Origin of the sequence: Pseudomonas oryzagri (assembly GCF_020831405.1) — a bacterium.
Lineage (GTDB): Bacteria > Pseudomonadota > Gammaproteobacteria > Pseudomonadales > Pseudomonadaceae > Geopseudomonas > Geopseudomonas oryzagri.
In genome coordinates this window covers 55,095-111,823 of record NZ_JAJHPU010000041.1, presented here as the reverse complement: position 1 = coordinate 111,823, position 56,729 = coordinate 55,095, and the positions used below count along the sequence as shown (strand labels likewise).

At 67.4% G+C, this 56,729-nt stretch carries 50 protein-coding genes (1 of these 50 only partly in view); 26 read left to right on the top strand and 24 right to left on the bottom strand.

Features of this window, described 5'->3' with window-relative positions; genetic code table 11:
- The 3 genes from LMJ29_RS14640 to LMJ29_RS14630 all read right to left on the bottom strand — a co-directional run.
- Positions 1-671, bottom strand: partial view of a ParA family protein gene (locus tag LMJ29_RS14640; RefSeq protein ID WP_229606251.1) — the 5' portion only. Its footprint begins 94 nt before the window's first position; only the first 671 of its 765 coding nucleotides appear in the window; its start codon is at positions 669-671; the stop codon falls past the left edge of the window.
- A gap of 163 nt (positions 672-834) precedes the next feature.
- Positions 835-2,223, bottom strand: a complete 1,389-nt coding sequence (gabP, locus tag LMJ29_RS14635) for a GABA permease (RefSeq protein ID WP_229606250.1) — start codon at positions 2,221-2,223, stop codon at positions 835-837.
- Between the two features lie 169 nt (positions 2,224-2,392).
- Positions 2,393-3,304, bottom strand: coding sequence for a LysR family transcriptional regulator (locus LMJ29_RS14630; protein WP_229606249.1), 912 nt, complete (start codon positions 3,302-3,304; stop codon positions 2,393-2,395).
- Positions 3,305-3,445: 141 nt separating this feature from the next.
- On the opposite strand from LMJ29_RS14630, the gene LMJ29_RS14625 reads away from it, so the two are divergent.
- Positions 3,446-4,696: an MFS transporter gene (locus LMJ29_RS14625; protein WP_229606248.1), complete on the top strand. Its 1,251-nt coding sequence runs from the start codon at positions 3,446-3,448 to the stop codon at positions 4,694-4,696.
- A 128-nt stretch (positions 4,697-4,824) separates the two neighbouring features.
- On the opposite strand, the gene hemE is transcribed toward LMJ29_RS14625, so the two are convergent.
- The 11 genes from hemE to LMJ29_RS14570 form a co-directional block, all read right to left on the bottom strand.
- On the bottom strand, positions 4,825-5,889 hold the full coding sequence (hemE, locus tag LMJ29_RS14620) for a uroporphyrinogen decarboxylase (protein WP_229606247.1): 1,065 nt from the start codon (positions 5,887-5,889) through the stop codon (positions 4,825-4,827).
- A gap of 134 nt (positions 5,890-6,023) precedes the next feature.
- The gene (locus LMJ29_RS14615) at positions 6,024-7,442 is read right to left on the bottom strand and encodes an FAD-dependent oxidoreductase (protein WP_229606246.1); all 1,419 of its coding nucleotides are present in this window, start codon (positions 7,440-7,442) and stop codon (positions 6,024-6,026) included.
- Between the two features lie 114 nt (positions 7,443-7,556).
- Positions 7,557-12,002 (bottom strand): glutamate synthase large subunit, encoded by a 4,446-nt coding sequence (gltB, locus tag LMJ29_RS14610; RefSeq protein ID WP_229606245.1) that lies wholly within the window; start codon positions 12,000-12,002, stop codon positions 7,557-7,559.
- A 223-nt stretch (positions 12,003-12,225) separates the two neighbouring features.
- A complete protein-coding gene (locus tag LMJ29_RS14605; RefSeq protein ID WP_229606244.1) occupies positions 12,226-13,857 on the bottom strand; it encodes an AAA family ATPase in 1,632 nt (543 codons plus the stop codon).
- 11 nt (positions 13,858-13,868) lie between these two features.
- Positions 13,869-14,975 carry a 3-dehydroquinate synthase gene (gene aroB, locus LMJ29_RS14600; protein ID WP_229606243.1) on the bottom strand — a complete coding sequence of 369 codons (1,107 nt, stop codon included), beginning with the start codon at positions 14,973-14,975 and terminating at the stop codon, positions 13,869-13,871.
- A gap of 145 nt (positions 14,976-15,120) precedes the next feature.
- Entirely contained in the window at positions 15,121-15,639 is a 519-nt protein-coding gene (gene aroK / locus LMJ29_RS14595; RefSeq protein ID WP_229606242.1) for a shikimate kinase AroK, read from the bottom strand.
- A gap of 3 nt (positions 15,640-15,642) precedes the next feature.
- Positions 15,643-17,772 (bottom strand): type IV pilus secretin PilQ, encoded by a 2,130-nt coding sequence (gene pilQ, locus LMJ29_RS14590; RefSeq protein ID WP_229606241.1) that lies wholly within the window; start codon positions 17,770-17,772, stop codon positions 15,643-15,645.
- 51 nt (positions 17,773-17,823) lie between these two features.
- Complete coding sequence (pilP, locus tag LMJ29_RS14585; protein ID WP_229606240.1) at positions 17,824-18,348, bottom strand: type 4a pilus biogenesis lipoprotein PilP; 525 nt, start codon at positions 18,346-18,348, stop codon at positions 17,824-17,826.
- Positions 18,345-18,965, bottom strand: a complete 621-nt coding sequence (gene pilO, locus LMJ29_RS14580; protein WP_229606239.1) for a type 4a pilus biogenesis protein PilO — start codon at positions 18,963-18,965, stop codon at positions 18,345-18,347. The genes pilP and pilO overlap by 4 nt, the downstream gene beginning before the upstream one ends.
- The gene (locus tag LMJ29_RS14575) at positions 18,962-19,588 is read right to left on the bottom strand and encodes a PilN domain-containing protein (RefSeq protein WP_229606238.1); all 627 of its coding nucleotides are present in this window, start codon (positions 19,586-19,588) and stop codon (positions 18,962-18,964) included. Before LMJ29_RS14575 ends, pilO begins: the two co-directional genes overlap by 4 nt.
- A complete protein-coding gene (locus LMJ29_RS14570) occupies positions 19,588-20,652 on the bottom strand; it encodes a pilus assembly protein PilM (RefSeq protein WP_229606237.1) in 1,065 nt (354 codons plus the stop codon). The genes LMJ29_RS14575 and LMJ29_RS14570 overlap by 1 nt, the downstream gene beginning before the upstream one ends.
- Before the next feature lie 183 nt (positions 20,653-20,835).
- Here LMJ29_RS14570 and LMJ29_RS14565 point away from each other — a divergent pair, with 183 nt between their 5' ends.
- Positions 20,836-23,247 carry a penicillin-binding protein 1A gene (locus LMJ29_RS14565; RefSeq protein WP_229606236.1) on the top strand — a complete coding sequence of 804 codons (2,412 nt, stop codon included), beginning with the start codon at positions 20,836-20,838 and terminating at the stop codon, positions 23,245-23,247.
- A gap of 81 nt (positions 23,248-23,328) precedes the next feature.
- Here LMJ29_RS14565 and LMJ29_RS14560 read toward each other — a convergent pair whose 3' ends face one another.
- From LMJ29_RS14560 to rpmE, 3 genes are all read right to left on the bottom strand, one after another.
- On the bottom strand, positions 23,329-24,597 hold the full coding sequence (locus LMJ29_RS14560) for a malic enzyme-like NAD(P)-binding protein (RefSeq protein WP_229606235.1): 1,269 nt from the start codon (positions 24,595-24,597) through the stop codon (positions 23,329-23,331).
- 215 nt (positions 24,598-24,812) lie between these two features.
- Positions 24,813-25,625: a thermonuclease family protein gene (locus tag LMJ29_RS14555; RefSeq protein ID WP_229606338.1), complete on the bottom strand. Its 813-nt coding sequence runs from the start codon at positions 25,623-25,625 to the stop codon at positions 24,813-24,815.
- Between the two features lie 15 nt (positions 25,626-25,640).
- A complete protein-coding gene (gene rpmE, locus LMJ29_RS14550) occupies positions 25,641-25,859 on the bottom strand; it encodes a 50S ribosomal protein L31 (protein WP_229606234.1) in 219 nt (72 codons plus the stop codon).
- 213 nt (positions 25,860-26,072) lie between these two features.
- On the opposite strand from rpmE, the gene LMJ29_RS14545 reads away from it, so the two are divergent.
- From LMJ29_RS14545 to LMJ29_RS14475, 15 genes are all read left to right on the top strand, one after another.
- Positions 26,073-28,289 (top strand): primosomal protein N', encoded by a 2,217-nt coding sequence (locus LMJ29_RS14545; RefSeq protein ID WP_229606233.1) that lies wholly within the window; start codon positions 26,073-26,075, stop codon positions 28,287-28,289.
- Positions 28,290-28,438: 149 nt separating this feature from the next.
- Complete coding sequence (gene argS / locus LMJ29_RS14540; RefSeq protein ID WP_229606232.1) at positions 28,439-30,178, top strand: arginine--tRNA ligase; 1,740 nt, start codon at positions 28,439-28,441, stop codon at positions 30,176-30,178.
- 3 nt (positions 30,179-30,181) lie between these two features.
- Positions 30,182-30,976: an SPOR domain-containing protein gene (locus tag LMJ29_RS14535; RefSeq protein WP_229606231.1), complete on the top strand. Its 795-nt coding sequence runs from the start codon at positions 30,182-30,184 to the stop codon at positions 30,974-30,976.
- Between the two features lie 123 nt (positions 30,977-31,099).
- Positions 31,100-31,630 (top strand): ATP-dependent protease subunit HslV, encoded by a 531-nt coding sequence (hslV, locus tag LMJ29_RS14530; protein WP_090349625.1) that lies wholly within the window; start codon positions 31,100-31,102, stop codon positions 31,628-31,630.
- A 24-nt stretch (positions 31,631-31,654) separates the two neighbouring features.
- Positions 31,655-32,995, top strand: a complete 1,341-nt coding sequence (hslU, locus tag LMJ29_RS14525; protein WP_229606230.1) for an HslU--HslV peptidase ATPase subunit — start codon at positions 31,655-31,657, stop codon at positions 32,993-32,995.
- A gap of 160 nt (positions 32,996-33,155) precedes the next feature.
- Complete coding sequence (locus LMJ29_RS14520) at positions 33,156-33,527, top strand: gamma-butyrobetaine hydroxylase-like domain-containing protein (protein WP_229606229.1); 372 nt, start codon at positions 33,156-33,158, stop codon at positions 33,525-33,527.
- A gap of 147 nt (positions 33,528-33,674) precedes the next feature.
- Positions 33,675-34,445, top strand: coding sequence for a bifunctional demethylmenaquinone methyltransferase/2-methoxy-6-polyprenyl-1,4-benzoquinol methylase UbiE (gene ubiE / locus LMJ29_RS14515; RefSeq protein WP_229606228.1), 771 nt, complete (start codon positions 33,675-33,677; stop codon positions 34,443-34,445).
- Positions 34,445-35,059 carry a ubiquinone biosynthesis accessory factor UbiJ gene (locus LMJ29_RS14510; RefSeq protein ID WP_229606227.1) on the top strand — a complete coding sequence of 205 codons (615 nt, stop codon included), beginning with the start codon at positions 34,445-34,447 and terminating at the stop codon, positions 35,057-35,059. Before ubiE ends, LMJ29_RS14510 begins: the two co-directional genes overlap by 1 nt.
- Positions 35,060-35,063: 4 nt before the next feature.
- Entirely contained in the window at positions 35,064-36,644 is a 1,581-nt protein-coding gene (gene ubiB / locus LMJ29_RS14505; RefSeq protein WP_229606226.1) for a ubiquinone biosynthesis regulatory protein kinase UbiB, read from the top strand.
- A gap of 76 nt (positions 36,645-36,720) precedes the next feature.
- On the top strand, positions 36,721-37,125 hold the full coding sequence (hisI, locus tag LMJ29_RS14500; RefSeq protein ID WP_229606225.1) for a phosphoribosyl-AMP cyclohydrolase: 405 nt from the start codon (positions 36,721-36,723) through the stop codon (positions 37,123-37,125).
- Positions 37,118-37,468, top strand: coding sequence for a phosphoribosyl-ATP diphosphatase (locus LMJ29_RS14495; protein WP_229606224.1), 351 nt, complete (start codon positions 37,118-37,120; stop codon positions 37,466-37,468). The genes hisI and LMJ29_RS14495 overlap by 8 nt, the downstream gene beginning before the upstream one ends.
- A gap of 24 nt (positions 37,469-37,492) precedes the next feature.
- Positions 37,493-37,747 (top strand): twin-arginine translocase TatA/TatE family subunit, encoded by a 255-nt coding sequence (locus tag LMJ29_RS14490; protein ID WP_229606223.1) that lies wholly within the window; start codon positions 37,493-37,495, stop codon positions 37,745-37,747.
- A 9-nt stretch (positions 37,748-37,756) separates the two neighbouring features.
- Entirely contained in the window at positions 37,757-38,233 is a 477-nt protein-coding gene (tatB, locus tag LMJ29_RS14485; RefSeq protein WP_229606222.1) for a Sec-independent protein translocase protein TatB, read from the top strand.
- Positions 38,230-39,039, top strand: a complete 810-nt coding sequence (tatC, locus tag LMJ29_RS14480) for a twin-arginine translocase subunit TatC (protein ID WP_229606221.1) — start codon at positions 38,230-38,232, stop codon at positions 39,037-39,039. The genes tatB and tatC overlap by 4 nt, the downstream gene beginning before the upstream one ends.
- A complete protein-coding gene (locus tag LMJ29_RS14475) occupies positions 39,036-39,746 on the top strand; it encodes a 16S rRNA (uracil(1498)-N(3))-methyltransferase (RefSeq protein ID WP_229606220.1) in 711 nt (236 codons plus the stop codon). The genes tatC and LMJ29_RS14475 overlap by 4 nt, the downstream gene beginning before the upstream one ends.
- Before the next feature lie 100 nt (positions 39,747-39,846).
- Here the strand turns inward: LMJ29_RS14475 and LMJ29_RS14470 are convergent, their stop codons facing one another.
- The 5 genes from LMJ29_RS14470 to pip all read right to left on the bottom strand — a co-directional run bounded on the left by LMJ29_RS14470 (position 39,847) and on the right by pip (position 43,999).
- Entirely contained in the window at positions 39,847-40,581 is a 735-nt protein-coding gene (locus LMJ29_RS14470; protein WP_229606219.1) for an amino acid ABC transporter ATP-binding protein, read from the bottom strand.
- The gene (locus LMJ29_RS14465) at positions 40,574-41,536 is read right to left on the bottom strand and encodes an amino acid ABC transporter permease (RefSeq protein ID WP_229606218.1); all 963 of its coding nucleotides are present in this window, start codon (positions 41,534-41,536) and stop codon (positions 40,574-40,576) included. Before LMJ29_RS14465 ends, LMJ29_RS14470 begins: the two co-directional genes overlap by 8 nt.
- A 105-nt stretch (positions 41,537-41,641) precedes the next feature.
- A complete protein-coding gene (locus tag LMJ29_RS14460) occupies positions 41,642-42,433 on the bottom strand; it encodes a transporter substrate-binding domain-containing protein (RefSeq protein WP_229606217.1) in 792 nt (263 codons plus the stop codon).
- A gap of 160 nt (positions 42,434-42,593) precedes the next feature.
- A complete protein-coding gene (gene dtd / locus LMJ29_RS14455) occupies positions 42,594-43,031 on the bottom strand; it encodes a D-aminoacyl-tRNA deacylase (RefSeq protein ID WP_229606216.1) in 438 nt (145 codons plus the stop codon).
- Positions 43,028-43,999, bottom strand: coding sequence for a prolyl aminopeptidase (gene pip, locus LMJ29_RS14450; protein WP_229606215.1), 972 nt, complete (start codon positions 43,997-43,999; stop codon positions 43,028-43,030). Before pip ends, dtd begins: the two co-directional genes overlap by 4 nt.
- Before the next feature lie 292 nt (positions 44,000-44,291).
- Between pip and LMJ29_RS14445 the strand changes: the two genes are divergently transcribed.
- The 3 genes from LMJ29_RS14445 (at position 44,292) to LMJ29_RS20975 (ending at position 45,949) form a co-directional block, all read left to right on the top strand.
- Positions 44,292-44,696: a bacteriohemerythrin gene (locus LMJ29_RS14445; RefSeq protein ID WP_229606214.1), complete on the top strand. Its 405-nt coding sequence runs from the start codon at positions 44,292-44,294 to the stop codon at positions 44,694-44,696.
- Between the two features lie 57 nt (positions 44,697-44,753).
- Positions 44,754-45,185, top strand: a complete 432-nt coding sequence (locus tag LMJ29_RS14440) for a hypothetical protein (protein ID WP_229606213.1) — start codon at positions 44,754-44,756, stop codon at positions 45,183-45,185.
- A gap of 338 nt (positions 45,186-45,523) precedes the next feature.
- The gene (locus LMJ29_RS20975; protein ID WP_264758905.1) at positions 45,524-45,949 is read left to right on the top strand and encodes a hypothetical protein; all 426 of its coding nucleotides are present in this window, start codon (positions 45,524-45,526) and stop codon (positions 45,947-45,949) included.
- A 156-nt stretch (positions 45,950-46,105) separates the two neighbouring features.
- Here the strand turns inward: LMJ29_RS20975 and LMJ29_RS14430 are convergent, their stop codons facing one another.
- On the bottom strand, positions 46,106-46,573 hold the full coding sequence (locus LMJ29_RS14430) for an Lrp/AsnC family transcriptional regulator (RefSeq protein WP_229606212.1): 468 nt from the start codon (positions 46,571-46,573) through the stop codon (positions 46,106-46,108).
- A gap of 198 nt (positions 46,574-46,771) precedes the next feature.
- Here LMJ29_RS14430 and LMJ29_RS14425 point away from each other — a divergent pair, with 198 nt between their 5' ends.
- From LMJ29_RS14425 to LMJ29_RS14415, 3 genes are all read left to right on the top strand, one after another.
- On the top strand, positions 46,772-50,239 hold the full coding sequence (locus LMJ29_RS14425) for an indolepyruvate ferredoxin oxidoreductase family protein (RefSeq protein WP_229606211.1): 3,468 nt from the start codon (positions 46,772-46,774) through the stop codon (positions 50,237-50,239).
- Between the two features lie 83 nt (positions 50,240-50,322).
- Entirely contained in the window at positions 50,323-51,366 is a 1,044-nt protein-coding gene (locus tag LMJ29_RS14420) for a Leu/Phe/Val dehydrogenase (RefSeq protein ID WP_229606210.1), read from the top strand.
- A gap of 68 nt (positions 51,367-51,434) precedes the next feature.
- Complete coding sequence (locus tag LMJ29_RS14415) at positions 51,435-52,832, top strand: sodium-dependent transporter (protein WP_229606209.1); 1,398 nt, start codon at positions 51,435-51,437, stop codon at positions 52,830-52,832.
- A 46-nt stretch (positions 52,833-52,878) separates the two neighbouring features.
- Here LMJ29_RS14415 and LMJ29_RS14410 read toward each other — a convergent pair whose 3' ends face one another.
- Positions 52,879-53,730, bottom strand: coding sequence for a prohibitin family protein (locus tag LMJ29_RS14410; RefSeq protein WP_229606208.1), 852 nt, complete (start codon positions 53,728-53,730; stop codon positions 52,879-52,881).
- Positions 53,731-53,910: 180 nt separating this feature from the next.
- On the opposite strand from LMJ29_RS14410, the gene creB reads away from it, so the two are divergent.
- The 3 genes from creB to LMJ29_RS14395 all read left to right on the top strand — a co-directional run bounded on the left by creB (position 53,911) and on the right by LMJ29_RS14395 (position 56,672).
- Complete coding sequence (creB, locus tag LMJ29_RS14405; protein ID WP_229606207.1) at positions 53,911-54,609, top strand: two-component system response regulator CreB; 699 nt, start codon at positions 53,911-53,913, stop codon at positions 54,607-54,609.
- Positions 54,609-56,033, top strand: a complete 1,425-nt coding sequence (gene creC, locus LMJ29_RS14400) for a two-component system sensor histidine kinase CreC (protein ID WP_229606206.1) — start codon at positions 54,609-54,611, stop codon at positions 56,031-56,033. Before creB ends, creC begins: the two co-directional genes overlap by 1 nt.
- A gap of 207 nt (positions 56,034-56,240) precedes the next feature.
- Positions 56,241-56,672, top strand: coding sequence for a CBS domain-containing protein (locus LMJ29_RS14395; protein ID WP_229606205.1), 432 nt, complete (start codon positions 56,241-56,243; stop codon positions 56,670-56,672).
- Positions 56,673-56,729: the final 57 nt, after the last annotated feature.

Sequence of the window (56,729 nt, the reverse complement as noted above, 5' to 3'; positions counted from 1 at the left end):
GACTCGCGCATCTTCACCGAGCTGCCCAGGTACACCGGCAGCACCGGCAGCCGTTCGGCGAGCAGTTCGTCGAGCAGTTGCTGCGGCAGCGTCGCGCGCGGCTGGAACTGGTTGACCACGATGCCCTCGACCGCGAGGTCCTCGTTGTGGTCCTCGCGCAGCTCGTCGATCTCGGCCAGCAGGCCGTACAGCGCCTGGCGCGAGAAGCTGTCGCAGTCGAAGGGGATCAGCACGCGGTCGGCGGCGATCAGCGCAGAGACGGTGTAGAAGTTCAGCGCCGGCGGGGTGTCCAGGTAGATGCGCTCGTAGTCGTCGTCCAGTTCGTCGAGCAGTTTGCGCAGCTTGTTGATCTTGTGCTTGGACTCGAGCTTGGGCTGCAGGTCGGCCAGCTCGGCGCTGGCGGTGACCAGATCGAGGTTGGCGAACGGCGTCTCGAGCACCTTGACCCTGGGTTTCTTGGCCGTACCGGCGAGGGTCTGCTGGAAGAAATCGGCGATGCCCGGCGGCACCTCGTCGCCGCTCAGCCCGCTGAGGTAGTGGGTGGAGTTGGCCTGGCTGTCGAGGTCGACCAGCAGGGTGCGATAGCCCTGCGCCGCGCTCACCGCCGCCAGGTTGCAGGCGATGCTCGACTTGCCGACCCCGCCCTTCTGATTGAACACCACGCGCCGCATGCCTGCCTCCTGGCCATCCGCATCAAGGGAGTCCTGCATTTAAGCCCATTCGCGCCGCGCGGGGTACTCGCCAATAACGACAAAGCCCGCAGCGCATGCCGCGGGCTTTGTCTTCAGCGCATGGCAGACGACCGCTTGCCGGCGGTCGACTGCGGCCCGGGGGTCAGGCGGCGTCGGCGACGTAGCCGTTGGCGCGCTGGGCCTTGCGACGCTGGGCGACCAGCAGACCGGAGCAGACCACCACGATGGTCAGCAGGGTGGTGGCGACCACCTCCATGCGATGGTCCGGGCGGATCAGCATGATCACCAGGGTGGCGGCGATGAACAGGATCACCGCCCAGGTCAGCCAGGGGAACAGCCACATCTTCAGGGTCAGTTGGTGACCCTGGGCGAGCAACTTGCGGCGCATGCGCAGCTGGGAAACGGCGATCACCAGGTACACCAGCAGGGCGATGGCGCCGGAGCTGGCGAGCAGGAAGTTGAACACTTCGGCCGGCGCCAGGTAGTTGGCGAAGGTGCACAGGAAGGCCATGGCGGTGGACAGCAGCACCGCGTAGACCGGCGTGCGGCTGGCGCTGGTCACCTGGGCGATGCGCGGGGCGTCGCCGCGCTGGCTCAGCGAGTACAGCATGCGCGAGGCGGTGTAGAGCGCCGAGTTCAGGCAGCTGGTCACCGATACCAGGACGATGATGTCGACGATCAGCTTGGCGTACGGGATGTGCAGGTGCTCCAGCACGGTCTGGTAGGAGCCCATGCTCGCCAGGCGCGGGTCGTTCCACGGCACCAGGGAAACCACGATGAAGATCGACAGCAGGTAGAACAGCGCGATCCGCCAGATCACCGAGTTGGTGGCGCGGGTGATCTGCTGGGCGGGGTCCTTGGACTCGCTGGCGGCGATGGTGACGATTTCCGAGCCCATGAAGGAGAACATGGTGGTCAGCAGGGCGGCGAGTACGGCGCCCCAGCCCTTGGGCAGGAAGCCTTCGCTGCTCAGGTGGCCGATGCCGGAGACTTCGCTATTGGGCGAGAAGCCGAAGATGGCCGCGCACCCCAGCACCAGGAAGGCGATGATCGAGCCGACCTTGACCAGCGCCAGCCAGAACTCGAACTCGCCGTAGTTCTTCACGCTGAACAGGTTGGTCACGGTCAGCGCCGCGGTGATGACGAAGGCGAGGATCCAGATCGGCGCGTCGGGGAACCAGGCGTGGATGATGGCGGCGGCGGCGTTGGCCTCCAGCGGGATCACCAGGACCCAGAACCACCAGTACAGCCAGCCGATGGTGAAGCCGGCCCAGTGGCCGATGGAGCGGTCGGCGTAGGTGGAGAAGGAACCGCTGTCGGGCTGTGCCACGGCCATTTCGGCCAGCATGCGCATCACCAGCACCACCAGCAGACCGGCGACCAGGTAGGAGACCAGCACGGCGGGACCGGCTTCGGCGATGGCGTGGCCGGAGCCGACGAACAGGCCTGCGCCGATGGCTCCGGCGATCGAAAGCATGGTGACGTGGCGGTTTTGCAGGCCCTGCGCGAGCCCGGAAGAAGTACTACTCATGCGTTACCTACTGCGAAATCTGCGGAGAGGAAGGCATCCTGCGCAGCCGAAGCTGTTTTTATAATTAAACATCCTGTTTCTAATATTTTACAACGCAAAAGCCGCGCCACACCACCCGCGACTAAAGTCGCAGGGGCGCTCGCATTGGGCAGAGATGCGGCAGAGCCCCTCAGGTCCCGGTCGACGTGCCTCGCGTCTCGCGCTCGAGCAGCTCGGCGAAGCGCTGCACCAGGGGCGACGCCTCGCCGCGGCGGCGCACCAGCCAGACCGCGGTGCTGGCGTCGGCATCGCGCAGGGTGCGATAGACCACGCCATCGATGCGCAGACGGCTGAACGAGGCTGGCAGCACGGTAACGCCAAGACCGGTGGCGACCAGGCCGATCAGGGTCATCGCCTCGCTGGCCTCCTGGACGATACGCGGCGAGAAACCGGCGCCGCGCGCCAGACCGAGTACCTGCTCGTAGAGGCCGGTGCCGAAGCTGCGCGGGAAGAACACGAAGGGCTCATCGGCCAGCTCGGCCAGGGCGATGCCGCTCGCCCCCTCGATCGCCCGCGGATGACCGGCCGGCAACACCGCCACCAGCGGTTCGGCGAACAGCTCCAGCGCCTCCAGGCCGGCGGGCAAGGGGTCCAGCGGACGGATCATGCCGACCTGCAGCAGTCCCTCGCCGACCGCCTCCGCCACTTCGCGGCTGCTTAGCTCGCGCAGCTCCAGGTGCACCGCCGGGCAGGCCTGGCGGAAGGCGCGCAGGGCGCGGGGGATGGTCGAGGTGAACGGCGCCGAGGAGGTGAAACCGACCTTCAGCTCGCCCAGCTCGCCTTCGCGGGCGCGCCGGGCCACCGCCACAGCCTTGTCCAGCTGCGCCAGCACCGCGCGCGCCTCGGGCAGGAACAGCTCGCCGACCGCGCTGAGCGCCACCCGACGATTGGTACGTTCGAACAGGCAGGCGCCGAGCTCGTCCTCCAGCGCCTGGATCTGCTGGCTCAACGGCGGCTGGGAGATGCCCAGCCGCTGGGCGGCGCGACCGAAGTGCAGCTCCTCGGCGACGGCGACGAAGTAGCGCAGATGACGGAGTTCCATGGCGGGCCTATTGATTTCCAATACATATCAAACGAGTTGAATAATATATTGGAACTAAGAATGACGCCTCACCTATGCTTGCGCTGAGTTACCGACCGCTCGCCGCCAGGGCGAGCGGCCATTGCCCGCTGCGAGGTTTCCATGAACAGCCTGGTCGCCAACCACGTGCAGCCCGGGGTCGCCCCGGATGTCGTGCCCAGCCATACCGAGAAGGGTACCGCCGCCTTCCGGCGCACCGCCTGGGCGCTGTTCGCCGGCGGCTTCGCCACCTTCGCCCTGCTCTACTGCGTGCAGCCGATGCTGCCGATGCTGTCCGCCGCCTTCGCCCTCAGCGCGGCGCAGAGCAGCCTGGCGCTGTCGATCTCGACCCTGACCCTGGCCGTGGGCCTGCTGCTCACCGGCCCGCTGTCGGATGCCGTGGGCCGCAAGCCGGTGATGGTCGCGGCGCTGTGCGCGGCCGCGCTGTGCACCCTGCTCACCCCGCTGATGCCCAGCTGGCACGCCCTGCTCCTGATGCGCGCGCTGGTCGGCCTGTCGCTGAGCGGCCTGGTGGCGGTGGCGATGTCCTACCTCAGCGAGGAGATCTTTCCCCAGCACCTTGGCCTGGCCATGGGCCTGTACATCTCCGGCAACGCGCTGGGCGGCATGAGCGGTCGCCTGGTCAGCGGCGTACTGGTCGACCACTTCTCCTGGCAGGCGGCGGTAGGCCTGCTCGGCGGCCTGGCGCTGCTCGCCGCGCTGGTGTTCTGGCGCCTGCTGCCGGACTCGCGGCACTTCCGCCCCACCCCGCTGAGCTTCGCCAACCTGGCCAACGGCCTGCGTCTGCATTTCACCGACCGCGGTCTGCCGTGGCTGTTCCTCGAGTCGTTCCTGCTGATGGGCGGCTTCGTCACCCTGTTCAACTACATCGGCTACCGCCTGCTGGAGCCGCCCTACGGCCTGAGCATGAGCCTGGTCGGCATGCTTTCGGTGGTCTACCTGTCCGGCACCTACAGCTCGACCCAGGCCGGCGTGCTGGCCGACCGCTTGGGCCGCCACCGGGTGTTCTGGCCGTCGATCCTACTGATGCTGGGCGGCCTGCTGCTGACCCTGTTCAGCGCGCTGTGGCTGATCCTCTTGGGCATGCTGCTGTTCGCCTGCGGCTTCTTCGCCGCCCACTCGCTGGCCAGCAGCTGGGTGGGCCGCCGCGCCCTTGAGGCGCGCGGCCAGGCTTCGTCGCTGTACCTGTTCAGCTACTACGTCGGCTCCAGCATCGCCGGCACCGCCGGCGGTTTCTTCTGGCAGCACAGCGGCTGGACCGGCGTCGGTCTGTTCATCGCCGCCCTGCTGGTGATCGCCTTGGTGGTCGCCCTGCACCTGTCGCGCCTGCCGCCCAAGCAGCCGGTGGCCTGAAGCGATCATCACCCGCGGGGTGCGGCAACTCGCGCAGCGATTGTCCGCCACTTCGCCGCACGGATTTTCCGCCCCCAGAAACGCAAAAGCCCGATCGACTGATCGGGCTTCTGTCGTTACCGCACGGCTCAGTGGTGGTACTGCGCCGACAGCTCGTGCACCGCCTCGATGAACACGCCGGCGTGCGCCGGGTCGACTTCCGGGGTGATGCCGTGGCCGAGGTTGAACACGTGGCCGCTGCCGTGGCCGAAGCGCTCGAGGATGCGCGCCACCTCGGCGCGGATCGCCGTGGGGTTGGCGTACAGCACGGTCGGGTCCATGTTGCCCTGCAGGGCCACCTTGTCGCCGACGCGCGCGCGCGCGTTGCGGATGTCGCAGGTCCAGTCCAGGCCGAGGGCGGTGGCGCCGGTATCGGCCATCGACTCCAGCCACAGGCCGCCGTTCTTGGTGAACAGGATCACCGGCACCTCGCGGCCCTCGTGGTGGCGGATCAGGCCGTGGACGATGCGCTCCATGTAGAACAGCGAGAACTCGCGGTAGGCCGCATCCGACAGGCTGCCGCCCCAGGTGTCGAAGATCTGCACGGCCTGGGCGCCGGCGCGGATCTGCCCGTTCAGGTAGCTGGTGACCGCCTGGGCCAGCTTGTCCAGCAGGTCGTGCATGGCCTGCGGGTTGTCGTAGAGCATCGCCTTGGACTTGCGGAAGTCCTTGCTGGAGCCGCCCTCGACCATGTAGGTGGCCAGGGTCCAGGGGCTGCCGGAAAAGCCGATCAGCGGCACGCGGCCATTCAGTTCGCGGCGGATGGTGCGCACCGCATCCATCACGTAGCCCAGATCCTGCTCCGGATCGGGAATCGGCAGCGCGGCGATGTCGGCCGGGGTGCTGATGACCTTCTTGAAGCGCGGGCCTTCGCCGGTCTCGAAATACAGGCCCAGGCCCATGGCATCCGGAATGGTGAGGATGTCGGAGAACAGGATCGCGGCATCCAGCGGATAGCGATCGAGCGGCTGCAGGGTGACCTCGCAGGCCAGCTCGGGATTCATGCACAGGCTCATGAAATCGCCGGCCTTGGCGCGGCTGGCGCGGTACTCGGGGAGGTAGCGTCCGGCCTGGCGCATCATCCACACGGGGGTGACGTCGACGGGCTGCTTGAGCAGGGCGCGAAGGAAACGGTCGTTCTTCAGGACGGTCATAACGGCTTCCGGCGAAAATTCAGGCGGGCATTGTCGCAAAGCGCCAAGCAAAAGGCACGGCGCGGGCCGTGCCTTTCGTAGCTTGCTTGACCGGAGTCAGCCGTGGCGGACGACCGCCACGGCCAACGGCCGGATCAGACGCCCAGGTAGTCGAGGATGCCCTCGGCGGCCTGGCGGCCTTCGAAGATCGCGGTGACCACCAGGTCGGAGCCGCGCACCATGTCGCCACCGGCGAAGATCTTCGGGTTGCTGGTCTGGTGCTTGAACTGACCGGCTTCCGGGGCGATCACGCGGCCTTGGCCGTCGATCCGGATGTCGAACTGCTCGAACCACGGCGCCGGGCTCGGGCGGAAGCCGAAGGCGATCACCACGGCGTCGGCCGGCAGGATCTCCTCGGAACCCGGGATCGGCTCGGGGCTGCGGCGGCCACGGGCATCCGGCTCGCCCAGGCGGGTTTCCACGACCTTGACGCCTTCCACGCGGCCTTCGCCGACGATGGCGATGGGCTGGCGGTTGAACAGGAACTTCACGCCCTCTTCCTTGGCGTTCTTCACCTCGCGGCGCGAGCCCGGCATGTTTTCCTCGTCGCGGCGGTAGGCGCAGTACACCGACTTGGCGCCCTGGCGGATGGAGGTGCGGTTGCAGTCCATCGCGGTGTCGCCACCGCCGAGCACCACCACCTTCTTGCCGGCCATGTCGATGAAGTCGTCCGCCGACTTCTCGAAGCCGAGGTTGCGGTTGACGTTGGCGATCAGGAAGTCCAGCGCATCGAAGACGCCCGGCAGGTCCTCGCCGGGGAAGCCGCCCTTCATGTAGTTGTAGGTGCCCATGCCCATGAATACGGCGTCGTATTCGGCGAGCAGCTGCTCCATGGTCACGTCGGTGCCCACCTCGGTGTTGAGGCGGAACTCGATGCCCATGCCGGTGAACACCTCCCGGCGACGGCTCAGCACGCTCTTTTCCAGCTTGAACTCGGGGATGCCGAAGGTCAGCAGGCCGCCGATTTCCGGGTTCTTGTCGAACACCACCGGAGTCACGCCGTTGCGCACCAGCACGTCGGCGCAGCCGAGGCCCGCCGGGCCGGCGCCGATCACCGCGACGCGCTTGCCGGTCGGCTTGACCTTGGACATGTCCGGACGCCAGCCCATGGCGAAGGCGGTGTCGGTGATGTACTTCTCCACCGAGCCGATGGTCACCGCGCCGAAGCCGTCGGCCAGGGTGCAGGCGCCCTCGCACAGGCGGTCCTGCGGGCAGACGCGCCCGCAGACTTCCGGCAGGGTGTTGGTCTGGTGCGACAGCTCGGCCGCGGCCAGGATGTTGCCCTCGGAGACCAGCTTCAGCCAGTTGGGGATGAAGTTGTGCACCGGGCACTTCCACTCGCAGTACGGGTTGCCGCAACCCAGGCAGCGGTGGGCCTGTTCGCTGGCCTGCTGGGGCTTGAACAGGTCGTAGATCTCGACGAATTCCTTCTTGCGCTGGCGCAGCAGCTTCTTCTTCGGATCCTTGCGCGCGACCTCGATGAACTGGAAGTCGTTGTTCAGACGCTCAGTCATAGCAGTACCTCTTTACAGCAGCCTCAAGTCACGTGCTTCAAGCTGCGAAACTCATCAGGGTAAGCGGCCGGCCCCGTCGCCCGTGGCGGGCGGGGCCGGCGGCTCGAAGCGGTCTTACTGCGGGTTGGCCCGAGTGCTGGACAGCAGGCTCTTCAGGCTCGCGGCCTTGGGCTTGACCAGCCAGAAGCGGCGCACGTAGTGGTCGAGGTTGTCGAAGATCTGGCGGCCCCAGGCGCTGCCGGTTTCCTCGACGTACTCGCGCAGCACCTGCTGCAGGTGGCTGCGGTAGGCCTCCATGGCCTCGCCGCTGATGCGCTGCAGGTCGACCAGCTCGTGGTTGACGCGGTCGAAGAAGCCGTTGTCCTCGTCCAGCACGTAGGCGAAGCCGCCGGTCATGCCCGAACCGAAGTTGTGGCCGGTCTTGCCGAGCACGCAGACGAAGCCGCCGGTCATGTATTCGCAGCAGTGATCGCCGGTGCCTTCCACCACGGTGTGGGCGCCGGAGTTGCGCACGGCGAAGCGCTCGCCGGCGGTACCCGCGGCGAACAGCTTGCCGCCGGTGGCGCCGTACAGGCAGGTGTTGCCGATGATGGCGCTTTCCTGGCTCTTCAGCGGGCTGCCCTGCGGCGCGGTGATGACGATCTTGCCACCGGTCATGCCCTTGCCGACGTAGTCGTTGGCGTCGCCTTCCAGGTACAGGTTCAGGCCGCCGGCGTTCCACACGCCGAAGCTCTGCCCCGCGGTGCCCTTGAAGCGGAAGGTGATCGGCGCCTTGGCCATGCCCTGGTTGCCGTGGGTGCGGGCGATCTCGCCGGACACGCGGGCACCGATGGAGCGGTCGCAGTTGCAGATGTCGAGGGCGAATTCGCCGCCGCTCTTGGCCTTGATCGCCGGCAGGGCCATTTCCACCATCTTCTCGGCGAGCAGGCCCGGATCGAACGGCGGGTTCTTCTCCACCTCGCAGAACTGCGGCTTGTCGGCCGGGATATGGTCGCTGCCGAGCAGCGGGGTCAGATCCAGGTTGCCCTGCTTGGCGGTCTCGCCCGGCAGTACTTCGAGCAGGTCGGTGCGACCGATCAGCTCGCCCAGGCTGCGCACGCCCAGCTTGGCCAGCCACTCGCGGGTTTCCTCGGCGATGAAGGTGAAGAAGTTCGTCACCATCTCGACGGTACCGATGAAGTGGTCCTTGCGCAGCTGGTCGTTCTGGGTGGCCACGCCGGTGGCGCAGTTGTTCAGGTGGCAGATGCGCAGGTACTTGCAGCCCAGGGCGATCATCGGCGCGGTGCCGAAGCCGAAGCTCTCGGCGCCGAGGATGGCGGCCTTGATCACGTCGAGGCCGGTCTTCAGGCCGCCGTCGGTCTGCACGCGCACCTTGCCGCGCAGGTCGTTGCCGCGCAGGGTCTGGTGCGCCTCGGACAGGCCCAGCTCCCACGGGCTGCCGGCGTACTTGATCGAGGTCAGCGGCGATGCGCCGGTGCCGCCGTCGTAGCCGGAGATGGTGATCAGGTCGGCATAGGCCTTGGCCACGCCGGCGGCGATGGTGCCGACGCCCGGCTCGGCGACCAGCTTGACCGACACCAGCGCCTGCGGGTTGACTTGCTTGAGGTCGTAGATCAGCTGCGCCAGGTCCTCGATCGAGTAGATGTCGTGGTGCGGCGGCGGCGAGATCAGGGTCACGCCAGGCACCGCGTAGCGCAGGCGGGCGATCAGCGGGTTGACCTTGCCGCCCGGCAGCTGGCCGCCTTCGCCGGGCTTGGCGCCCTGGGCGACCTTGATCTGCAGGACTTCGGCGTTGACCAGGTACTCGGCGGTGACGCCGAAGCGGCCGGTGGCCACCTGCTTGATCTTCGAGCTCTTCACGGTGCCGTAGCGCGCGGGGTCCTCGCCGCCCTCACCGGAGTTGGAGCGCGCGCCCAGGCGGTTCATCGCCTCGGCCAGCGCCTCGTGGGCCTCCGGCGACAGTGCGCCCAGGGAGATGCCGGCAGCGTCGAAGCGCTTGAAGATGGCGCTCAGCGGCTCGACTTCGGCCAGCGGCAGCGGCTTGTCGGCCACCTTGACCTTGAGCAGGTCGCGGATCATCGACACCGGGCGCTGGTCGACCAGCGCGCTGTAGTCGCGGAAGCGGGCGTAGTCGCCCTGCTGCACGGCTTCCTGCAGCAGGCGCACCACGTCCGGATTGTAGGCATGGTATTCGCCGCCGTGGACGAACTTGAGCAGGCCGCCCTGCTGGATCGGCTTGCGCGCGTTCCAGGTTTCGGCGGCCAGCAGCTTCTGCTCGGCCTCGATGTCGACGAAACGCGCACCCTGGATGCGGCTGGCGACGCCACGGAAGCTCAGCTCGACCACCTCGTCGGCCAGACCGATGGCTTCGAACAGCTGGGCACCGCGGTAGGAAGCCACGGTGGAGATGCCCATCTTCGAGAGGATCTTCAAGAGGCCCTTGGAGATGCCCTTGCGGTAGTACTTGAACACCTCGCGCAGGTCGCCGAGCACCTCGCCGCTGCGGATCAGGTCGGCCAGCACCTCGTAGGCGAGGAACGGATAGACCGCGGTGGCGCCGAAGCCGATCAGCACGGCGAAGTGGTGCGGGTCACGCGCGGTGGCGGTCTCGACCAGGATGTTGCAGCTGCAGCGCAGGCCGGTCTCGGTCAGGCGATGGTGCACGGCACCGACAGCCAGCGAGGCGTGCGCCGGCAGCTTGCCCGGCGCGATGTGGCGGTCGGACAGCACCAGCAGGACCTTGCCGGCGCGCACGGCGGCCTCGGCCTGGTCGGCGATGCTGCGCACCGCGGCCTCGAGACCGACCGACTCCTCGTAGTTGAGGTCGATGATGTGCCGCTCGAAGCCCGGGCGGTCGAGGTTCATCAGGGTCTGCCACTTGGCCGGGGAAATCACCGGGGTATTGAGGATCGCGCGATTGGCGTGATCGGCGGTTTCCTCGAAGACGTTGCGCTCGGCGCCCAGGCAGGTTTCCAGGGACATGACGATCGACTCGCGCAGCGGGTCGATCGGCGGGTTGGTGACTTGGGCGAACTGCTGGCGGAAGTAGTCGTAGGGCGCGCGCACGCGACGCGACAGCACCGCCATCGGGGTGTCGTCGCCCATCGAGCCGACCGCCTCCTGGCCCTGCTCGGCCAGCGGACGCAGGACCTGGTCACGCTCCTCGAAGGTGACCTGGAACATCTTCATGTATTGCTTGAGCTGCTCGCCGTCGTAGGACGACGAGGAGGTGTCTTCCTCCATGCCGGCCTGGATGCGCAGGGCGTTCTGACGCAGCCACTGGCGATAGGGGTGACGCGCCTTCAGGCGGCTGTCGATGTCGCCGGTGTGCAGGACCTGGCCGGTCTCGGTGTCCACGGCAAGGATCTGCCCCGGGCCGACACGGCCCTTGGCCAGCACGTCTTCCGGCGCGTAGTTCCACACCCCGACTTCCGAGGCCAGGGTGATGTAGCCGTTCTTGGTGGTGACCCAGCGCGCCGGGCGCAGGCCGTTGCGGTCGAGCAGGCACACGGCATGGCGACCGTCGGTCAGCACCACGCCGGCCGGGCCGTCCCACGGCTCCATGTGCATGGAGTTGTATTCGTAGAAGCTGCGCAGCTCGACGTCCATGGTCTCGACGTTCTGCCAGGCCGGCGGAATGATCATGCGCAGGCCGCGGAACAGGTCCATGCCGCCGGTGACCAGCAGCTCGAGCATGTTGTCCATGCTCGAGGAGTCGGAGCCGGTGCGGTTGACCAGCGGCGCGATGCTTTCCAGATCGGGCAGCAGCTCGTTGGCGAACTTGTGGCGGCGCGCGATCGCCCAGTTGCGGTTGCCGGTGATGGTGTTGATCTCGCCGTTGTGGGCGAGGAAGCGGAACGGCTGGGCCAGCGGCCATTTCGGCAGGGTGTTGGTGGAGAAGCGCTGGTGGAACACGCAGATCGCGGTTTCCAGACGCTCGTCGCCGAGGTCCGGGAAGAAGCTGGCGAGGTCCGCCGGCATCATCAGGCCCTTGTAGATGATGTCCTTATGCGACAGGCTGCAGACATAGAAGTCGGCATCATCCTTCAAAGCCACTTCGGCACGGCGACGGGCGAAGAACAGTTTGATCGCCATTTGCTGGTCGTCGAGACCTTCGCCGCCGACGAACACCTGCTCGATGCGCGGCAGGCACTCGAGGGCCAGACGGCCGAGCACCGCGGTATTCACCGGCACGCTGCGCCAGCCGATCAGGCTCAGGCCCTGGGCGGCGATCTGCGCATTGAGTTCCTCGCGGGCACGGGCCGCCTTGGCCTCGTCCTGGCTGAGGAACACCATGCCGACGGCGTACTGTTCGGGCAGTTGGGCGCCGAACTGCTCGCTGGCCAGCGCGCGCAGGAAGCGATCGGGCTTCTGCAGCAGCAGACCGCAGCCATCGCCGGTCTTGCCGTCGGCGTTGATGCCGCCGCGATGGGTCATGCACGTCAGGGCTTCGATGGCAGTCTGCAGCAGGTGGTGGCTGGGTTGCCCGTGCATGTGGGCAATCAGGCCGAAGCCGCAGTTGTCCTTGAACTGTTCAGGATGGTACAGACCCGCTTTCATAGGCACTCTCACCGGCTAACTTCTTCAATTCGGGTAGTTGTCCGCATTTTTTATGTCACTTTGGCATATTTTTCGCGGACCACGGATGGGCCATTGTACATAGACGCGCCCGCCCTCAAAAGAAAAAATGGCGCAATAGCGAAATTTGATGACGCATTTATAAAAGAAAAACCGGCGAGGTGCCTAGGCACCTCGCCGGTTTTTTTGCCGCCTGCTGTCGAGTCTAGCGAGCGGCCTGGCGGATTTCCTGCTGGATGCTGGCGAAGGTGCGCGGCCACGGCTTGCCGGCCTGCAGCCGGGCCGGCAGGGCCGCAACCGCCGCCTTGGCCGCTTCAGCGCTGGAGAAGCGGCCGTAGGTCACCACGAACAGCGACTTGCCCTGGTGCAGCTTGCGGAAATAGCGGTACTCGCCACCACCCTCGCGCACCATGGCCTGCGCCGCGCCTTCCGCATTGGTCCCGAAAAGTTGCAGGGTGTACTGGCCGACCGGCTGGCTCAGGTACCAGCTGGCCTGGCCAGTGGCACCGCTGCTCGCCGCAGGGGCCGGCACCGGGGCAGCCGGCGCCGCCGCGGCGCTAGCCGAGGGCGCTACCGGCGCGGGAGTCGGCTTCGGGGCCGGGACCGGGGCCGGCGCAGGCACTGCTGCGGCCACGGGCAGCGGCGTCTCGGCCGCAGCGACGACCGGGGCAACAGCCGGAGCCGGAGTCGGAACGGGGGCCGGCGCCTCGGCCTCCGCGGCCACGGGCGCACCTGCGCTCACAGTCGGTGCGGGGAGCGGCACAGCCGCATGGGAGGCATCCAACTCCTCGACCTCGGCTTGACCTGCGGCACGCGCGAGAGGCTCGCGCGGCACCGGCTGTCCCTGACCGGTGAGCGGCAGGGGCACGGGCTTGCCGTCCCCCTCGAACTCGATCGCAGGCGCGGCACTGCTTGCGGACGCTTCCGTCTCGCCAGCCGGCTGCCCGCTTGCCGAAAGCGGCATGCTGCCACCCGGAGCCACTTCCGGCTCCTTGCCCTTCATCAATACGGCCAGCACGACACCCGCCACCACCACGCCCAAGGCGAGCAGGTGTTTCTTCGGCAGGTTCATGCCGCCCGCCTCGGGCACGGACGGCTGGTGCTCGGCCAACATCGCCTCGAGCATGATCTCGCGAGCCGCGCGGTTGATCGCCCCCGGCCAGCCACCGGACTCGGCATGGATCTCCTGCACCTGCTGCTCTTCGAGCAGTTCAAGACCCTGCCCGGCCCCCTCCAGACGCTGGGCCAGGTAGGCCCGGGTATCAGCCAGCTCGTAGGGCTGCAACTGCTGAACATGACAGTTATCGGCCTTGCCGATGGCCTCCAAGCGCGACAGCAGTTCCGGCTCGGCGAACAGGAACACATGAGCACGGCCGTCCGCGTCACCAGTCGCCAAGGCCGCCAGGGCGCCCAGCGCCTCGTCCTGCAGCTTCTCGGCGTCGTCGACCAGCAGATAGACCTCCTGGCCAACCTGGTTGAGGCGAGCGACTTGACCGAGCACGCCATCGACATCCTGCGCACTGCCTCCCAGTCCTTGACTGAAAGAGCGCAGCAGCATGCCGCTGTTGCCTGCCTGGCGGGCAGAGACCGCCACACAGACCACGCTCTGCTTGTTGCTGCTGGCGACCAGAGCCTGGCGCAGCAAGGTCTTGCCGCTGCCAGGAGGGCCGCTTACCACCTGCATCAGCGCGCTGTAGCGGGCCAGCTGGTGCAGCTGCGCCAATACGCTCTTGCGCTTGGCGGGAAAGAATTTGAAACCCGGCACCCGAGGGGTGAACGGATCGTGATTGAACTGGTAATGCTCAACAAATGCCTCATCGGCCTGCAGGCTGGTCATGAATTCCTCATTCACTCACTTCCGATTTGACGGACCAGTGCCACGTAGTCCGTACGCAGCGTTGCTTCGAGAATCTCGCGCGGATAGTCGGCGGTCACCACCGCCTCGCCCAACTGGCGCAGCAGCACCAGACGCAATTGGCCATCCAGCACCTTCTTGTCGACCGCCATATGACGGAGGAATTCCTCGACCCCCATCTCCTGCGGCGGTACCACCGGCAGACCGGCCCGCTGCAACAGGCGAATGCCGCGATCGCGCGCCGACTGGTCGATCCAGCCTAGCCGGCGGGACATCTCCAGCGCCATCACGGTGCCGGCGGCGACCGCCTCGCCGTGCAGCCAGACGCCATAGCCCATCTCGGTCTCGATGGCATGGCCGAAGGTGTGGCCGAGATTGAGGGTAGCGCGCACCCCGGTTTCACGCTCGTCGGCGTTGACCACGCGGGCCTTGGCCGCACAGGAGCGCTCGACCGCTTCGCTGATCGCATCGACATCGAGCGCGCGCAGCGCATCGACATGCTGCTCCAGCCAGTCCAGGAACGGCTGGTCGCAGATCAGCCCGTACTTGATCACCTCGGCCAGGCCTGCGGAAAGCTCACGCGCCGGCAGCGTCGCGAGGGTGGCGGTATCGATGACTACTGCGCGGGGCTGGTAGAAGGCCCCGATCATGTTCTTGCCCAGCGGGTGGTTGATCCCGGTCTTGCCGCCCACCGAAGAGTCCACCTGCGACAACAGCGTCGTGGGCACCTGGATGAAGTCCACGCCTCGCTGATAGCAGGCAGCGGCGAAACCGGCCATATCGCCGATCACCCCGCCGCCAAGCGCGATCACGGTGGTACGCCGGTCATGCCGGGCCGCGAGCAGACCGTCGAAGATCTGCTGCAGGGTTTCCCAGTTCTTGAAGGCTTCGCCATCGGGCAGGATGATCGGCGTGATCTTGTAACCTGCCAGGGTGTCGCAGAGGCGCTGCAGATAAAGCGGCGCCACCGTCTGGTTGGTGACGATCGCCACCTGGCGACCGGCGATGTGGGGAGAGAAGCACTCGGCACGTCCCAATAGGTCGGCACCGATGAAAATGGGATAGCTGCGCTCGCCAAGATCGACGTGAAGAGTCCGCATGTGGCCCCCTATGAAAAAAGGGCTCTAGGATAGCGCAGTTCACGCCCCTTTCAGAGCGGCGAACGCACTCTGCCAAGGGCCACTTGCGGACTGCTGGCCCGGCGGATGTGGGGATGTAGCCTGCCCCGAAAAGGCATGGTGCCCCTTAGCGAGGCGGCAGCTGCTCCAGGCGACCGAGCACTTCCTGCACCACTAGACGCGGCGGGCGCTGGTCGGTCTCGATGATCACGTCGGCGATCTGGCGATACAACGGATCGCGGATCGCCAGCAGGTCGCGCAGTACCTGACCCGGATTGGCCGTGCGCAGCAGCGGACGGTTGCGATCGCGCGCGGTACGCTCCAGTTGCTGTTCGACTGAGGTGTGCAGATAAACCACCCGCCCTCCGGCCCACAGCGCCTCGCGGTTGGCCTCGCGCAGCACCGCCCCGCCGCCAGTGGCCAGCACCAGGCCATCCTCCCGGCACAGGTCGGCGATCACCGCCTGCTCCCGATCGCGGAACCCCTGCTCGCCTTCGACATCGAAGATCCACGGGATGTCCGCGCCGGTTCGCACCTCGATTTCCTTGTCGGAATCCTTGAAGGGCAGATGCAGCTCTTTGGCCAAAAGACGCCCGATGGTGCTCTTACCAGCTCCCATCGGGCCCACGAGTATCAGATTACGCACCAATCAACGGCTCACGGAAATCGCTTGGGTGTCCATGATACGCGGAGTGAGGAAGATCAGCAGCTCGGATTTCGCATCGCTGACAGTGTCGTGGCGGAACAGACGGCCGAGGAACGGCAGGTCGCCGAGGAAGGGCACCTTCTCCACAGTCTTAGTCTGGGCGTTGCTGTACACCCCACCGATCACGATGGTTTCGCCATCGGCCACCAGCACCTTGGCATTGACCTCGTTCTTGTCGATTGGCGGCACGCCGTCCACTGCATTGGCGAAATCGGGCTCATCCTTGTTGACCTTCACCTCGAGAATCACCCGATTGTCCGGGGTGATCTGCGGTGTCACCTCAAGGGCCAGTGCAGCTTCCTTGAATTGCACCTCGGTACCCGAATCGCTGACCGTCGAATAGGGAACCTCCTTACCCTTGAGGATCTTCGCGGTTTCCTTATCGGAGGTGACAACCTTGGGCTGGGAGACCACTTCACCGTTGCCAGTACTTTCCATTGCAGACAGCTGCAGGTCGAGGATTACATTATCAGTGATGAATCCAATGCCTAGTCCAGAGGTGCTGCCGCTCACTCCCATATCCACAAACGGTACCGGGGCAGTACTGTCGTCAAACTCGAAATCATCACCAACTGTCTTAGTCCCCGGCAGCCCGAGAATCCCTGTCTCATCATCCGCCGAGAGGGCACCATCCTTGCCATAGACCGTCCACTTGTCATCGCCCACAAAAGCCCCCCCCCAGCGCACCCCCAAGCTCTTGTCGTAACCGACGCTAGCCTCGACGATACGTGCCTCAATCATCACCTGACGTACCGGGATATCCAGCTGGGTCACGATGCGGCGTAACTCTTCCAGACGGTCCTCAGTCAGATTGGCGATCAGACTATTGGTTCGGTCATCGAAAATGACCGAACCACGCATGTCCTTGGCCTCAGCACTTTCCGAATACTCCTTGTAGAGGCCGGCGATATCCGAAGCCTTAGCGTAGTTCAGCTGCAGGACCTCGCGGCGCAGCGGGGCCAGCTCTGCTATTTGCTTCTGGGCCTCGAGTTCCTGGCGTTCGCGAGCAGCGATCTCGTCGGCCGGGGCAACCAGCAAAACGTTACCGATTTTGCGTTTATCCAGACCCTTAGTCTTCAGCACCAGATCCAGCGCCTGATCCCAGGGTACGTTTTGCAGGCGCAGTGTGATATTGCCTTGCACAGTGTCGCTGGCCACCAAGTTGAGGTCGGTGAAGTCGGCGATCAACTGCAGCACCGAGCGCACGTCGATGTCCTGGAAATTCAGCGACAGTTTCTCGCCTGTGTAGGCGAACCGCTCAGCCTTGCGCTTCTCTACATCAACCTGAGACAACGGCTTGACGCTGATGGTCAGACGATTATCGGTCTGGTAGGCCAAATAGTCGTAGTTGCCGGTTGGCTCAATGACGATGCTCGCCCTATCGCCGCTGGCCGACGCAGTCACAAACTGCACCGGGGTCGCAAAATCCTTGACGTCCAGACGAGCCCGCAGCTGCTCAGGCAATTGGGTTCGCGGGAAATCGAGGCGGATCTTGCCGCCGCTTTCCTGGATATCCGGACTGATGCCCGGCTCGGACAACTCGATGACCACATTGCCTTCGCCCTGTGTACCGCGCTGGAAGTCGATGCCACGAACAGCCTTTCCGGCAGATACGAAGGGCTTCGGCGCCTGCGTCAGCGGTTGAGCCACCGGAGCGGTGGAGGATGCCGCTGCAGCATTGGAATTAGCTGTTGGCGAAGCCCCCACCACGACGAACAGATTGCTGCCGGCCACCCGCGTCGTGTAGGGCTGCAGGCTGTTTAGGTTGATGATCAGGCGAGTACGGTCTTCTGCCTCGACAACGGTTAGGCTGCGCGCATTGCCGACGCCCAACTCGCGATTGCGTGAGCCGAGTTTGTTGGTGACCCCCGGCAAATCCAAGGCGATGCGTGCCGGCTGCTCGATGGTATAGCCCCGCGGGGCAACTACCGGCTCATCGAAGGTCAGCTTCAGCTCGACCCGATTTCCGGGCAGAGCCGCTACATCCACCCCCTGCAGATCGGCAGCCAGTGCCGCCGGCGAAAGCAACACTGCCAGCAGTGACAGGCTGAAGCGCGAAATGGAACTGTTCATTGTCTGAATCCGTTGTGCAGACCAAATAGGATTTTTCATGGATCCTAGCCCTCAAGTGGATTCTTTGAGGGTTAGGGTGCGCGGGCGCTCCAACCAGCCCCCCTCGCCATCCGGGACTATTTCGACGACCTCAATGCGGTCATCGCTGATTGCCACGATGCGCCCATAGTTACGGCCCAGGTACTCACCAATCTTGACCCGATGTACGCCCCCGGCCCCGCTGATGAGAGCGAATTGCCCAGAGTCATTAGCTAGCAGACCAACCATCTCGAACTGCTCGATGTTGAAACCCTCGAGGAATTGTTTGGGCCTCGACTCATCCGGCTTGATCTCCGCCGAACCTTTCTGCTTCTGGCGCAGCTCAATCTTTATCGGCGGCTGGAAGGGGCTCCGCAATCCCGCGGCGCTGTAGGTGAACGCCTCATACGGCGGGAAGGTGGGGACCGGCTCGATATCCCCCTTGGGCCTCGCACGAACCTCGTTCATGTAGGCCTGCAAATCACTGAACCCAGAGGAGTCGCAGGCGGTCAACCCCAGCAGCAAAAGGCTACCGATAATCAGGCGGGCACTCTTCATTTCTGCAGCCCCTTGTCATTGTAACGATAGGTCTTCGCCACAATGCTCATACTCAACTTCGACTCGCCACCGGCAACCGACTTAATCTCGAAATCGTGCAGGGTAACGATTCGTGGCAGGCTGGCTACACCACTCACAAAGCTTGCCAGATCGTGGTATCCCCCCACCACGCGGATTTGAATCGGCAACTCAATATAGAACTGCTGCGTGACCTCTGGCATCAGCTTGATTTCCTCGAACTCGAGGCCGCTGCCCAAGCCGGTTCGGGTGATATCCTCAAGTAGGCCCGGAACTTCGGTATCACTCGGCAATTGGCGCAATAGGGCCCCAAACGACTGCTCCATTTCCGCCATCTGCTGGCGGTATTTCTCAAGGTTGGCGGCTTCAAACGCCTTGGTGGCGAACTGCTGCTTGAGGGTCGTCTCCTGCGTTCTCTGCTGTTCCAGCTTTGCCTGGAGTTCCTTCAGATGAAAGTTGTATCCCAGCGCTAGCACGATAATCAGCAGGAGGACCGCCGCGATCACCTTGACCGGCGCCGGCCAAGAACCCAAGTTGTTGGCATCCAACTCACTGAGATTGACCTTGCGCAGGCTTTCCAAAGATTGAGCCAGACTCATTTTTTGGCTCCCTTATTGTTGGCCTGTTTACCTTTTGCCGCCGGCAGCGGCGCTGCCACCTGAGCCACGTTCTCCTCCCCCGGCTTAGTTTGCTGGACGGTCAACTGGAATACGTTGGCCTGATCCACGGCGCCTGCGGTCACCGCCTTGACCTCGGTAAGGTTCGGCGCCATCAGCCACTCGGAAGCGTCCAGGTTGCGCATTAGCGTGGAAACCCGGTTGTTGGACTCGGCCGCACCTTTGACGGCGATGTCCTTGCCGGTCATTTTCAGCTCGGTGAAATGCACGCCATCTGGCAGAGTGCGGACCAATTGATCGAACACTCGAGCGATGATCGGACGATTACCCTGCAGATCTTGGATGATCTTCATGCGTTCCAGCAGTTGCTGGCGACGCTCCTTAAGCTCCTTGATTTCCTTGATCCGCGCATCCAGCACGGCGATTTCCTTGCGCACGAACTCATTGCGCGCGTTCTGGCGCTCGATCATGGCGTTCAGGTATTGATCGCCGGCAAACACCAGAGCTGCCGCTCCGACCAGTACCGCACCGAGCGCCACCAGGAAGCGCTGCTTGCGCTCCTCGCGGCGTTGTTCGCGCCAAGGGAGAAGGTTGATTCTGGCCATCAGTCGAAACTCCTCATCGCCAGACCGCAGGCGATCATCAACGCTGGCGCATCAGTGGCCAGCGCTGCAGCATTGACCTTGCTGCCCAGCGACATGTCGGCGAAGGGGTTGGCCACCACGCAAGGCGTACCGATCTTCTGCTGGATCAATCGATCGAGGTCGGGCAAGGACGCAGTGCCACCAGCTAGCAGAATGCAGTCGACATCGCTGAACTGCCCCGCGGCGAAGAAGAACTGCAGCGAGCGCGATACCTGCTGGACTACCGCCTCCTTGAACGGCAGCAAAACTTCGCTGTCATAGTCATCCGGAAGACCACCCTGCTTCTTAGCCCGCCCGGCCTCCTCGAAGGACAGGCCGTAGCGACGCTGGATCTCTTCGGTCAGTTGCTTGCCACCGAACAATTGCTCGCGAATGTAGATAGTCTTGCCACCGTGCAGCACGCTGAGGGTGGTCATGGTGGCGCCGATGTCCACCACGGCGATGGTCTGTTCCTCACGGCCGGCCGCCAGCCGTGGCTCGAGCAGCGAATAAGCACGCTCCAGCGCGTAAGCTTCGACATCGACCACCTTGGCAGTCAGACCGGCGAGCGCCAAGGCGGCCTCGCGCACCTCGACGTTCTCCTTGCGACAGGCAGCCAGCAGCACCTCGACGCGCTCGGGGTTGCGAGGCGCCACTCCCTGGACTTCGAAATCGATGGCAACCTCCTCCAGCGGGTAAGGGATGTACTGGTCAGCCTCGATCTTCAGCTGATTTTCCATCTCATCCTCGGACAGCCCGGCGTCCATTTCGATGGTCTTGGTGATCACCGCCGAACCAGCCACCGCCACGGCCACGCTTTTCGCCCCGGTGCGCGCCTTGCCCAACAAACGGGTCAGGGCCTGACCGACGCCTTCGATCTCGGCGATGTTCTTCTCGACGACCGCATTCGGCGGCAAGGGCTCGACCGCATAGGCCTCCACCTTGTAGCGCCCCCCCGAGCGGCTCAACTCCAGCAGCTTGACCGAAGTCGAGCTGATGTCGATCCCCAATAGCGTATTCGCGGTCTTGTTGAAGAGCCCTAGCACGGCCATTTTCCTATCTGCATCCGACAGTTACGGACGGTTGATGTATTTCAGCATTAAACCCCCCCACTTGACATCAGGCCAAATGGCTACTTCCGAGGGAAAACACCTATAATGTGAACAGCTTTTGCCTTTTCCCCGCGCCACCCGCTCTACTCACTCACCCCCGGACAAGCAAGACTCCTGATGCGCCTGTTGAAGCTTTTTTCGTGGACCTGCGTCGCCCTGATCAGCGCTGTATTGCTGGCCCTGAGCGGCACCTTCCTCTATCTCAGCCCGAGCCTGCCGTCGGTGGAAACCCTGCGCAACGTGCGCATGCAGGTCCCCCTGCGGATCTACAGCGCCGACGCCAAGCTCATCGCCGAATTCGGCGAAATGCGCCGTAGTCCCATCCACTTCGCCGACATTCCCCAGGATTTTGTCGACGCTTTGCTGGCTGCGGAGGATGACAATTTCGCTCACCATTATGGTGTCGACCTGAAGAGCCTGATGCGTGCTGCTGCGCAATTATTGCAGAGCGGCCAGATCCAGACCGGCGGTAGCACCATCACCATGCAGGTGGCGAAGAATTTCTTCCTTTCCAACGAGCGCAGCTTCTCCCGGAAGATCACCGAGATCTTGCTGGCCCTGCAGATCGAGCGCGCCCTCGACAAGAACGAGATCCTCGAGCTCTACGTCAACAAGATCTATCTGGGCAACCGCGCCTATGGGATCGAGGCGGCCGCGCAGATCTACTATGGCAAGTCGATCGGCGAACTGTCGCTGGCGCAGCTGGCGATGATCGCCGGCCTGCCCAAGGCCCCCTCGCGTTACAACCCGGTGGCCAACCCCGAGCGCGCCAAGATCCGCCGCGACTGGATTCTGTCGCGCATGTACGAACTCGGCAAGATCGACCAGCAGCGCTACCAGAGCGCCCTCGCCGAAACGGTCGAGGCGCACCAGCAGGTCGTCACCCCGCCCGAACTGGAAGCGCCCTACGTCGCGGAAATGGCCCGCGCCGAAATCGTCAGCCGCTTCGGCGGCGACGCCTATACCGAAGGTTATCGGGTCTATACCAGCGTCAGCAGCGAACTGCAGACGGCGGCCAACCGGGCCCTGCGCGAAGGACTGCTCGACTATGACCAGCGCCATGGCTACCGCGGCCCCGAGCAGCGCCTGGCCCAGCTCGACCGCCACCAGTGGGCGCTCAAGCTCTACGAGCAGAGCATTCTAGGCGGCCTCGAGCCGGCCGTAGTGACCAGCATCAACAGCGACGGCATCCAGGTGCTGATGCGCAACGGCAGCGAAGAGCCGGTCAGCTGGCAAACCATGAAGTGGGCGCGCCCGCACCTCAGCAACAACAGCCTGGGGCGCCAGCCCGGCAAGCCGGCTGACGTGGTGCAGATCGGCGACCTGATCCGCGTGCAGCGCCAGGACGACGGCAGCCTGCGCTTTGTCCAACTGCCGCAGGCGCAAGGCGCCCTCGTCTCGCTGGATCCACATGACGGCGCAGTCCGCGCCCTGATCGGCGGCTTCTCCTTCGAGCAGAGCAACTACAACCGCGCCACGCAGGCAAAACGCCAGCCCGGCTCGAGCTTCAAGCCGTTTATCTACAGTGCCGCCCTGGACAAGGGGTTCACGGCCGCCAGCCTGATCAACGACGCCCCCATCGAGTTCGTCGACCCCTACACTGGCGAGGTGTGGCGACCGAAGAACGACAACAATACCTTCCTCGGTCCGATCCGCATGCGCGAAGCCCTGTTCCGCTCGCGCAACCTGGTGTCGATCCGCCTGCTGCAGGAGCTCGGCATCGATTACGTCCTCGACTACAGCAAGCGCTTCAGCCTCCCGCCGCAGGAGCTGCCGCGCAACTTCTCGCTGGCCTTGGGCACCGCCAACCTGACTCCGCTGGAGGTCACCACCGGCTATGCGGTCTTCGCCAACGGCGGCTATCGTGTTCAGCCCTACCTGATCACCCGTATCGAGAGCCGCGAGGGCGAGCCGCTGTTCGAAGCCAATCCGGCCCGCACCCCGAGCGCCCAGCAGGTGCCAGCCGAGGCTACCCCGGTCGCCACCGCCAGCCCCGTAGCGGGCGACTCCGTCCCGCAGCCCATCCAGGCCGAGCGTGTGCTCGATCCACGCACCGCCTATATCATGACCAGCATGCTGCAGGATGTGATCAAGCGGGGTACCGCCCGCCGCGCGCTGAGTCTCGAGCGCTCTGATCTGGCCGGCAAGACCGGCACCACCAACGAGCAGAAGGACTCCTGGTTCGCCGGCTACAACGGCGACTTCGTCACCACCGCCTGGGCCGGCTTCGACCAGCCGCAGAGTCTCGGCCGTCACGAATTCGGCGGTACCGTCGCCCTGCCGATATGGATGCGCTACATGGGCGTGGCGCTCAAGGATCATCCGCCCCACCTGCCCGCCGAACCGGAGGGTTTGCTGCGCCTGCGCATCGATCCGTCGACCGGCCTCGCCGCCGCCCCCGGCACCCCCGGCGCGGTCTTCGAGCTGTTCAACAAGGACGCCCCGCCCGAGCCGACCCTGCAGAGCACCGCCGGCTTCGAGGACCATTTCGGCGGCGAGCCGGCACCGGTACCCATCGATCTGTTCTGACCCAAGACCCGCGGCCGGGCCTCATAACCGCCACCGACAAAAAACCCCGCAGCGCGGGGTTTTTTGTTTCCGGACGAAATATCAGCCGTTGAACACGTCGTCGGCCGACTTCAGCGGGTAATGCTTCGGATAGCCGAGGCGGGCCACGCCGGTCTCGATGGCGGCCTTGGCCACCGCATCCGGCACCAGCTGGATCAGACGCTGGTCCATCGGCTTGGGAATGATGTACTCGCGACCGAACTCCAGGCTGTCTACGCCATAGGCAGCGCAGACTTCCTGCGGCACCGGCAGCTTGGCCAGGTCGCGGATGGCGTGCACGGCGGCGATCTTCATCTCCTCGTTGATGCGGGTGGCGCGAACGTCGAGGGCTCCGCGGAAGATGAAGGGGAAGCCGAGGACGTTGTTGACCTGGTTCGGATAGTCGGAACGGCCAGTGGCCATGATCACATCCGGGCGCACTTCACGGGCCAGCTCCGGCTTGATCTCCGGATCCGGGTTGGAGCAGGCGAACACGATGGGATTCGGCGCCATCTGCGCCATATCTTCCGCCGACAGCAGGTTGGCGCCGGACAGACCGACGAACACGTCGGCGCCCTTCATGGCATCGCTCAGGGTGCGCTTGTCGGTTTCGTGGGCGAACAGCGACTTGTACTGATTGAGATCGTCACGGCCGGCGTGGATCACGCCCTTGCGGTCGATCATGAAGATATTTTCGACCTTGGCACCCATGCTGACCAGCAGCTTCATGCAGGCGGTGGCCGCGGCACCAGCGCCGAGACAGACGATCTGCGCGTCTTCCAGCTTCTTGCCGACGATTTCCAGAGCATTGAGCATACCGGCAGCAGTCACGATAGCGGTGCCGTGCTGGTCATCGTGGAACACCGGGATGTCGCACTGCTCGATGAGCGCGCGCTCGATCTCGAAGCACTCGGGCGCCTTGATGTCCTCCAGGTTGATGCCGCCGAAAGTCACCGAGATGCGCTTGACGGTATCGATGAAGGCTTGGGGGCTTTCCGCGTCCACCTCGATATCGAACACATCGATACCGGCGAAGCGCTTGAACAGTACGCCCTTGCCTTCCATCACCGGCTTGGAAGCCAGCGGGCCGAGGTCGCCTAGGCCGAGAATCGCCGTACCATCGGAGATGACCGCCACCAGGTTGCCCTTGCCGGTGTACTTGAAGGCCAGCTCGGCATCGCGGGCGATTTCGCGCACCGGCTCCGCCACGCCGGGGCTGTAGGCCAGGGACAGGTCGCGCGCGGTAACCGTGGGCTTGGTCAGCTCAACGCTCAGCTTGCCGGGACGAGGCTGAGCGTGGTACTCGAGCGCGGCAGTTTTCAGATCGGACATGTTGGTGCTTCCACTTTCTATTTTATAGGTACAGACAGGGAGCACGAGCATACGGCAAGTGCGCGCCCGCCTACAAGCGCGCCCACCCAGAGCGCAAAGCGCGCTTGTCAAGCCCCTCGACACTAGACTTTCAGGTGTCCCTGGCGTGCATGGAAAGTACCGCCATCGCTCACATCGGCGCTCAATGATAGGCGCGCGATTGCGCAGGGTACCGCTCAGCGCCCGAGCATCGCCGGATGCGTGACGCGCAGTAGCCAGCGCGCCTGCCCCGGCTTGAGCGCGCCGCGCCGTTGGCGGTCGACTACCCAGCCGCGCGCCTCGACCACCTGCCCCCGGAGCCCCTGCAGTGCCTGCTCGTCGAACTGCGCCAGCGCTTGCGGAGCAATCTGCAACACCAGATCCCCCTCCAGCTCCAGCCAGACGCCGCCCCGGCTGCGCTCGACCGCCTCGACGCGGCCACGCAGCAGCGCGAAGCCGCCTCGTCGCAGCTGCGCGGCGTCGAGCACCGGGTTGCGCCGCCAGAGGCCGCGCCCCGTCGCGCGCGCCTTCGCCTCGGCGGCGAACTGGCAGGAGGCCAGCGCGGTATTCGGCGCCAGTGCCACGGCAAAGCCCAGGCCTGCGGCCAGCTGCTGGGCTTCCCAGTTGGCGCCATCGCGGCCGAAGGCGTGCGCCAGGCTGCGCCCGTAGTGATCGTGCGCCTGCGCGCCGACCAGCAAGGCGACCCGTCCGCCGCTGGCAGCGACCAATTGCTCGAGCTGGCGAGTCGCCGCCACGGCGAAGGGCTCGTCCGGACGCCCCTCGCGCCCCATCTCCGGGGCATTGACGCCGATCAGCCGCACGCTGCGTCCATCGCTGAGACGCAGGGTATCGCCGTCCACCACCCTGGCCACCTGCGCCTCGCGCAGCGGGCCGGGCGCACGGCAGCCCTCGGCCAGGGCTCGCAGTGGCGCCAGGGAAAATACGGCGCAAACAAAAAAGGCGCCCCAGAGGGACGCCTTTCTCGTGGCAGCGGGAAACGCCTGGCGCATCCCGATACGCACCGCTTACTTCTTGCTGGCACCGAAGCCGGCAAAACGCTGCTTGAAGCGGTCGATACGGCCGCCGGTGTCGAGCACCTTCTGCTTGCCGGTGTAGAACGGGTGGCACTCGGAGCACACGTCGAGGCTCAGGTCCTTGCACAGGGTGGAACGGGTCTTGACCACGTTGCCGCAGCTGCAGGTCGCGGTGACTTCTTTATACTCGGGATGGATTTCCGGTTTCATCTATGGATCCTCAGGGGTGGTGTGCCGCCACCCGACACCATGCCGGGCACCGCACGAGGTAATTCACCGGGGTAGTCGGGCCACCCGGAAAAATAGGGCGGCATGATAACAGACCCCCCTGCCGATGCAAGCCTCCGGCCGTCACGGCAGGCCTCGGAGGGCGTGCTAATATCGCCGGCCTTTATCGCCGGCCTTCGCCTGCGGAGCCCCTGCGTGACCGATCCGATCCTGCGCCTCGCCCTGCCCTCGCCGCTGCGCCGCCTGTTCGACTACCGGGCGCCGGCAGGCTGCGACCCGACCCTGCTGGAACCCGGCGTGCGCCTGCGCGTGCCGTTCGGCCGCCGCGAGCTGGTCGGCGTGCTGGTCGAGCGGGTCGCGCACAGCGAAGTGGCCGAGGAGCGCCTGCGCAGCGCCTCGGCGCTGCTCGATCGTCAACCGGTGCTGCCGCCGGCGCTGCTCGAGCTGTGCCGCTGGACGGCCAGCTATTATCAGCACAGCCTCGGCGATACCTTCAGCTGGGCCCTGCCCAACCTGCTGCGCCAGGGCGAGCCGGCCGAGCGCGGCGAGGAGCGCATCTGGCAGGCGATGCCCCACGCCCGCCTCGACGATCCGCGCCTGGCGCGCGCGCCGCGCCAGCGCCAGGCGCTGGCCACCCTGGCTCAGCATCCGCACGGCATCAACCAGAACCTGCTGGACCAGTTCCAGCTGGCGCGCGACAGCCTCAAGCTGCTGCACGACAAGGGCCTGGTCGAGGTGATCCGTCGCCGGCCGAGCGTTCCCGAACACCACGGCGCCTGGCTGCTGCAGCCGGAGCTGGCGCTCAACGCCGAACAGCGCAGCGCCTTCGAGGCGGTGCGCGCAGGCTTCGGCCGCTTCCATCCCTGCCTGCTGGCCGGGGTCACCGGCAGCGGCAAGACCGAGGTCTACCTGCAACTGATCCGCGAAACCCTCGAGGCCGGCAAGCAGGCGCTGGTGCTGATCCCCGAGATCAACCTCGGCCCGCAGACCCTCGAGCGTTTCGCCCGCCGCTTCAATGCGCGCATCGCCCTGCTGCACTCCGGCCTCACCGACCGCGAGCGCCTGGAGGCCTGGCAGGCCGCCGGCGAGGGCCACGCCCAGATCGTCATCGGTACCCGCTCGGCGTTGTTCACCCCGCTCAAAACGCCGGGCCTGATCATCGTCGACGAGGAGCACGACGCCTCCTATAAACAGCAGGAAGGCCTGCGCTACCATGCGCGCGACCTGGCGGTGATGCGCGCGCGCCTGGAGCGCGTGCCGCTGCTGCTCGGCTCGGCCACTCCGTCGCTGGAAAGCCTGCACAACGCCGAACAGGGCCGCTACGCCCTGCTGCGCCTGACCCAGCGCGCCGGCGGCGCCAGGGCGCCGCGCTTCGAGCGCCTCGATGTGCGCAGCCGGCCGCTGGATAGCGGTATCTCGCCGCCGCTGCAACGGCTGATCGGCGACACCCTGGCCGCCGGCCAGCAGGTGCTGGTGTTCCTCAACCGCCGCGGCTTCGCGCCCACCCTGCTGTGCCACGACTGCGGTTGGCAGGCCCTGTGCCCGCGCTGCGACGCCCGCCTGACCCTGCACCAGCGCCACCAGCAGCTGCGCTGCCACCATTGTGACCACCGCCAGGGCCTGCCGGCTGCCTGCCCGCAGTGTCGGCACGTCGACCTGCGCCCGGTCGGGGTCGGCACCGAGCGCAGCGAGGAACGTCTGCGTCTGCTGTTCCCCGACTTTCCGGTACTGCGCGTCGACCGCGACAGCACGGCGCGCAAGGGCGCCATGGAGCGGCTGTTCGCCACCGTCCAACGTGGCGAGCCGTGCATCCTGATCGGCACCCAGATGCTCGCCAAGGGCCACCACTTCCCGCGGGTCACCCTGGTCGCCATCCTCGACGCCGACGGCGGACTGTTCAGCGCCGACTTCCGCGCCAGCGAACGCATGGCCCAGCTGATCGTCCAGGTCGCCGGCCGCGCCGGACGCGCCGAGGCGCCGGGCCAGGTGGTGATCCAGACCCACCTGGCCGACCACCCGCTGCTGGTGCAACTCACCGAGCAGGGCTACTTCGCCTTCGCCGAGCAGGCCCTCAGCGAGCGCCGCGCCGCCGGCCTGCCGCCCTTCAGCCACCTCGCCCTGCTGCGCGCCGACGCCTACCAGGCCGAGCAGGCCGAGGCCTTCCTCGATCAGGCCGCTTCGCTCGCCGAGCAGCGCCTGGGGGATGGCGACGCCGCCGTGCAGGTGCTCGGCCCGGTGCCGGCCCCCATGGAGCGGCGCGCCGGCCGCCACCGCGCCCAGCTGTTGCTGCAGGCGCCCGCGCGCGCCGCCCTGCACCGCCTGCTCGGCCCCTGGCTGCTCGACCTGGAGAACCTGCCGGGCAGCCGCCAGGTGCGCTGGTCGCTGGACGTCGACCCCATCGACCTGTTCTAAAGCGCGACCCGGCTCACAACCGGCGCGGCGCCACGCAGCCGCCAGCGCCCTACACTGTCAGCGGTTGGCAAGCCCCGGCGGGCTACGGATAATGTACGGTTTTCGAGCAGCGCCCCGGCGCCCGCGCACCCGGCCTGAAGAGCACACCGATGAAAGACAGCATTCGCCACCTGATCCAGCAAGCCCTGACCCGCCTGACCGACGACGGCGTGCTGCCCGCGGGGCTGACCCCGGCGATCCAGGTGGAGAACACCAAGGACAAGACGCACGGCGACTTCGCCAGCAACATCGCCATGATGCTGGCCAAGCCGGCCGGCCTGAAGCCGCGCGAGCTGGCCGAGAAGCTGATCGCCGCGCTGCCCGCCGACGCCGCCATCAACAAGGTGGAGATCGCCGGTCCCGGCTTCCTCAATTTCTTCCAGAACAGCGACGCCCTCGCCCAGCGTCTGGAGGCCGCGCTGGCCGATGCCCAGCTCGGCGTGCGCAAGAGCGGCCCGCAGCAGCGCGTGGTGGTCGACCTGTCCTCGCCCAACCTCGCCAAGGAAATGCACGTCGGCCACCTGCGCTCGACCATCATCGGCGACGCAGTGGCCCGCGTGCTGGAGTTCCTCGGCGACACGGTGATCCGCCAGAACCACGTCGGCGACTGGGGCACCCAGTTCGGCATGCTGCTCGCCTACCTCGAGGAGAACCCGGTCGCCGCCGAGAGCGAGCTGGCCGACCTCGAGCAGTTCTATCGCGCGGCGAAGAAGCGCTTCGACGACTCCGCCGAATTCGCCGACCGCGCCCGTGCCCTGGTGGTCAAGCTGCAGGCCGGCGACGCCGAATGCCTGCGCCTGTGGCAGCGCTTCAACGACGTGTCGCTGTCGCACTGCCAGGCCGTCTACGACCGCCTCGGCGTCAAACTGAGCCCGGCCGACGTGCGCGGCGAGAGCGCCTACAACGCCGATCTCGCGCAGATCGTCGCCGACCTCGCGGCCAAGGGCCTGCTCAGCGAGAGCGAAGGCGCGCAGTGCGTGTTCATGGACGAGTACAAGAACGCCGAGGGCAACCCGCTGCCGGTGATCGTGCAGAAGGCCGGTGGCGGCTACCTGTACGCCACCACCGACCTGGCCGCCATGCGCTACCGCAGCCAGACCCTTCAGGCCGACCGTGTCCTGTACTTCGTCGACCAGCGCCAGGCCCTGCACTTCCAGATGGCCTTCGAGGTGGCGCGCCGCGCCGGCTTCGTGCATGCCAGCATGGACCTCGAGCACATGGGCTTCGGCACCATGAACGGCGCCGACGGACGGCCGTTCAAGACCCGCGACGGCGGCACCGTCAAGCTGATCGACCTGCTCGACGAGGCCGAGCAGCGCGCCTACGCGCTGGTCAAGGGCAAGAACCCGGAACTGGACGAGGCCGAGCTGCGCAGCATCGCCCAGGCGGTGGGCATCGGCGCGGTCAAGTACGCCGACCTGTCCAAGCATCGCACCAGCGACTACAGCTTCAACTTCGAGCAGATGCTCAGCTTCGAGGGCAACACCGCGCCCTACCTGCTGTACGCCTACACCCGCGTGGCCAGCGTGTTCCGCAAGCTGGGCAAGGGCATCGAGGAGATCGGCGGGCAGATCAGTCTGCAGGCCGAGCAGGAGCAGGCGCTGGCCGCCAAGCTCGGCCAGTTCGGCGAAGTGCTCAACAGCGTCGCCGCCAAAGGCGTGCCGCATGTCCTGTGCAGCTACCTGTACGACCTGGCCGGGCTGTTCTCCAGCTTCTACGAGAACTGCCCGATCCTCAGCGCCGAGGACGAAGCGGTACAACAAAGCCGCCTGCGCCTGGCCGCGCTGACCGGCCGCACCCTCAAGCAGGGCCTCGAACTGCTCGGCCTGACCACCCTCGAGCGCATGTAAGCCATGGCCGCCCGCAAGCAGAAACCGAAACCGCGCGGCGCCAGCCGCACCAGTTCCGCGTCGGCCCGCCAGCCGGTGCCGGGCTGGATCTGGCTGGTCGCCGGCGCGGCGATCGGCGGCTTCTTCGTCTTCCTCTCCCAGCTCAAGCCGGGCGGCGAGGAGATCAAGCGCGCGCCTGCGGAAAAACCGGAAATCGCCGCCAAGCCGGCCACGCCGGCGCAACCGGCATCGCCGCCCAAGCCGAAGTACGACTTCTATACCCTGCTGCCGGAGTCGCAGGGGTCGTCGCCGGCCGGTGCTCAGGTACAGCCCACGCCGGAGCAGATCCAGGCGGTCGATGCCGCGCGCGCCCAGGCCCTGCTCGAAGGTCGCACGCCACCGCCGCCGCTGGCACCGGCGCCGGCGCCGGTAAAACCGAGTCAGCCGGCGCCCCAGCCAGTGGCCAAGCCGTCGAGCACGGCGCCAGCCGCCAGCCCCACGACCTCACCGACGATGACCACGGCTACGGCGACCAAGGCGACTTCGACGCCCGCAACGCCGACGCCCAGCGCCGCCAAGCCGGCCGCCGCCCAGCGCTTCGTCCTGCAGGCCGGCTCCTTCGCCAACCGCGAGCAGGCGGAGAGCGCGCGCGCCAAACTGATCCTGCTCGGCCAGGACGCGCGCATCGAGTCGGGCAAGGTCGGCGACAAGACCTGGCACCGCGTGGTGGTCGGCCCCTTCACCAGCCGCCCGCAGGCCGACGCCGCGCAGAAGCAGCTCGGCGCCGGCGGCGTCAGCAGCGTGGTCCAGCGCCGCTGAGCCAGTCCCGCCCTCAACCGCCTGCCGCCAATCCGCCGGCAGGCGGTTGAAAACCCCGGCGTCATCCCCCATATCTCCCCGCATCCCGGATGCCCCCGCGTCCAGCTGCTGGAGATCGCTCCCTTGACCACCATCGTTTCAGTCCGCCGCAACGGCAAAGTCGTCATGGGCGGCGACGGCCAGGTATCGCTCGGCAACACCGTGATGAAAGGCAACGCCAAGAAGGTGCGCCGCCTCTACCACGGCCAGGTGCTGGCCGGCTTCGCCGGCGCCACCGCCGACGCCTTCACCCTGTTCGAGCGCTTCGAGGGCCAGCTGGAGAAGCACCAGGGCCACCTGATCCGTGCCGCCGTGGAGCTGGCCAAGGACTGGCGCACCGACCGTTCGCTGAGCCGCCTGGAAGCCATGCTGGCGGTGGCCAACAAGGACGCCTCGCTGATCATCACCGGCAATGGCGACGTGGTGGAACCCGAGCACGGCCTGATCGCCATGGGCTCCGGTGGCGGCTTCGCCCAGGCCGCGGCCATGGCCCTGCTGCAGAAGACCGAGCTGTCGGCTCGCGAAATCACCGAGACCGCGCTGAACATCGCCGGCTCCATCTGCGTGTTCACCAACCAGAATCTGACCATCGAGGAAGAAGACTGCGCCCAGTGAGCGCGTCTTCCGGAGCCCCCTTTCATGTCCATGACGCCCCGCGAGATCGTCCACGAACTCAACCGCCACATCATCGGCCAGGACGACGCCAAGCGCGCCGTCGCGATCGCCCTGCGCAACCGCTGGCGGCGCATGCAGCTGCCCGCCGAGCTGCGCGTCGAGGTGACGCCGAAGAACATCCTGATGATCGGCCCGACCGGCGTCGGCAAGACCGAGATCGCCCGCCGCCTGGCCAAGCTGGCCAATGCGCCGTTCATCAAGGTCGAGGCGACCAAGTTCACCGAGGTCGGCTATGTCGGCCGCGACGTCGAGTCGATCGTCCGCGATCTCGCCGACGCCGCGCTGAAAATGCTGCGCGAGCAGGAAGTGCACAAGATGCGCTACCGCGCCGAGGAGGCCGCCGAGGATCGCGTCCTCGACGCCCTGCTGCCGCCCGCGCGCCAGGGTTTCGGCGACGAACCGGCGAGCCGCGAGGACTCCAACACCCGCCAGCTGTTCCGCAAGCGCCTGCGCGAAGGCCAGCTGGACGACAAGGAAATCGACATCGAGGTGGCCGACACGCCGACCGGCGTCGAGATCATGACCCCGCCGGGCATGGAGGAGATGACCAGCCAGCTGCAGAACCTGTTCTCCGGTCTCTCCAAGGGCAAGAAGAAGACCCGCAAGCTCAAGGTCAAGGACGCCCTGAAGATGATCCGCGACGAGGAAGCCGCGCTGCTGGTCAACGAGGAGGAGCTCAAGGCCCGCGCCCTGGAGGCGGTCGAGCAGCACGGCATCGTGTTCATCGACGAGATCGACAAGATCGCCAAGCGCGGCAACGTCAGCGGCGCCGACGTGTCCCGCGAGGGCGTGCAGCGCGACCTGCTGCCGCTGATCGAGGGCTGCACGGTCAACACCAAGCTGGGCATGGTCAAGACCGACCATATCCTGTTCATCGCCTCGGGCGCCTTCCACCTGGCCAAGCCCAGCGACCTGGTGCCCGAGCTACAGGGCCGCCTGCCGATCCGCGTCGAGCTCAAGGCGCTGACCCCACAGGACTTCGAGCGCATCCTCACCGAGCCGCACGCCTCGCTGACCGAGCAGTACTGCGCGCTGCTGAAGACCGAGGGCCTGGAGATCCAGTTCGCCCAGGACGGCATCCAGCGCCTGGCCGAGATCGCCTGGCAGGTCAACGAGAAGACCGAGAACATCGGCGCGCGCCGCCTGCACACGCTGCTCGAACGCCTGCTCGAGGAAGTGTCGTTCAGCGCCGGCGACCTGGCCGCCGACCACAGCGGCCGGCCGATCACCATCGACGGCGCCTACGTCAACAGCCACCTCGGCGAGCTGGCGCAGGACGAGGATCTGTCGCGCTATATCCTGTAATCCGGACGGCGGGCAGCGCTGCGCGGTTACCCACCCGGGCGACCATGGCCGCAGGGTGGAAAACCCGCGCAGCGGTTTTCTACCGCCCCCCGCAGCCCGAGCGGTGGACAGTCGCTGCGCGAGTTGTCCACCCTACGGGCCATCACCCGCAGGAGCCCCCATGCCCATCCCCTCCGCCATCAAGCTGCACAAGGCCTCGAAGACCCTCGAGTTGCACTACGGCGAGCAGCATTACCAGCTGAGCGCCGAATTCCTCCGCGTGCACTCGCCATCGGCCGAGGTGCAGGGTCACGGCAACCCCATCCTGCAGTACGGCAAGCTGCACGTCGGCTTCAAGGGCGCCGAGCCGGCCGGCCAGTATGCCCTCAAGCTGGTGTTCGACGACGGCCACGACAGCGGCCTCTACACTTGGGACTACCTGTACGAGCTGGCCACCCGCCAGGAGCAGCTGTGGGCGGACTATCTGAGCGCGCTGGCCGCCGCCGGCAAGTCGCGCGACCCCGACGAGTCGGTGGTCAAGCTGATGCTCTGAGCCGCTCCCCGCAGGATGGATGGCCACCCCGTGGAAAACACCCCCATATCGCCGAGACAAACTGCCACAGCGCCTGGCAGGCAGCTTCAAGACAAAGGCGGCGGTGACGATTAGAATGGCCGCCACATTTTTTCAGGTGACTGCGACATGAGCGAACCGCGCAAGCCCGATTCCGCCGAGCCGACCACCCACTTCGGCTACCAGAACGTGCCGGAGAGCCAGAAGGCGAAGAAGGTGGCCGAAGTGTTCCACTCGGTGGCGGCCAAGTACGACCTGATGAACGACGTGCTGTCCGGCGGCATGCATCGCCTGTGGAAGCGCTTCACCATCGAGCTATCCGGCGTGCGCCCGGGCAACCGCGTGCTCGACATCGCCGGTGGCACCGGCGACCTGACCCGCCAGTTTTCCCGCCTGGTCGGCCCGACCGGCGCGGTGGTGCTCGCCGACATCAATGACTCGATGCTCAAGGTCGGCCGCGACAAGCTGCTCGACTGCGGCGTGGCCGGCAACGTCACCTTCGTCCAGGCCGACGCCGAGAAGCTGCCGTTCCCCGACAACCACTTCGACGTGGTGACCATCGCCTTCGGCCTGCGCAACGTCACCCACAAGGAAGACGCCCTGCGCTCCATGCTGCGCGTGCTCAAGCCCGGCGGCCGCCTGCTGGTGCTGGAGTTCTCCAAGCCGTCCAGTGCCCTGCTCGGCAAGGCCTACGACGCCTACTCGTTCGCCTTCATGCCGCTGGCCGGCAAGCTGATCACCAACGACGCCGACAGCTACCGCTACCTGGCCGAGTCGATCCGCATGCACCCCGACCAGGAAACCCTCAAGGGCATGATGGTCGACGCCGGCTTCGACCTGGTCACCTACCACAACCTGACCGGCGGCATCGTCGCCCTGCACCGCGGCATCAAGCCCTGATGCTGACCACCGCGCTGCTCGCCGGCGTCGAGGCCGGCCTCAACCGGGTGCTGGCGCTGGACGCCACCGCGCTGCCGCGCCTGGCTGCGCTGGAGGGCCGGGTGATCGCCGTCGTCTGCACGGCGCCCAGCCTGCACTTTTATCTGCTGCCCGGCAGCGACGGCCTGCGCCTGGCCGGCCACTGGGAAGCCCTGCCCGACTGCACCCTGCGCGCCCCGGCCAGCCGCCTGCTTGAGCTCGCCGTGCGCCGCGACAAGACCGCCGTGCTGCACGCCCCGGACGTCGAGCTGGACGGCAACAGCGGCTGCCTGCTCGAACTGGCCGCCATCCTTCAGGACCTCGAGCTGGACTGGCAGGCCGCGCTGGCCGAATGGCTCGGCCCGCTCGGCGCCGTGGCGCTGGCCCGCCCCCTGCAGGGCGCCGCGGCCTGGGGTGCCGACAGCCTGGCCAGCCTGCGCCTGAGCCTGGCCGACTGGCTGGCCGAGGAGACGCGCGCGCTGGTCGGTCGCAACGAGGCCGAAGCGCAGTTTGCCCAACTGGACGAGCTCAAGCTCGCCCTCGACCGCCTCGAGGCGCGCGGCGAGCGCCTTGCCCGCCGCCTGGAAAGCGAATGACCGCATGAAGCTGCTCGCCCTGCGCCGCCTGATCCGTATCCAGCAGGTCGTCGTCCGCTACCAGCTGGACGACCTGCTCCTCGACCTGCCGCTGCCCTGGTGGCTGCACGCCCTGCTGCGCGCCGCCCCCTGGCACTGGCTGCCGCGCGCGCCGCTGGCCATGTCGCGCGGCGAGCGCCTGCGCCGCAGCCTGGAAGACCTCGGCCCGGTGTTCATCAAGTTCGGCCAGTTGCTGTCCACCCGCCGCGACCTGCTGCCGCCGGACATCGCCGACGAGCTGGCGCGCCTGCAGGACCAGGTGCCGCCGTTCCCGCCCGAGCAGGCGGTAGCGCTCATCGAGCAGCAGCTCGGCGCACGGATCGACCAGGTGTTCAGCCGCTTCGAGCACCAGCCGCTGGCCAGCGCCTCGGTCGCCCAGGTGCACGCCGCCCAGCTCAGAAGCGGCGAGGATGTGGTGGTCAAGGTGGTGCGCCCGGGCCTCGAGCCAGTGATCCGCCAGGACATGGCCTGGCTGTTCGCCCTCGCCAGAGTGATGGAGCGCGCCTCCGCCGACGCCCGGCGCCTGCGCCCGGTGGAGGTGGTCGGCGACTACGAAAAGACCATCTTCGACGAGCTCGACCTGTTGCGCGAGGCGGCCAACGGCACGCAGCTGCGGCGCAACTTCGACGGCTCGCCGCTGCTCTACGTGCCGCAGGTGTACTGGGACTGGTGCCGCCCCAAGGTACTGGTCATGGAGCGCATCTACGGCATCCCGGTCACCGACCTGGCCGCCCTGCACGACCAGCACACCGACATGAAGAAGCTGGCCGAGCGCGGCGTGGAGATCTTCTTCACCCAGGTGTTCCGCGACAGCTTCTTCCACGCCGACATGCACCCCGGCAACATCTTCGTCAGCACCCGCACCCCGCACGACCCGCAGTACATCGCCATCGACTGCGGCATCATCGGCAGCCTCACCGCCGAGGACCAGGACTACCTGGCGCGCAACCTCTTGGCCTTCTTCAAGCGCGACTACCGCAAGGTGGCGCAGCTGCACATCGACTCCGGCTGGGTGCCGGCCGAGACCCGGCTCAACGACTTCGAGGCGGCGATCCGCACCGTCTGCGAGCCGGTGTTCGAGAAGCCGCTCAAGGACATCTCCTTCGGCCAGGTGCTGCTGCGTCTGTTCCAGACCGCGCGGCGCTTCAACATGGAGGTGCAGCCGCAACTGGTGCTGCTGCAGAAGACCCTGCTCAACATCGAGGGCCTCGGCCGCCAGCTGTATCCCGAGCTGGATCTATGGAGCACCGCCAAGCCCTACCTCGAGCGCTGGATGCGCCAGCGCATGAGTCCGCTGCGACTGCTGCACAACCTGCAGAGCCAGGCCGAGCAGATGCCGGTGCTGGCCAAGAAGACCCGGGCGGCGCTGGATCGCCTCGGCCAGGGTTGCGCGCCCGCTACGCCGCCGCGCAGCTCCGGCGTGGAGCGCCTGCTCGGCGCCGTGCTGCTGCTCGGCGCCGCCAGCCAGGGCCTGGCGCCCGCTGTCGACACCTGGCCGGCCTGGGTGATGCTCGCCGGCGGCCTGTACCTGGTCCTGCGCCGATAGCCAGCGCGCGGCGGCACTGGCAAACTGACCCAATTGTGAACCGGCGCCCAATGCGCCCCGGACAAGCGAACACGCAATGAGCAACTGGCTGGACGAAATTCACTGGAACGCCGACGGGCTGGTCCCGGCGATTGCCCAGGACCACAAGACCGGGCGCATCCTGATGATGGCCTGGATGAACCGCGAATCCCTGCAGCTCACCGTCGACGAGGGCCGCGCCATCTACTGGTCACGCTCGCGCGGCAAGCTGTGGCGCAAGGGCGAGGAGTCCGGCCACGTGCAGAAGCTGCACGAACTGCGCCTGGACTGCGACGCCGACGTCATCGTCCTGCAGGTCGAGCAGCTCGGCGGCATCGCCTGTCACACCGGCCGCGAGAGCTGCTTCTATCGCGTCTACGCCGATGGCGCCTGGCAAACCGTCGATGCGGTCATCAAGGACCCGCATGCCATCTACGAGCACAAGGGCCACCGCCATGAGTGAACAGAGCAGCAACGACACCCTCGCCCGCCTGGCCGAGGTGCTGGAAGCGCGCAAGAACGCCGCCCCGGACAGCTCCTACGTGGCCAGCCTGTACCACAAGGGCCTCAACAAGATTCTGGAGAAAGTCGGCGAGGAATCGGTGGAAACCATCCTCGCCGCCAAGGACGCCGCGCAGAGCGGCGACTGCAGCGACCTGATCTACGAAACCGCCGACCTGTGGTTCCATTCCCTGGTCATGCTCGCCGCCCTCGGCCAGCATCCGCAGGCGGTGCTCGACGAGCTGGATCGCCGCTTCGGCCTCTCCGGGCACGCCGAGAAGGCTGCCCGTCAACCGTCCGCCTAACCATTTCGCTGCAAGGGTAATCTCATGGGTATCTTCGACTGGAAACACTGGCTGGTCATCCTCATCGTCGTCGTCCTGGTGTTCGGCACCAAGCGCCTGAAGACGCTCGGCTCCGACGTCGGCGAGGCGATCAAGGGTTTCCGCAAGGCGGTGAACACCGAGGAAGGCGACAAGCCGGCCGACGCGCAGCCCCAGGCACCGAGCGCCGACACGCTGCACAAGCCGCAGACCATCGAGGGCCAGGCCCAGAAGGTCGAAACCCCGGTGCGCAAGGACTGAGTCGGCCGCATGTTCGATATCGGCTTTTCCGAGCTGTTGCTGGTCGGCCTGGTCGCCCTGCTGGTGTTCGGCCCCGAGCGCCTGCCGGGTGCCGCGCGCACCGCCGGCCTGTGGATCGGTCGCCTGAAGCGCAGCTTCAGCGCGATCAAGACCGAGGTCGAGCGCGAGATCGGCGCCGACGAGATCCGCCGGCAGATCCATAACGAGAACATCCTCGCCCTCGAGCGCCAGCAGCAGGCCAGCCAGCCGCCGGCGAGCAGCGACGCCGTGACGCCGGGCGCCGTTGCGCCGGCTGCCGGTGCTGCGCCTGCTCCAGCGGCGCCCACCGCCGAGCAGGCCAACGCGCCGATCGCCGCCAACAGCCGTCTGGCCGCGCTGCCCGAGCACCAGAACGCCCAGGCGCCGGCCGCCCCCGCCGCGCCCGGCCCGACCGCGCCGGCCGAAAGCCAGCCGGCCACCCCCAGTGAGCCGCCCCGTTCGCCATGACCGACCAGACTCCTCCGAGCGACCAGGAAATGCCCCTGGTGGCCCACCTCACCGAGCTGCGTACGCGCCTGCTGCGCTGCGTGATCGCGGTGCTGGTGATCTTCGCCGGGCTGTTCTACTTCGCCCAGGACATCTACACCCTGGTTTCCGCGCCGCTGCGCGCCTACCTGCCGGAAGGCGCGACGATGATCGCCACCGGGGTGGCCTCACCGTTCCTCACCCCGTTCAAGCTCACCGCCTGGGTGGCGCTGTTCCTCAGCGTGCCGGTGATCCTCTTCCAGGTGTGGGGCTTCATCGCCCCCGGCCTGTACCAGCACGAGAAACGCATCGCCCTGCCGCTGCTGGCCTCCAGCATCGTGCTGTTCTACAGCGGCATGGCCTTCGTCTACTTTCTGGTCTTCCCGCTGATGTTCCACTTCTTCGCCAGCGTGACGCCCGACGGCGTGGCGATGATGACCGACATCAACGAGTACCTGGACTTCGTCCTCACCCTGTTCTTCGCCTTCGGCGCGGCCTTCGAGATTCCGGTGGCGACCTTCCTGATCCTGTGGATCGGCCTGGTCGACGTGGAAACCCTGAAGAAGAGCCGCCCCTACGTGATCGTCGGCTGCTTCGTGGTCGGCATGGTGCTCACCCCGCCGGACATCTTCTCGCAGACCCTGCTGGCCGTGCCGATGTGGCTGCTGTTCGAGATCGGCCTGTTCTTCGGCGCCCTGGTGCGTCGCCCGCACAAGGCAGAGGACAACGAAGCCGGCACCGCCCTGGTTACCCGCGACGACGACCAGCCGCCGGCGCCGCAGGCATGAACCTGCTGCTGCTGGAGGACGGCGACTTCGTCGCCGAAGGCCGCGCCCTGCTGCGCGGCCGGCGCCTCAAGCACCTGCACGAGGTGCATCGCGCCGAGAGCGGCGACAGCCTGCGCGTCGGCCGCCTCGGCGGGCGGATGGGCGAGGGACGCATCCTCCGTCTGGAGGCGAACGAGGCGGAAATCGCCGTGGAGACCCTCGACCAGAGCCCGCCGGCCAAGCTGCCGCTGACCCTGCTGCTCGCCCTGCCGCGGCCGAAGATGCTCAAGCGCGTGCTGCAGACCGTGGCCAGCATGGGCGTGCCGCGTTTGGTGCTGCTCAACAGCTACCGGGTGGAGAAGAGCTTCTGGCAGACGCCGTTCCTCACTCCCGAGGCGATCCGCGAGCAGTTGATCTTAGGCCTCGAGCAGGCGCGCGACACCGTGCTGCCGGAAGTCGTCATCGAGAAACGCTTCAAGCCGTTCGTCGAGGACCGCCTGCCGGCCCTGGCCGACGGCACGCTCGGCCTGGTCGGCCATCCCGGAGCCTGGCCGCCCTGCCCGCGCGCGGTGGACGGCGCGGTGACCCTGGCGATCGGCCCGGAAGGCGGCTGGATTCCCTACGAGGTGGACAAGCTGCAGGAAGCCGGCCTCGCCCCGGTACAACTCGGCGAGCGCATCCTGCGCGTGGAAACCGCGGTCACCGCGCTGCTCGCCCGCCTGTTCTGAGCCTGTCGGAAAGGCCTGCGCGCGCTTTCCACCGCTTGGCCAGCCACCCTGCTCCGCTGCTCCGAGCCCCCGGCGCGAGCGCCGGGGAGCACTGCCTTCCCTACAGCACCTGACGCAGGAAGCTCTGCGCGCGCGGGTCCTGCGGGCGCTCGAAGAACTGCGCCGGCGGCGCGTCCTCGAGCAGCTTGCCGTGATCGAAGAACAGCACGCGGTCGGCCACCTCGCGGGCAAAGCCCATCTCGTGGGTCACCACCAGCATGGTCATGCCTTCCTGGGCCAGGGTCTTCATCACGTCCAGCACCTCGCCGACCATCTCCGGGTCGAGCGCCGAGGTCGGCTCGTCGAACAGCATCACCTTGGGCTCCATGCACAGCGCGCGGGCGATCGCCACGCGCTGCTGCTGGCCGCCGGACAGCCGCGACGGGTACTCGTCGGCCTTCTGGGCGATACCGACCTTGGCCAGCAGCGCGCGGGCCTTCTCCTCGCGCTCGGCCTTGCCGCGCTTGCGCACCACCTTCTGCGCCAGGCACAGGTTCTCCAGCACGGTCATGTGCGGGAACAGGTTGAAGTGCTGGAACACCATGCCCACCTCGCGGCGGTAGGCGTTGATGTCGGTCTTGGCATCGGCCAGGTCGACGCCGTCGATGCTCACCGAACCGGAGTCCAGCTCCTCGAGGCCGTTCAGGCAGCGCAGGAAGGTCGACTTGCCGGAGCCCGAGGGGCCGATCAGCACCACCACCTCGCCGCGCTGCACCGAGGTGCTGACGTCGTCCACCGCGCGCACCTCGTGGCCGCGGGCGTCGAACACTTTCACCAGATGACGGACTTCAATCACTTTTCCCGAGCCTCCGCTCCAGACGGCTGGCGATGTGCGACAGCGGCAGGTTGATGACGAGGTAGAGGGCGGCGACGCAGAACCAGATCTCGAAGGTCGAGAACGAGGTGGTGATCGCCTCGCGGCCGCTCTTGGTCAGTTCGGTGATGGCGATCACCGAGACCAGCGAGGTGTCCTTGACCAGGCTGATGAACTGCCCGGCCAAGGGCGGCAGCACACGCTTGAAGGCCTGCGGCAGGACCACGTGGCGCATCGACTGGCCGGCGCTGAGGCCCAGCGAGCGGGCCGCCTCGTTCTGCCCGCGGGCGATCGACTGCACGCCGGCGCGGACGATCTCGCCGACGTAGGCGCCGGTGAACAACGCCAGCGCCGCCACCCCGGCGAACTCGCGGGACAGGTTGAGCACGGTGCCGATGAAGAAGTAGAAGATGAAGATCTGCACCAGCAGCGGCGTGCCGCGCACCAGCTCGACGTAGACGGTGGACAGGTCGCGCAGGGTGGGATTGTTCGACAGCCGGCACAGCCCGGTGAACAGACCGATCAGCAGGCCGAGGGCGCCGGCGGCCACCGAAATCCACAGCGTGGTCCACAGGCCCCAGAGCAGCGGGCCGGCCTGCCAGTGACGGGTCACGCCGACCAGATCGCCTTCGGAGACGTCGTCGCCCTGGGCAACCTGCAGGCTGTCTCGGTCCACCCGCAGCACCTGCTCGCCGCCGCTCTCGGCGCTGAGGGTGACCTGCGCGCTCTCGCCGTCCTCGGCGATCGCCGTCACCGTGCCGTAGTCGGCGGCGCGCTGCGCCTCCTCGGCGTGGTAGGCGAAGTACTGGGGGACGCGGTTCCAGCGCCACTCGTAGGAAATCAGGGAGGTGGAGTACCAGAGGCCGTAGGCCATGACCACCAGGATCACGCCGGTGAGGACGTGCCAGGGCCAGTTACGACGATGTTTTCGAGTCACGGAGAATCTCGCTCATGGCGATGCCAGAAATGACAAGGGCAGGCCCGGCCTCGTGAGCCGGGTCCTGCCGCTTGCCGCGTGTTGCCGGGAAGCCGCCTGCGGCGGTTATTCCATTTCCTTCAGCCAGTCGTTCTTCTTGAACCACTTGTCGTGGATGCGATCGTAGCTGCCGTCCTGCTTGATCTGCCGGAGGAAGTTGTTGATCCAGTTGAGGCTGTCGTAGTCGCCCTTCTTCAGGCCGAAGGCCAGCGGCTCGTAGGTGAACGGCTCGTCGAGGTAAGCCAGCTTGCCGGCGCCGGCCTTGATCAGCGCCACCACGTTGTAGGGCGCGTCGTAGATGAAGGCGTCGGCCTTGCCGTTGACCACGTCCATCAGCGCTTCCTGCTCGTTGTCGTAGCCGTGGTACTGCGCCTTGCCGATCAGCTTCTTGGCGACCATCTCGCCGGTGGTGCCGACCTTCGAGGTGATGCGGTACTGGGCGTCGTTGAGGTCCTTGTAGGACTTGATCTTGCCCTCCAGCTCCTGGCGGATCAGCAGGGTCTGGCCGACCACGATGAACGGCTCGGAGAAATTGACGCGCAGGTTGCGCTCCTGGGTCAGGGTCATGCCCGAGCCGATCATGTCGAACTTGTCGGTCAGCAGCGCGGGGATGATGCCGTCGTAGCCGGTGGACACCAGCTCGAGCTTGACGCCCATGGCCTTGGCCATGGCCTTGAGCAGGTCGACCTCGAAGCCGATGATCTCACCGCGCTTGTTGGTCATCTCGAAGGGCATGTAGGTGGGGTCCATGCCGACGCGCAGGGTGCCGCGCTGGACCACGTCGTCGACCATGCCGGCCTGCGCCAAGCCGCTCAGCGCGCAGGCCGAGAGCAGCAGGGAAGCGAGAAATTTCTTCATGTTGGAGTGTTCCGGATATTCAGCGAATGGGAGCGCCGGGGCCCGCAGGCCACGGCATGCGCGCATGCTACCCACAGCCGTCGCGGATGGCGAGCGCAGGCGGCGAATGGACTGGGTCATGACTGGCAAGCATAGTCGCCGGACCACACCTGGACAGCGCTCAGACCTCGAGCAGAAAGGTCACCGGACCGTCGTTGACCAGATGCACCTGCATCTCGGCGCCGAAGCGGCCACTGGCCACCGGCGCGTGCTGCGCGCCGGCCCGCGTCAGCAGGTAGTCGAACAGCGCCGCGCCCTGCGCCGGCGGTGCCGCGCTGGAGAAGCTCGGCCGCATGCCGCTTTTGGTGTCGGCGGCGAGGGTGAACTGCGAGACCAGCAGCAGGCCGCCGCCGACGTCCTTGAGCGACAGGTTCATCTTGCCGTCCGCGTCGCCGAACACCCGGTAGTTGAGCAGCTTGTGCAGCAGCTTGTCGGCGTAGGCCTCATCGTCCTGCGGCTCTACGCCGACCAGCACCAGGAGGCCCTGGTCGATGGCGCCGACCACCTCGCCGCCCACCTCGACGCGCGCGCCGCGCACCCGCTGCAGCAGCGCCTTCATGCCTCGCCGTCCGGCAGGTCGAGCAGGCGCTTGGCCACCTGGCCGGTGGCGCGCACCAGGGCGTCGGTGATGCCCAGCTCGCCGGCGGCGTGGCCGGCGTCGCGGATGATCAACAGCTCGCTGTTCGGCCAGGCCTGGTGCAGCGCCCAGGCATTGTCCAGCGGGCAGACCACGTCGTAGCGGCCGTGCACGATCACCCCGGGGATGTGGGCGATCTTGTGCATGTCGCGCAGCAGCTGGTTTTCCTCGAGGAAGGCGTTGTTGATGAAGTAGTGGCACTCGATGCGGGCGATCGACAGCGCGCGCTGCGGCTCGGAGAAACGCTCGATCACCTGACCGTTGGGGCGCAGGGTGGCGGTCCGCCCTTCCCAGATCGACCAGGCCTTGGCGGCGTGCATCTGGGCGATCTGGTCGTTGCCGGTCAGCCGGCGGTAGAAGGCGGCCACCAGGTCGCCGCGCTCCTCGACCGGGATCGGCGCCAGGTAGTCCTCCCAGTAGTCGGGGAACAGCCGGCTGGCGCCGGCCTGGTAGAACCACTGGATCTCCTGCGGGCGGCACAGGAAGATGCCGCGCAGGATCAGCGCGTGCACCCGCTCCGGATAGGTCTGCGCGTAGGCCAGCGACAGGGTCGAGCCCCAGGAGCCGCCGAACAGCACCCACTTCTCGATCCCCAGGTGCTCGCGGATGCGCTCCATGTCCGCCACCAGGTCCCAGGTGGTGTTCTGTTCCAGGCTGGCGTGCGGGGTGGAACGCCCGCAGCCGCGCTGGTCGAAGCTGACGATGCGATAGAGGGTGGGGTCGAACCAGCGGCGGCTGGCGGCGTCGCAGCCGGCACCCGGCCCGCCGTGGACGAACAGCACCGGCAGACCATCCGGGGTGCCGCTCTCGTCGACGTACAACTCGTGGGGATGGTCCACCACCAGTTGATGGCGCGCGTAGGGTTTGATCTCCGGATACAGGGTCAGCATGCAGTGCCTCCGAGGCTGGAGCAGGACCATCCGTCCTGCCGGGATGAACGGCATCATAGCGAGGATTCGCGCCGCGCGGCATGCCGGGGATCATAGCCGCTCGAGAGCAGTCGCCGCGCAACCGGGGCGCATTCCGCGCGGTGACCGCGGACGGCTCCTCCGCCACCCCGGGTACGCCCGCGCAGGGCGCTGCCATTAGGGTCGAGCCGGCCCGTCGCCAGGCTCGCCAGCCGCGCCGCGGCACATGGCTTGCATCGCGCTGGCACCCCCTTCCCCGCACAGGCTTCCCGCCATGCCGACCAGCCAGGATATGCTCGCCCGCTTCGACACCCTCTACGCGGTGGGCGACGCTACCATCGACCACACCCACCGCGAGTTCCTCGAGCTGTGCGTCGCCGCCGGAGAGGCCGAGGGCGCCGCCTTCGCCGCACAGTTCCACGCCCTGTTCGCCCACACCCAGGCGCATTTCGCCGACGAAGAGGCCAGGATGCAGGCCAGCGCCTATCCGGCGCTCGGCGAGCACCGCGCCCATCACCGCAACCTGCTCGGCGATATGGACCGCCTCGGCCAGCGGGTCGCCGCCGGGCGCAGCGCCATGGCCCGCGCCTGGCTGAACGACAACCTGCCGCAGTGGTTCGACCTGCACGCGCGAACCATGGACAGCGCGCTGGCTGTGCATCTGCGACAACAGGGCTGACAATGGCGGACTTGCGACGCCGATGCAGGAGCGCCGGCGACTGACGAAGGAGCCGCCATGTCCCCACCCGCCCTGCCCCGCGCCGTGCTGCTGGCCAGCGCTCTGCTGCTCGGCGCCTGCCGCGACGACTCGCTGGCCGCCCTCGAACAGGCCGCCGACCGCCTGCAGGAACACCTCGACGACAAGGCCGCCGGCTCGGCGCTGGAGCAATTGCATCCGCAGTTTCGCGCCCGCGGGGATCTCGACCGCGACTGGGCCGGCCGCACCATGGCCCTGCTGTTCCTGCGCCACCGCCAGGTCAAGGTGCTGACCGTGGGCCGCAGCTGCGAGCTGGACAGCACCTACAGCACGCGCGGCCACTGCCGCGCCCAGGTGGCGCTGGCGGGCGCGCAAAGCCTGGTCCCCGACAGCGCGCGCCTGTACAGCGTGCGCAGCGAGTGGTGGCTGGAAGACGGCGACTGGCAGTTGGCGCGACTGGATTGGGAGTAGCGCCGGGCCACTAGTGATACCGGAAGACAGCAAGCGCCCCCGCAGCCGGGTGCGCTCATTCGCCGACCTGCCGGTGGACTCACTGTGGGCGGCCAGCGAACGCCAAGCCGCGCGGACTGTCTATGCATGCAACTCACCCTGACGGTCCGCAGCCGGATCGGCAGGGCAAGCGTATGGGTTTTCCGCGCGAGACCACTTACCCGGGCAGCGAATACGGGCCAATGGATGAGGGGAGTCGCACTGTCTGGCGGTTCGCCTCGACGCTGAAATATCCATTTAATTACAATTAAAGATATTTTTATTCATTTATTAACGTGACTTTTCACAAGGAACCCAGCATGAACAAACTCACCGCACTTGCCCTGCTGGCCGCGCTCTCGGCGCCGGCCCTGGCCAACCCCGTTGCTCCCAACGTGCCCAATCCGGCGCTCAACGCTCCGCAACCCGCCGGCGTAGTGCCGCCGCGTCCGAACGTGCAGCCTCCGCAGGGCGCCGTGCCGCCGCGTCCGAATGTCCAACCCCCGCAGGGCGCCGTGCCGCCGCGTCCGAATGTCCAGCCCCCGCAGGGCGCCGTGCCGCCGCGTCCGAACGTCCAGCCCCCGCAGGGCGCCGTACCGCCGCGTCCGAATGTTCAGCCCCCGCAGGGCGCCGTACCGCCGCGCCCCAACGTTCAGCCCCCGCAGGGCGCTGTCCCCCCGCGTCCCAACGTCCAGCCGCCGCAACCGGGCGTCGTACCGCCGCGCCCGAACGTTCAGCAGCAGTAAGTCAGTCGCCTCTGGCGCTGGCGAAGCGGTCTTCGATTCCCGATCGAGACCGCTGATTCAAGGACAGCCCCTCTCCCCGAGGGGCTGTCTCCCTCCCAAGTCCCGCTCGGCAACAGCGCGGGCAAATGAAGTATCCATCGCCCCTCGCCCCACTCCTCACTCCAGCGGCAGCTCGGTGGTGCGCTTCACCTCGCTCATGGTGATGTGCGAGTGCGCCTCCTGGACCAGCGGGTTCTGCAGCAGGTGGTCGCGCAGGAAGCGCTCGTAGCCGGCGATGTCGCGGGCCACCACCTTGAGCAGGTAGTCGGACTGGCCGGCCATCGAATAGCACTCCAGCACCTCGGGATAGCCCACCACGTCCGCCTCGAAGGCTTCCAGGTTGCGCCGGCCGTGCGCCGACAGCTTGATGTCGACGAACACCGTCATGCCCAAGCCGAGCTTGCGCGGGTCGAGCAGGGCGACCTTGCGCTCGATCACCCCCTCTTCCTGCAGGCGATTGATCCGCCGCCAGCACGGCGACTGCGACAGCTCGACCTTCTCGGCGATTTCCGCCGCCGACAGGTCGGCGTCGTGCTGCAGCAGGCGCAGGATGCGCCGGTCGAGGGGGCTCAGCGGACTGTGCATGATCATTTCCCGTTTGAACTTTTTATGGAAAGAGTCATGCACAACATAGCCCTTGCGGGCGAAAAATAGAAAGAAAAAGCCCGTTCGCCTGCTCCATATTCTTGTCCACACCGTCTGCCGCGGCGATCCCGCGGACAGGCCGACCGCGGCGCCCACCGGTGCCGCCCCGCTCGCCATAACAAGAAAAGGAGCGCCCCCATGTCGTTGGCCGAGATCCGTCTGGACGACAAGTACCGCCTTGCCACCGGTCACCTCTACCTGACCGGCACCCAGGCGCTGACCCGCCTGCCCATGCTGCAGAAGCAGCGCGACGCCGCCTTCGGCCTCAGCACCGCCTGCTTCATCTCCGGCTACCGCGGATCGCCCCTGGGCAACCTCGACAAGAGCCTGTGGGAAGCCAAGCAGTACCTCAGGGACAACCACATCCACTTCCAGCCCGGCGTCAACGAGGAACTGGCCGCCACCGCGGTATGGGGCAGCCAGCAGACCAGCCTGTTCCCCGGCGCGCGCTACGACGGCGTGTTCGCCATGTGGTACGGCAAGGGCCCGGGCGTCGACCGCTGCGGCGACGTGTTCAAGCACGGCAACTCGGCCGGGGTGTCGCCGCACGGCGGCGTGCTGCTGCTGGCCGGCGACGACCACGGCTGCAAGTCCTCGAGCATCGCCCACCAGAGCGAGCACGCCTTTATCGCCGCTTCCATCCCCGTATTGAATCCGGCCAACGTCCAGGAGATCCTCGACTACGGCATCCTCGGCTGGGAGCTGTCGCGCTACAGCGGCTGCTGGGTGGCGCTGAAGACCATCGCCGAGAACGTCGACTCCTCGGCGGTGGTCGAGGTCGATCCGCTGCGCGTCGCGGTGCGGATTCCCGAGGACTTCGTCCTGCCCGAGGACGGCGTGCATATCCGCTGGCCCGACCCGCCGCTGGTCCAGGAGGCGCGCCTCAACACCTACAAGATCTACGCCGCGCGCGCCTTCGCCCGCGCCAACCGGCTCAACAAGGTGATGCTCGACTCGCCCAACCCGCGCCTGGGCATCATCACCACCGGCAAGTCCTACCTCGACGTGCGCCAAGCGCTCGACGATCTGGGCCTGGACGACGCGCTGTGCGCCCGGGTCGGCCTGCGCGTGCTCAAGGTCGGCATGAGCTGGCCGCTGGAGCCGGTGTCGGTGCACGAGTTCGCCGAGGGTCTCGACGAGATCCTGGTGGTCGAGGAGAAGCGCAGCATCATCGAGGACCAGCTCACCGGCCAGCTGTACAACTGGCCGGTGGACAAGCGCCCGCGGGTGGTCGGCGAGTTCGACGAGGACGGCCATTCCCTGCTGCCCAACCTGGCCGAGCTGACCCCGGCGATGATCGCCCGGGTGATCGCCAGGCGCCTGGCGCCGATCTACTCCAGCGCGCAGATCGACGAACGCCTGGCCTTCCTCGCCGCCAAGGAAGCCGCGCTGGCCGCGCCCAGGCACCACACCGCGCGCACCCCGCACTTCTGTTCGGGCTGCCCGCACAACAGCTCGACCAAGCTGCCCGAGGGCAGCCGGGCGCTGGGCGGCATCGGCTGCCACTACATGACCCAGTGGATGGACCGCAACACCGACACCTTCACCCAGATGGGCGGCGAAGGCGCCACCTGGATCGGCCAGGCGCCGTTCACCGACACCCCGCACGTGTTCCAGAACCTCGGCGACGGCACCTACTTCCACTCCGGCCAGCTGGCCCTACGGGCAGCAGTCGCGGCGGGGGTCAATATCACCTACAAGATCCTCTACAACGACGCGGTGGCGATGACCGGCGGCCAGCCGATCGACGGCGAGCTGCGCATCGACCAGCTCAGCCAGCAGGTGTTCGCCGAGGGGGTGAAGCGTATCGCCCTGGTCTCCGACGAGCCGGACAAGTACCCGAGCCGCGCCGGCTTTGCGCCTATCGTCAGCTTCCACCACCGCCGCGAGCTGGACGCCGTGCAGCGCGAGCTGCGCGAGTTCAAGGGCGTGTCGGTGATCCTCTACGACCAGACCTGCGCCACCGAGAAGCGCCGCCGGCGCAAGCGCGGCAAGCTGGTCGATCCGCAGAAGCGCGCCTTTATCAACCCGGCGGTGTGCGAGGGCTGCGGCGACTGCAGCGTGAAGTCCAACTGCCTGTCGGTGCTGCCGCTGGAGACCGAACTGGGCCGCAAGCGGCAGATCGACCAGAACGCCTGCAACAAGGACTTCAGCTGCGTCGAGGGCTTCTGCCCGAGCTTCGTCACCGTGCACGGCGGCGAGCTGCGCCAGCCGGAGGCGCAGGGCCGCAACGCCCAGTTCGCCGAGCTGCCGGAGCCGCAGCAACCGGCACTGGATCGGCCGTGGAACATCCTGCTGCCCGGCGTCGGCGGCAGCGGGGTGACCACCGTCGGCGCCCTGCTCGGCATGGCCGCGCACCTGGAGGGCAAGGGCTGCACCGTGCTCGACCAGGCCGGTCTCGCGCAGAAGTTCGGCCCGGTGATCAGCCACATCCGCATCGCCGCCAAGCAGGACGACATCTACGCGGTGCGCATCGCCGCCGGCGAAACCGACCTGCTGCTCGGCTGCGACCTGGTGGTGGCGGCCAGCGAGGAGGCGCTGGCCAAACTGAACGACAAGATCGCCCACGCGGTGATCAACAGCCATGAGGCCGCCACCGCCGAGTTCACCCGCAATCCGGACGCCGAGGTGCCCGGCGCGGCCATGCGCGAGGCGCTGGTGGAGGCGGTCGGCGCGGCCAAGACCCACTTCGTCGACGCCACCCGCCTGGCCACCGCGCTGCTCGGCGACAGCATCGCCAGCAACCTGTTTATGCTCGGTCATGCGTATCAGATGGGCCTGGTGCCGGTGTCCGCCGAGGCCATCGCCAAGGCCATCGAACTCAACGGCGTGGCCGTCAAACTCAACCAGCAGGCCTTCCTGTGGGGCCGCCGCGCCGCCTTCGATCTGGCCGCCGTCGAACAACTGGCCAAACCCAAGGTGGTCGAGGCGCCGCGCTGCGAGAGTCTCGACGAGATCGTCGCCGACCGCGTGGCGCGCCTGACCGCCTACCAGGATGCCGCCTACGCCGCGCGCTACCGGAAGCTGGTCGAGCGCGTGCGCGCCGCCGACCGCGATCCGGCGCAGCGCTTGTCCCAGGCGGTGGCGCGCAGCTACCACAAGCTCTTGGCCTACAAGGACGAGTACGAGGTGGCGCGCCTGTACAGCGACGGCGAGTTCGTCCGCCAGCTCGAGGCGCAGTTCCAGGGCGACTACCGCCTGCAGTTCCACCTGGCGCCGTCTTGGCTGTGCAAGACCGATCCCACCACCGGCGAGCCGCGCAAGCGCGAATTCGGCCCGTGGCTGCTCAAGGCCTTCGCCGTGCTGGCGCGCGGCAAGTTCCTGCGCGGCAGCGTTCTCGATCCGTTCGGCCACAGCGCCGAGCGCAAGCTGGAGCGCGCGCTGATCGCCGAGTTCGAGCAGGACGTCGAGCTGCTGCTCGGCGCGCTCAGCCCGGCCAACTACGCCAGCGCCGTGGCGCTGGCCGAGCTGCCGGCGCAGATCCGCGGCTACGGCCACGTCAAGGAACGCGCTCTGGCCAGGGTCCGCGAGCAGGCCGCGGCGCTGCGCGAGCGCCTCACCGCCCGCGCGATCCCGGTGGTGCAGCTCTGCCAGCCGACGGCCTGAGCCTTCCCGTCATTTCCCCTTCCCCCTCTCCCGCCACGGGAGAGGGCTGCCTCCAGACAACCAGAAAAAACCGAGGTAATCCGATGCCCGTGTTCTCCCACCCGGAATTCGACCAGCACGAACAGGTGGTCTTCGGCCACGACAAGGCCAGCGGCCTGAAGGCCATCATCGCCATCCACGACACCACCCGCGGCCCGGCCCTCGGTGGCTGCCGCATGTGGTCCTACGCCAGCGACGAGGAGGCGCTGCGCGACGTGCTGCGCCTGTCGCGCGGCATGACCTACAAGTCGGCGCTGGCCAACCTGCCGCTCGGCGGCGGCAAGGCGGTGATCATCGGCGACCCGCACCGCGGCAAGAGCGACGCGCTGTTCGAGGCCATGGGTGCGTTCGTCGACAGCCTCGGCGGGCGCTACATCAGCGCCGCCGATTCCGGTACCGGGGTGGCCGAGATGCAGCTGATGGCCCGCCGCACCCGCCACGTCGCCGGCGCCGAGGCGCGCGAGGGCTTCAATGGCGACCCGTCGCCCTCCACCGCCTACGGCGTGTTCGTCGGCCTCCAGGCCGCGGTGCGCCATCGCCTCGGCCGCGACGAGCTCAAGGGCCTCAAGGTAGCGATCCAGGGCGTCGGCCAGGTCGGCTTCGGCCTCGCCCGCCACCTGCACGAGGCCGGCGCCGAGCTGTTCGTCACCGATATCGTCGCCGCCAACGTGCAGCGCGCGGTCGACCAGCTGGGCGCCCACGCCGTGCGCCAGCAGGACATCTACGGCCTCGACGTCGACGTGTTCGCCCCCTGCGCCCTCGGCGCCATCGTCAACCCGCAGACCCTCGAGGCGCTGCGCGCGCCGGTGATCGCCGGCGCCGCCAACAACCAGCTGGCCAGCCCGGAACTGGCCGAGGAGCTGCGTAGCCGCGGCTGCCTGTACGCGCCGGACTACGCGATCAACGCCGGCGGCATCATCGACGTCGCCTTCCAGCGCGGCGACGCCACCCCGGCCGAGCTGCGGGCGCACCTCGACGGCATCGGCGCGACCCTGGCGGAGATCTTCGCCCGCGCCGACGCCGAGGGCGCCACAACCACGGCGATCGCCGACCGCCTGGCACGCGAGCGCCTGCAGGCCGGCCGCTGATGTCCCCGGGGGCGCTTTTGAACGCCCCCTGTTCCTGATTCATCGACAACAACAATGAGGGCAAGCCCATGAGTCAAGAGAGCATCGCCGCCGGCGCCATCGCCGGTTCCATCCGCAGCGAGGCCGGCCGCGGCCAGTGGTCGTCGCGCTGGGTATTCTTCCTCGCCGCCACCGGCTCGGCGGTCGGCCTGGGCAACATCTGGAAGTTCCCCTATATCACCGGGCAGAACGGCGGCGGCGCCTTCGTGCTGGTCTACCTGGCCTGCATCCTGGCCATCGGCATCCCGCTGCTGATGGCCGAGGTGATGATCGGCCGGCGCGGGCGCGCCAACCCCGAGGGCGCCATCGCCGCGGTGGCGCGCGAGGCCGGCGCCAGCCGGCACTGGCGGCGCATCGGCAGCCTGGCGGTGCTCACCGGCTTCCTGGTGCTCAGCTACTACGCGGTGATCGCCGGCTGGACGGTGGCCTACACCCCGGCGGCGCTGAGCGGCAGCTTCGTCGGCCTGAATGCCGAGAGCAGCGGCGCGCTGTTCAACACCCTGCTCGCCGATCCCTGGAGGCTGACCGCCTACGGCAGCTTCGTGCTGCTGCTGACCTTGGGCATCGTCGCCTTCGGCGTGCGCGACGGCCTGGAACGCTCGCTGCGCTTCATGATGCCGGGGCTGTTCCTGATCCTGCTGGTGCTGGTCGGCTATGCCGCCACCACCGGGCACTTCATGCAGGCGGTGGAGTTCCTGTTCGCTCCGGACTTCAGCAAGCTGACCGGCAAGGGCGTGCTGATCGCCCTCGGCCATGCCTTCTTCACCCTGAGCCTGGCCAGCGGCGCGATGATGGCCTACGGCTCCTACCTGCCGGCCGGCACCTCGATCGTGCGCACCTCGCTGATGGTGGCCGCGACCGATACCACGGTGGCGCTGCTCGCCGGCCTGGCGATCTTCCCGCTGGTGTTCGCCAACGGCATGGAGCCGGGCTCCGGTCCGGGCCTGGTGTTCGTCACCCTGCCGATCGCCTTCGGCCAGATGCCGCTGGGCGCGCTGTTCGGCGGGCTGTTCTTCGTCATGCTGGCGCTGGCCGCGCTGACCTCGACCATTTCGCTGAGCGAGCCGACCATCGCCTGGCTGGGCGAGCGCTTCGGCATGGGCCGGGTCAAGGCGGTGCTGCTCAGCGGCGCGGCGGTGTGGCTGCTGAGCCTTGGCTCGGTGCTGTCGTTCAACCACTGGAGCGAGGTCACCCTGTTCGGCAAGACCTTCTTCGACGGCCTCGACTTCCTGACCAGCAACCTGATGATGCCGCTCGGCGGGCTGTTCACCGTGCTGTTCACCGGCTGGGTGATGAAGCGCGCCATCGCCGCGCAGGCGCTCGGCCTCGACCAGTCCGGCGCCTTCGGCCTGTGGTGGCTGGCGATCCGCTGGATCACCCCGCTGGCAATTGCGCTGATGTTCCTGCACAGCCTCGGCCTGTTCTAAGCGAGGCGCTTGCCGGGGCGGGTCGTGCGCGACCCGCCCCGCGCGTTCAGCGCCGCGCGTCGATGAACGGCACGCCGTTGTCCGGCAGCACGGTGGTCGGCAGCACGCCGTTCCAGCGTTCGGCCTTGGTCAGCTCGACCAGGTTCTGGTTGCTGGACAGCGCCTCGGCGCGGGCGCGGATCGCCGTCGCCTCGGCCTCGCCGCGCAGGCGGGTGGCCTCGGCGTCGGCGCGCGCCTGGGCGAGCTTGGCCTCGGCCTCGGCCTTGGCCTGGGTGACGCGGATATCGGCCTGGACCTTCTCGGTGGCGAGCATCTGCTCGCGAGTCTTGACCTGCACCTCGGCGCGCATGCGTTCCTCGATGGACTTCTCGTAGGCGTCGGAGAAGTCGATGTTCTCGATCTGCACGCTGTCGATCACCACCGGCCCCTTGACCTCCGCCTTGATCGCCGCGGAGATGTCGGCGACGAACTGGCCGCGGTTCTGCACCGCGTTGATCGCCGTGTAGCGGCCGAACACGTTCTCCACCTGGGTCGGCACCTGGCGGCTGATCAGCCGCGCGACCATGGTGTCGAGATCGCCGTAGCCGCGGTACAGGTCGGCGACCTGGCCGGGTTCGACGTGCCAGGAGACCGACACGTTGAGCCCGGCGGCCTGCTGGTCCTTGCTGTAGGCCTGCAGGTTGTCGTAGCGCACGGTGTTGTTCTGCACGCTGATGAACTTGACCTTCTCGAAGATCGGCAGCTTGAAGGCCAGGCCCGGCTCGGCGATGCCGACCAGGGCGCCGTTGCGCAGCACGACGCCGCGCTCCTTCTCGTCGACCGTGTAGAAGCTGCCGAGGACGATGCTGGCCAGGAAGAGGCCGCCGACGACGAGGCCCAGACGCGAGGGGGTGAGCATGTGATTCTCCATCCGTGTTCGAGAGTGTTGTGATCGCCCGTCATTCTAGAAGTAACCTGGGGCCGCCGGGCAATCCCGGAGCGCCGGCCCGTCCGGGACACGGCGCACGGCACGTGGATTGACGCCCGCGCCCGCCTGCTGCACCGTGGGGCATCCCCTTTTTTTGCCCGCACGGACGCCATGTCGCACATCCTCATCGTCGAAGACGAAGCCGCCATCGCCGACACCCTGGTCTACGCCCTGCAGGCCGAGGGCTTCGCCACCACCTGGCTGACCCTCGGCGAGGCGGCGCTGGCGTTGCAGGCCGCCAGCCCGGCCGACCTCTTGATCCTCGACGTCGGCCTGCCGGACATCAGCGGCTTCGAAGCCTGCCGGCGCCTGCGCCGCTTCTCCGAGGTGCCGGTGATCTTCCTCACCGCACGCGACGCCGAGATCGACCGCGTGGTGGGCCTGGAGATCGGCGCCGACGACTACGTGGTCAAGCCGTTCAGCCCGCGCGAGGTGGCGGCGCGGGTGCGCGCCATCCTCAAGCGCGTGGCGCCGCGCCCGGCCGCACCGGCCGCCGCACCGGTCACCGCGCAGGAGCAGCGCGGGCCGTTCCGCCTCGACGCCGCGCGCGTGCAGATCCACTACCACGGCCAGCCGCTGGCCCTCACCCGCCACGAGTTCCGCCTGCTCGAGGCGCTGCTCGGCCAGCCGGAGCGGGTGTTCTCCCGCGAGCAGCTGCTCGACGCCTGCGGCGTGGCCCGCGAGGCCGGCTACGAGCGCAACGTCGACAGCCACATCAAGAGCCTGCGCGCCAAGCTGCGCCAGGTCGCCGCCGACGCCGAGCCGATCCAGACCCACCGCGGCCTGGGCTACAGCCTGAGATTGAGCTGATGCCGCTGGGGATCCGCATCTTCTTGGTCTACTTCCTGTTCGTCGGCCTGGCCGGCTGGTTCGTGCTCGGCACGGTGCGCGACGAGATCCGCCCCGGCGTGCGGCAGAGCACCGAGGAAACCCTGGTCGACACCGCCAACCTGCTCGCCGAGCTGCTGCGCGACGAGCTGCGCGCCGGCACCCTCGGCCAGGGCCGCCTGCCCGAGGTGCTGCGCGCCTACGGCCAGCGCCGGCCGCAGGCGCAGATCTGGGGGGTGACCAAGAGCGCGGTCAACCACCGCATCTACGTCACCGACGCGCGCGGCGTCGTGCTGCTCGACTCCAGCGGCCAGGCGGTCGGCGAGGACTACTCGCGCTGGAACGACGTCTACCTGACCCTGCGCGGCCAGTACGGCGCGCGCTCCACCGCGGAGGACCCGCAGGACCCGGACAGCTCGGTGATGTACGTGGCGGCGCCGATCCGCGACGGCGAGCGGATCATCGGCGTGGTCTCGGTGGCCAAGCCCAACCGTTCGCTGCAGCCCTACATCGAACGCTCCGAGCGGCGCCTGGCCTGGCTCGGCGGCGGCCTGCTGGCGCTCGGCCTGCTGGTCGGCGCGCTGCTGTCCTGGTGGCTGAGCGCCTCGCTGCGCCGGCTGACCCGCTACGCCGGTGCGGTCAGCGCCGGGCAGCGCGCCGAGCTGCCGCAGCTGCGCGGCGGCGAACTGGCGCAGCTGGCCGAGGCGGTGGCGAAGATGCGCACCGAGCTGGAGGGCAAGGCCTACGTCGAGCGCTACGTGCATACCCTGACCCACGAGCTGAAGAGCCCGCTGGCGGCGATCCGCGGCGCCGCCGAACTGCTCGAGGGCGAGATGCCCGCCGAGCAGCGTCGCCGCTTCGTCGCCAACATCGCCAACGAGGGCGCGCGCCTGGAACAGCTCGCCGAGCGCCTGCTGCGCCTGGCCCAGGTCGAGCAGCGCCAGGGCCTCGAGGAGCGCGTGGCGGTGGACCTGCACGCGCTGGTCGAGGAGCTGCTGCAGAGCCAGGCGGCGCGTATCGCCGCCGCCGGCCTGACGGTGGACAACGCCCTGCCGCCCGGCCTGTGCGTGCGCGGCGAACGCTTCCTGCTGCGCCAGGCGCTGGCCAACCTGCTCGACAACGCCCTCGACTTCGCCCCGCCCGGCGGCCGCCTGCGGCTGTCCGCGGGGGCGCACGACGGCCGGGTCGAGCTGCGGGTGTTCAACGAGGGGCCAGCGATTCCCGACTACGCCCTGCCGCGCCTGACCGAGCGCTTCTACTCGCTGCCGCGCCCGGCCAGCGGGCGCAAGAGCACCGGGCTGGGCCTAAACTTCGTGCAGGAAGTGGCCGATCTTCACCAGGGTGCGCTGGCCCTGGCCAACGTGGTCGGCGGCGTGGAGGCGCGCCTCTCCCTACCGGCGGCCTGAGCGACCCCCACATACCCGGCAACGCATGACCTGGTGCAACGCGACGCGGGATGGGTTAAATATCCGCCAAGGCGCGCCGCCAAGCGGCCCGCTCTGCGGCGGGCGGCAGATGGTGCGCGCCGGCAGGAAACTTGCTTGCAGATCGTCATCGCTACACAAGCCGCAGTCGCCCGTCACGGCCGGCCGGAATCAGAGATCGGAGGAAGCATGAGAACAGTCGCGCAAATGCTCAGCGCCAAGCCCAACCAGGACATCTACACCATCGCGCCCACGGCCACGGTGCTGCAGGCCCTGCAATTGATGGCGGAAAAGAACATCGGCGCCCTGATCGTCACCGAGGGCGACCAGGTGGTCGGCATCGTCAGCGAGCGCGACTACGCGCGCAAGATGGTGCTCAAGGGCCGCTCCTCGGTGGGCACGCCGGTGAGCATGATCATGGCCGCGCCGGTGATCAGCGTGACCTCCACGCAAACCACCCGCGACTGCCTGCGCCTGATGGGCCGCGGCCACCTGCGCCACCTGCCGGTGATCGACGACGGCAAGCTGGTCGGCATGCTCTCGGTGGGCAACCTGGTCAAGGAAGTGCTCGCCGAGCAGGACGCGATGATCCACCAGCTGGAGCAGTACATCCGCGGCTAGCGTCGCGACGCGCCGCCTGCACCCGGCGCGCCCGACCGCCACCACGCACTCTCCACA

Excerpts from the sequence above, each read along its gene's own strand:
- gabP (WP_229606250.1), bottom strand. The coding sequence starts at position 2,223 with ATGAGTAGTACTTCTTCCGGGCTCGCGCAGGGCCTGCAAAACCGCCAC.
- LMJ29_RS14630 (WP_229606249.1), bottom strand. The coding sequence starts at position 3,304 with ATGGAACTCCGTCATCTGCGCTACTTCGTCGCCGTCGCCGAGGAGCTG.
- LMJ29_RS14625 (WP_229606248.1), top strand. The coding sequence starts at position 3,446 with ATGAACAGCCTGGTCGCCAACCACGTGCAGCCCGGGGTCGCCCCGGAT.
- hemE (WP_229606247.1), bottom strand. The coding sequence starts at position 5,889 with ATGACCGTCCTGAAGAACGACCGTTTCCTTCGCGCCCTGCTCAAGCAG.
- LMJ29_RS14615 (WP_229606246.1), bottom strand. The coding sequence starts at position 7,442 with ATGACTGAGCGTCTGAACAACGACTTCCAGTTCATCGAGGTCGCGCGC.
- gltB (WP_229606245.1), bottom strand. The coding sequence starts at position 12,002 with ATGAAAGCGGGTCTGTACCATCCTGAACAGTTCAAGGACAACTGCGGC.
- LMJ29_RS14605 (WP_229606244.1), bottom strand. The coding sequence starts at position 13,857 with ATGACCAGCCTGCAGGCCGATGAGGCATTTGTTGAGCATTACCAGTTC.
- aroB (WP_229606243.1), bottom strand. The coding sequence starts at position 14,975 with ATGCGGACTCTTCACGTCGATCTTGGCGAGCGCAGCTATCCCATTTTC.
- pilQ (WP_229606241.1), bottom strand. The coding sequence starts at position 17,772 with ATGAACAGTTCCATTTCGCGCTTCAGCCTGTCACTGCTGGCAGTGTTG.
- pilP (WP_229606240.1), bottom strand. The coding sequence starts at position 18,348 with ATGAAGAGTGCCCGCCTGATTATCGGTAGCCTTTTGCTGCTGGGGTTG.
- pilO (WP_229606239.1), bottom strand. The coding sequence starts at position 18,965 with ATGAGTCTGGCTCAATCTTTGGAAAGCCTGCGCAAGGTCAATCTCAGT.
- LMJ29_RS14575 (WP_229606238.1), bottom strand. The coding sequence starts at position 19,588 with ATGGCCAGAATCAACCTTCTCCCTTGGCGCGAACAACGCCGCGAGGAG.
- LMJ29_RS14565 (WP_229606236.1), top strand. The coding sequence starts at position 20,836 with ATGCGCCTGTTGAAGCTTTTTTCGTGGACCTGCGTCGCCCTGATCAGC.
- LMJ29_RS14560 (WP_229606235.1), bottom strand. The coding sequence starts at position 24,597 with ATGTCCGATCTGAAAACTGCCGCGCTCGAGTACCACGCTCAGCCTCGT.
- LMJ29_RS14555 (WP_229606338.1), bottom strand. The coding sequence starts at position 25,625 with ATGCGCCAGGCGTTTCCCGCTGCCACGAGAAAGGCGTCCCTCTGGGGC.
- rpmE (WP_229606234.1), bottom strand. The coding sequence starts at position 25,859 with ATGAAACCGGAAATCCATCCCGAGTATAAAGAAGTCACCGCGACCTGC.
- argS (WP_229606232.1), top strand. The coding sequence starts at position 28,439 with ATGAAAGACAGCATTCGCCACCTGATCCAGCAAGCCCTGACCCGCCTG.
- LMJ29_RS14535 (WP_229606231.1), top strand. The coding sequence starts at position 30,182 with ATGGCCGCCCGCAAGCAGAAACCGAAACCGCGCGGCGCCAGCCGCACC.
- hslU (WP_229606230.1), top strand. The coding sequence starts at position 31,655 with ATGTCCATGACGCCCCGCGAGATCGTCCACGAACTCAACCGCCACATC.
- LMJ29_RS14520 (WP_229606229.1), top strand. The coding sequence starts at position 33,156 with ATGCCCATCCCCTCCGCCATCAAGCTGCACAAGGCCTCGAAGACCCTC.
- ubiE (WP_229606228.1), top strand. The coding sequence starts at position 33,675 with ATGAGCGAACCGCGCAAGCCCGATTCCGCCGAGCCGACCACCCACTTC.
- LMJ29_RS14510 (WP_229606227.1), top strand. The coding sequence starts at position 34,445 with ATGCTGACCACCGCGCTGCTCGCCGGCGTCGAGGCCGGCCTCAACCGG.
- ubiB (WP_229606226.1), top strand. The coding sequence starts at position 35,064 with ATGAAGCTGCTCGCCCTGCGCCGCCTGATCCGTATCCAGCAGGTCGTC.
- hisI (WP_229606225.1), top strand. The coding sequence starts at position 36,721 with ATGAGCAACTGGCTGGACGAAATTCACTGGAACGCCGACGGGCTGGTC.
- LMJ29_RS14495 (WP_229606224.1), top strand. The coding sequence starts at position 37,118 with ATGAGTGAACAGAGCAGCAACGACACCCTCGCCCGCCTGGCCGAGGTG.
- LMJ29_RS14490 (WP_229606223.1), top strand. The coding sequence starts at position 37,493 with ATGGGTATCTTCGACTGGAAACACTGGCTGGTCATCCTCATCGTCGTC.
- tatB (WP_229606222.1), top strand. The coding sequence starts at position 37,757 with ATGTTCGATATCGGCTTTTCCGAGCTGTTGCTGGTCGGCCTGGTCGCC.
- tatC (WP_229606221.1), top strand. The coding sequence starts at position 38,230 with ATGACCGACCAGACTCCTCCGAGCGACCAGGAAATGCCCCTGGTGGCC.
- LMJ29_RS14475 (WP_229606220.1), top strand. The coding sequence starts at position 39,036 with ATGAACCTGCTGCTGCTGGAGGACGGCGACTTCGTCGCCGAAGGCCGC.
- LMJ29_RS14460 (WP_229606217.1), bottom strand. The coding sequence starts at position 42,433 with ATGAAGAAATTTCTCGCTTCCCTGCTGCTCTCGGCCTGCGCGCTGAGC.
- dtd (WP_229606216.1), bottom strand. The coding sequence starts at position 43,031 with ATGAAGGCGCTGCTGCAGCGGGTGCGCGGCGCGCGCGTCGAGGTGGGC.
- pip (WP_229606215.1), bottom strand. The coding sequence starts at position 43,999 with ATGCTGACCCTGTATCCGGAGATCAAACCCTACGCGCGCCATCAACTG.
- LMJ29_RS14445 (WP_229606214.1), top strand. The coding sequence starts at position 44,292 with ATGCCGACCAGCCAGGATATGCTCGCCCGCTTCGACACCCTCTACGCG.
- LMJ29_RS14440 (WP_229606213.1), top strand. The coding sequence starts at position 44,754 with ATGTCCCCACCCGCCCTGCCCCGCGCCGTGCTGCTGGCCAGCGCTCTG.
- LMJ29_RS20975 (WP_264758905.1), top strand. The coding sequence starts at position 45,524 with ATGAACAAACTCACCGCACTTGCCCTGCTGGCCGCGCTCTCGGCGCCG.
- LMJ29_RS14430 (WP_229606212.1), bottom strand. The coding sequence starts at position 46,573 with ATGCACAGTCCGCTGAGCCCCCTCGACCGGCGCATCCTGCGCCTGCTG.
- LMJ29_RS14425 (WP_229606211.1), top strand. The coding sequence starts at position 46,772 with ATGTCGTTGGCCGAGATCCGTCTGGACGACAAGTACCGCCTTGCCACC.
- LMJ29_RS14420 (WP_229606210.1), top strand. The coding sequence starts at position 50,323 with ATGCCCGTGTTCTCCCACCCGGAATTCGACCAGCACGAACAGGTGGTC.
- LMJ29_RS14415 (WP_229606209.1), top strand. The coding sequence starts at position 51,435 with ATGAGTCAAGAGAGCATCGCCGCCGGCGCCATCGCCGGTTCCATCCGC.
- LMJ29_RS14410 (WP_229606208.1), bottom strand. The coding sequence starts at position 53,730 with ATGCTCACCCCCTCGCGTCTGGGCCTCGTCGTCGGCGGCCTCTTCCTG.
- creB (WP_229606207.1), top strand. The coding sequence starts at position 53,911 with ATGTCGCACATCCTCATCGTCGAAGACGAAGCCGCCATCGCCGACACC.
- creC (WP_229606206.1), top strand. The coding sequence starts at position 54,609 with ATGCCGCTGGGGATCCGCATCTTCTTGGTCTACTTCCTGTTCGTCGGC.
- LMJ29_RS14395 (WP_229606205.1), top strand. The coding sequence starts at position 56,241 with ATGAGAACAGTCGCGCAAATGCTCAGCGCCAAGCCCAACCAGGACATC.